Source organism: Streptomyces sp. NPDC005794 (genome assembly GCF_042871445.1).
Lineage (GTDB): Bacteria > Actinomycetota > Actinomycetes > Streptomycetales > Streptomycetaceae > Streptomyces.
Genome location: NZ_JBIAIN010000031.1, coordinates 1 through 57,111, shown reverse-complemented (window position 1 = coordinate 57,111; position 57,111 = coordinate 1). Strand labels below are relative to the sequence as shown.

Below are 57,111 nucleotides of genomic sequence, written 5' to 3'. Positions count from 1 at the left end.
AGCAACTGACAAGCAACGTTCCAGGCGCCCCGGGCCGACAGGCCCGGGGCGTTCTGGCGTTCCGGGTCCGTCGCTCCCGGGGGCCTCAACCCCACCAGGAGTCACCGATGAACAGCACCGCTCCCACGAAGACCGCCGCCGAGCGGACCGGCGCGCACACCGACGAGGCCGCCGTCCTGATCGGCGGCGCGCGGACGCGCATCGACGCGCTGGACGACCGGATCATCGGCCTGGTCCAGGAACGGATGGCCGTCTCGGCGGTCATCCAGGAGGCGAGGATCACGTCGGGGGGCCGCCGGGTGAACCTCTCCCGGGAGATGGACGTCCTCAGCCACTACAGCGACGCCCTGGGCAAGCCGGGCACGGCCCTCGCCATGACGCTGCTGGAACTGTGCCGCGGCCGGGTGTGACGCACGGCAGGGCTGTACGGCCGCACCCGCGTTCGGGCCCGGTCTCACCCGTACGGCGCGTGACCGGGCCCCGGACGGCTTCGTTGGTCCGGGTGTCCGTGCCAGCCAGGGGCGGCAGCGGCAGGAATCCACGCGTGGCTCCGCCGGGACGTGTGGCGTACCGCAGGTACGTCGTGGGACCACGACCCGGCGTGTGTGACCGGTCGGCAGGGGACAGCGGACCGGTCATCCCCTGTGCGGCCGGCCCCGGGGACGCCCGGGGCCGGCCGCCTTCGGACGCCCTGGGCTGTGGCGAGCGCCACATAAGGATTCTGTGAAGTCGGGGACAACCGTTATGCGGCTTCACGGGTCATGCATGGCGAACACAACGGCTCGTTCCGTCCCCACAACGGCAGGCCCGTTCATCATTTCCGGTACCGCGATCCACGCGGTACCACGGACCCGCTGAGGCCACAGATGAAGCTTCGCCGCACCCTGGCACTCGCTGCCGCCACCGCCGTCATAGGCCCGGTCGTCCTGCTTTCGGCGCCGGCCGCGTTCGCGGACCCCGAGACCACGACGACCGAGAGCCCCTCGGCCACGCCGTCCGAGACGGTGAGCGAGACGCCGTCCGCGCCGGCGTCCCCTGAGAACACCGAGTCCGCCGCGCCGTCCGCGACGGTCACTCCGGAGGCCACGGAGTCGTCCGAGGGCACCACGCCCGGAACGGCTTCCCCGACCCCGACCGCCACCGAGTCCGAGACGGCGCCCGCGACGCCGACGCCCACCGCCTCGGAGTCCGAGGACGAGGACGAGGACGGGGAGGGCGACGAGGAGCTCGGCCAGTGCGAGCCGCGTCCGCTCGAACTCTCCATCAACGGCCTCTCCGGCAAGATCGTCCGGGGCAGCGGCTGGGACCGGTTCACCTTCAACGTCTACAACGACTCGGAAAAGACCGTGAAGAACGTCGCGTTCTTCGCGGGCGCCGCCGCCGACAAGGCCGGCGCGCAGCTCTTCACGACCAAGCAGGTCAAGCTCCAGGCTCTCAACGAGGCGGAGGGCACCTGGGAGGACCTGGAGGACCTGGGCACGTCGTCCGGCTACGTCGGCGAGACCGACGAGATCAAGCCCGGCTACGAGGTCGACATCGACCTGCGCATCAAAGTCGAGGCGAGCGCCCCGGTGGGTGCCGGCTTCAGCCTCGGCGGCGGGCTCGTCTTCGGCGAGGAGCTGGAGGCCGTTCCGTGCTTCACGGACGTCGCCTACAGGTTCCAGATCGTGAAGGCCGGTGACGAGGACGGCACGAAGCCCCAGGAGGGCGGCAAGGTCCCCGTGCCCGACACGAAGCCGGCCGGCGACACCAACAAGGTCACCGGCAGCCTCGCCGAGACCGGTTCGTCCTCCAGCACGTCGGGGATCGCCCTCGCGGGTGGCGCGGCCGTGGTGCTGGGTGCCGGCGCGATGTTCATCGTGCGGCGCCGCAAGAACGCCGCCGCGTGAGGCGCGTCACCGCCAGGTGAGTGAAGGGGCTGCACTCGGAGGGGGGTGCAGCCCCTTCGCGTTCCCCCGCTCAGGACTCGGACGCCGCCGCCCTCGGCGGCACCACCGGTATCCCCAGGAACGGCAGCTTCAGCGCGCCGAACGCCTCCTCCGGCACGGCGGGCGACTTCGGCTGGACCGCGGCCAGCCGCTCGTAGGCCGTGTCCTGCGCCGGACGCGGGTCCGCCTCGCCCTTGTTGGGCCAGAAGGACATCGCGCGTTCCGCCTGCGCCGTGATGGTCAGCGACGGATTGACGCCGAGGTTGGCGGAGACCGCCGAGCCGTCGACGACGGAGATGCCCGGGTGCCCGTACAGCCGGTGGTACGGATCGATGACGCCCTCCTCGGCGCTCGCTCCGATCGGGCAGCCACCGAGGAAGTGCGCGGTGAGCGGGGTGCCCATCAGCTCGCCGATGTTCGATCCGGCGAAGCCGTTGATCTCCTGGGCGAGCAGCGTCGCGCCCTGGGTCGCCTCCGCGATCTGCGTCGGGTTGGGCGCCCCGTGCCCCTGCCGGGCGGTGAGCAGCCCCTTTCCGACACCGCCGGGCTTGCGGTACGCGACCAGGGAGTTGTCCAGCGACTGCATGACCAGGCCGATGATGGTCCGCTCCGACCAGCGCCGGTTGGACAGGGAGCGCATCATGAGCCACGGGTGCCTGGCCACGTTGCCGAACCAGCTCAGCACCCGGTGGGTGCTGTAGGGCACCTGGAGGATGGTCAGCGCGCCCATCGCGTTGGAGCCCTTGCCGTAACGCACCGGCTCGATGTGGGTGTTCTCGTCGGGGTGGATCGACGAGGTGATGGCGACCCCCCGGGTGAAGTCGGCCTTGGCGGTGCCGTGCTTCTTGCGGTAGCGGCGGTCGCTGGTCTGCGCCCCCACCAGCCCTTCGGAGTTGGTACGGGTCAGTTCTCCGAGCCGGGACGACAGCCGGGGCAGCAGTCCGTCGTCCTTCATCGTGTGCAGCAGGGTCTGTGTCCCGTACGTGCCCGCGGCGATGACCACCTTCCGGGCCCGCAGCACGGACGGTGCCGCCTTGCGGCGCCGGTGCGTGGGCACGGTCGACACGCGGTAGCCGCCGTCCGGACCGTCCGTGACGGCGACGACGGACGTCATCGGGTGGATGACGGCGCCGGCCTTCTCCGCCAGGTACAGGTAGTTCTCGTTGAGGGTGTTCTTCGCGCCGTGACGGCAGCCCGTCATGCATTCGCCGCACTGGGAGCATGCCTTGCGGGCGGGGCCCGCGCCGCCGAAGTAGGGGTCGGCCGTCTCCCCGCCGGGCTTCGTGCGCGCCGTGCCGTCGGCGTCCTGGCCGTCGCCGAAGAAGACGCCGACCGGGGCCAGATGGAAGGAGTCGCCGACGCCCATGGTCTCGGCCACGGCCTTGAGGTGGACGTCCGCCGGGGTCACGGTCGGGTTGAGCCGCACCCCGAGCATCCGCTTCGCCTGGTCGTAGTACGGCGCCAGTTCGTCCTTCCAGTCGGTGATGCCGGCCCACTGGCGGTCCTCGAAGAACGGTGTGGGCGGCACGTACAGCGTGTTGGCGTAGTTGAGGGAGCCCCCGCCGACGCCCGCGCCGGCCAGCACCATCACCTTGCCCAGCAGATGCACCCGCTGGATGCCGAACAGGCCGAGCGCCGGGGCCCACAGGTAGTTCTTGATGTCCCAGGAGTTCTTGGGCAGCGTCGCGGGCGTGAAGCGGCGGCCCGCCTCCAGGACGCCGACCCGGTATCCCTTCTCGCTCAGCCGCAGGGCCGAGACCGCGCCGCCGAAGCCCGAGCCGACGACGAGGACGTCGTAGTCGTACGCGTCGTCGTCCGCCGCCGAAGCGGCCGGGCCGGACTGATTCTGGGCATGGCTGTCCTGGGACATGGCTCTCCTCGGTACGAACAGGGCAGGTAGGGGACGGTGAGGGGGCGGCTCAGCGCAGCCGGAAGGCCTTCATCGCCTTGAGGCTGCGGCTCATGAAGGCGGCGTACTTCTCGTCGTCCATCCCGAAGGCCGGGGCCAGGGGGATCAGCCGCTGCTGGGCGACCGTCTGGGCCTCGGTGTACTTCAGGATGCCCTCGGAGCCGTGCCGCCGGCCGAGACCGGAGTCCTTCATGCCACCCATGGGTGACTGGACGCTGCCGTACGCGGGTGCGTACCCCTCGTTGATGTTGACGGTGCCGGTCCGCAGCCGCGCGGCGACGCGGTGGCCACGCCCGGAGTTCTTCGTCCAGACACTGGAGTTGAGGCCGTACGGGGTGGCGTTGGCGAGGGAGACGGCCTCGTCGTCGTCGCTGAAGCGGTAGACGGAGACGACCGGGCCGAAGGTCTCCTCGCCGCAGACCGCCATGGGCGCCTCGACACCGTCGAGGATGGTCGGCTCGTAGAAGAGCGGGCCGATGTCGGGACGGGCGACGCCGCCCGCGACGAGCGTGGCGCCCTTCTCGACGGCTTCGGCCACGTGCCGGCTGACGGTCTCCAGCTGCCGTTCGCCGACGAGGGAGCCCATGTCGGCGCCGTATGCGAGGGAGTTGCCGAGCCGCATGGCCTTCGTGCGGGCGGCGAAGCGCTCCACGAAGTCGTCGGCGACGGACTCGTGGACGTACAGCCGCTCGATGGAGATGCAGAGCTGCCCGGCGGAGGAGAAGCAGGCGCGGACGGCGCCCGCGGCGGCCTTCTCCACATCGGCGTCCTCCAGGACGAGCATGGCGTTCTTGCCGCCGAGCTCGAGGGACACGCCGACGAGCCGGGCGGCGGCGCCCTGGGCGACCTCACGGCCGGTGCGGGTGGAGCCGGTGAACGAGACGTAGTCGGCGCGGCTGACGATCTCGGGGCCGACGACGGGACCCTCGCCCAGGACCACCTGGAACACCTCGGCGGGCAGTCCGGCCTCGACGAGCAGGTCACGGGCCCACAGCGCGGTCAGCGCGGTCTCCGTGTCGGGCTTCATCACGACGGCGTTGCCGGAGACGAAGGCGGGCAGCGCGTCGCCGACGGAGAGTTCGAGCGGGTAGTTCCAGGGGGCGATCTGGCCGATGACCCCACGCGGCTGACGCAGTTCGGTGACCTTGGTGAGGGTCGGGACGACCCCGGTGTGCCGCTTCGGCTTGAGGTAGGAGGTGGCCCTGCGCCCGTAGTGCCGGGCGGAGACTGCGACGGCCAGCACCTCCTCGTGGGCGTGCAGCCGGGCCTTGCCCGTCTCCAGCTGGATGAGGTCGAGGACCTCGGACTGGCGCTGCAGGATCAGGTCGTGGAAGCGGAGCAGCACGGCGGCCCTGGCCCGGACGGGGGTCGCGGCCCAGGAGGACTGGGCCGCGCGGGCGCGCTCGAAGGCGGTGGCGACGTCCTCGGGGGTGGACTCGGGCAGGTCGGCCAGCTTCTCCCCGGTGAAAGGGCTGTGGTTGGCCGTGCGGCCGGAGCCGACGACGTCACGGGTCAGCTGGGCGATCACCTCGGGGGTGACCACGTCGGCGGCGGTACGCGCGCCCGCCGGTGCGGCGGCCACCGGATTGGTGCCGACGCGGGTGCCGGAGGCGGCGGAGGTGGTCGTGGAGGCCTGCGAGTCCGTCATGAGGGCGAGAGTATGTCCACCCGCCCACTTTGGGTACCCGTGGGTAACAGGTTTTCACAGACCCCGCCAGAGACTGCCGCCCCCACCGGCCATACAGCCAGTGATCACTGGCGAGATAACCGCTGATCAGGGGCGATCCGCTGTCCCTCCGAGGAGCGGGCGTCAGAATTCGTGAATCTTCGGGATCACACCTCAGCCCGTCCGCTCCGGCGGTTCCCAGCTGCGCAGCATCGTCTCGAAGAGCTGCCGGTTCTCCTCGCGGTTCCCGTCGGGCCCGGTCATGTAGAGCGCGTACTCCGGACCGCCCGTCTCGGCGAAGTACATCTGGTCGATGCCGTGGCGCGGGCCCGGGTGGTCCTTGGACTCCGTCCAGGTGAACTCCCAGCGGGAGCCGGGACGGTCACGGAAGACGTTCTCCTCCAGCGTCAGCCGCAGGTAGTCCGGCAGGCGCGCGGCCAGGTCCTTCTCGATGCTCTGCATGTGCGCGTACGAGTTCCCGAAGTCGGGCTGCGGATCCAGGCTGATCCGGACACGGTGCGCGCCGTTGTCGGGGGTGTAGTCGATCTGGCCGCTGTTCACCTGCCGCTCCCACCCGTCGGGGACGGCGAGGCTGAAGCCCTCGGGGTCGGTGACCCGCTTCCAGCCGTCGGGTATCTCCTTCTGGACGGGCTCGGCCCCTTCCTCGTCCCCCTCCCCTGCCGGGTCCACGGAGGCGGAGGCGGAGGGGTCCTGCGCCGGTCCTGCGGGACTCCGGTCCGCCGCGCTCCCGCTGTCGCCCCCCGCCTTCATCACGACCAGGCCCGCCGCCCCGCCGATCAGGGCGGCCGCCACGATGACCAGCAGGACGGTGCGCCACCGGCCCCGGCTGCGCCGGGTGGTGGGCTCCGAGGTCTGCGGGGTCGCCGGCGGCGGGGGCAGGGGCTGGGGAAGGTGGGCCGTGGCACCGTCCGGGGTGGAGAAGGCGCGCAGGTCATCCTCGGAGAGCCGCTGCGTCGGCACGTGCGCCTGCGCGGCACGGGGCTTCCGCCCCTCCATCGCGTCCAGCAGCATGCGCTCGGCCTCCTCGGCCGTCGGACGGTCCGCGGGGTCCTTGCGCAACAGCGCGGTGATCACGGGAGCCAGCGCGCCGCCGCGCTGCGGCGGCGGCGGTTCCTCCGCGACGACGGCCTGCATGGTGGAGATCGGGGACGTACGGCGGAAGGGCGAGGTCCCCTCGACGGCCGTGTAGAGCGTGGCACCCAGCGACCAGAGGTCGGACGCGGGGCCCGGGTCGCCGCCGCGCACCCGCTCGGGCGCGAGGTAGTCGATGGAGCCCACCAGCTCACCCGTCCTGGTGATGGTGGAGTCGCCCTCGATCGCGGCAATGCCGAAGTCCGTCAGCAGGACCTGGCCGTCCCTGGCGAGCAGGACGTTGCCCGGCTTCACGTCCCGGTGCAGGACACCGGCGCCGTGCGCCGCCCGCAGGGCGCTCAGCACGTGGAGCCCGATCCTGGCCGCCTCGCGCGGCTCGACCTCGCCCGACTCCTTCGTCGCGTCGGCGAGCGAGGGCCCGTCGACGTACTGCATGACGATCCAGGGCCGGTTGTCGTACTCGATGACGTCATGGACGGTGACGACCCCGGGATGTGTGATCCGGGCCGCCGCGCGCGCTTCCTTCTGCGTACGGGCGTGCAGCACGGCCCGGTCCGCCTCGGCGACGTACAGCCCGGCGGTCAGCTCCTTGACCGCGACGGTCCGGTGCAGCACCTCGTCCTGGGCGCGCCACACCTTGCCCATGCCGCCGCGCCCCAGGACGTCACCCAGTCGGTACCGTCCGGCCAGTACGATTCCCGCGTCCGTGCCCTGCGCGTGTTCCACGTGTGTCCCCGCCCCATTCCTTGGGACGCCAGGTTACGGAGGAGAGGCGGTGCCACGTAACCTCGCATCGCCCACGAGACCGCACTGTGATGCTTGTCGCGTTCCGCTGTCGCTCCGTCAGGACCCCACGCGGTAGGTGGAGATGGCCTGCTCGTAGATGTCGGAGACCTTGTCCCGCTCGCTCTCCGGGCCGATGGCCTGGACGATGTGGTACCTGCCGTCCACGATCATCACCAGGTTACGGACGTACACCTCACGGCCGTCGCTCTCCTGCCACGTGAACTGCCCCTCCGCCATGGCCTGTCGCCCGATGTCGACGCGGCGCAGGCCGGTGGACGTGGCCCAGCTCGAATCCCGGAAGGGCTTCAACTCGGGTTCCTTGTCCCGCTGGTAGGCCAGCGGGTCGTTGCCGTTGGCCTTGACGGTGTCCCGGCCGGGCACGATCAGCACGCTGAACCCGTCGCTGCCGTAACGGACCTGACGGTCGGCGTCGGCCGGACTGCGCTGCCAGTCCTCCGGCACGCCGATCTCGAAGCCTTCGGCGTCCTCGCGCAGCTCGTAGCCTGATGCGAGGGCGGCGGCGGAGCGGCTGGTCTGCGGCTTCTCCGAGCCGGAGGAACCGGAGGAACCGGACGAGCCCGACGAGCCGGAGGACTCCTCCGAGGAGCCCGAGGATGCCGACTCCCTGGCCGACGGGCCGTTGCCGGGCTCCAGGTCCGCCGGTGCGACGGAGTCCGAGGGCGCTGCCCCGGTCTCCACACCGTCCTTGGGCATGAACAGCATGGCGTAGGCGACGGCAGCGGCCATCGCCAGCAGTATCAGCACCAGCAGCAGCCGTCCGAGCCGTCGCGGCGCCCGGCCGCCGGGCTGCGGCTGGCGCAGCACCTTGGGCCCCTTCGGCTCGCGGGGCGCGCGCGGCGGCTTCTCGTACGCCGGCAGCTCCTCGTACGTCTGCTGCTCGTACGTCTGCGGCTGCGCGTACGTCTGCTGCTTGTCGCGGCGCTGCGGCTTTCCCTGACGGTGCCGCCCCGCTCCGCCACGGCCCCGGCGGCGGCGCACCAGCTCGCCCCGGCGGCGTACGACCGGCAGGCGGGTGGCGTCGGCGGGCGGCATCGTGACGATGTCGGCGCCGGCCTCGGGCTCCGGGGCCGAGCGCACGAGCGAGCGCAGCCAGCCGCGCAGCTCCTCGAAGTCGGGGCGTTCCGTGGGGTCCTGGCGCAGCAGCGACTCGACGACGGGCCGCAGCGCACCGCACTCCTCCGCGAAGGCCGGCGGCTCGCCGCAGACCATCTGGACGAGCTCGGCGGCGTTCTCCTCCGGATACGGGGCGTGGCCCTGCACGGCGCGGTAGAGCAGGGCACCGAGCGCCCACAGGTCGGTGGAGGGGCCGATGGGCGGGGCGAGCCGCCAGTTGTCGTGGACCGGTCCCGCCTGCTCGGGCGCCCACCGCTCGGTGACCGCGCCGACGACAGCGATACGGGCCTGCCGGGCGCGCTCGGCGGCGAGGGGGGTGGCCGGGCCCCGGTAGGCGGGGGTGGCGCCGCTTCCGGCGACGACCTCGTCCCATACTCCGGCGGGTCCGCGGGCGGGCACGGGCTGCGGCAGCCGGTCCTGGCGCTCGGCTGATCCGCTGCCGAGGCGCCGGGCGTCGGCGCGCAGCGCGTCCTCGCCGGAACCGCCCGGCCCTCCGGAGCCGCCCGCGGGCACGGGGCGGCCGGCGCCGGGGCCGTCGCCCCAGGTGCCGGCGAGGTGGACACGCCGTCCGGGGGGCCCGAGGTCTTCCGGGCCCTCGTCGTCGTCCTCGTCGTCCTCGTCGTACGGGTACGGGGCGCCTGCCGCCGTGCCCCAACCGCCGGTCAGCTGCGGGGCCCCGGGGTCGGGAGGAGCGGACCGCTCACCGGTCTCCTCGGACTCGTCCGCCTCCGGACCGGCCGCGTGCTCCGCGCTCTTCCGGTCCTCGCCGGCACGGGCCGCGGCGCGGGCCCCCGCACGGTAGGCCGCGATGGCCCCGGCGCGGGCGGCACGCAGCTGCGCCGGACTCCCCTCCGCGGACTCCGCGGTGGGGAGGGCGGGGTGTGCCGCCTCGATCTCGGCGTGGGAGCCGGGAGCCGGTACGCCGTCGGTGGCCGCCCTGGGGGCGGGCAGGCCTTCCGGAGCGGACAGCCCGTCGGGCCCGGGGACCACCGCGCCCTGCTCGTACGGCACGGACTCGTAGGGCACGGACTCGACCGCCGAAGGGTCGTACGGCCCGGTGGGGCCCGACTCGACCGCGGGGGGCCCGTAGGGGTCCTCGTCGTCCGGCTGCGGTGCCGGGACGTAGCCGCACAGCGCCTCCTCGGCGGCGCCCGCCGCGAGACCTGTCAGCACGACGCGGCCGTCGTCGCAGACCAGCACCGTGCGGACCGTGATGTTGCGGTGGGTCCAGCCGTGCGCGTGCAGCACCCGCAGCGCCGTGAGCACGTCGGAGCCGATCTCGGCGGCCCGGTAGGGGTTGAGGGGCCGCTCCGCGAGGAGTGCGGCGAGCGGCCGGGCGGCGACCAGTTCACTCACTATCCAGAGCGATCCCGCCTCGGCGAACACATCGAACACCTGGTCCAGGCGCGGATGGTCGGGCACCTGGGCCGCCGCCTGCGCGGCCTCGATCGCGCGCCGGACCGCGGGGTCCGTGGGCCGCCGCACCGTACGCCCGGTGGCGCGCCGGGCCGAGGGCAGGCCGTCGCCGTCGAGCACCTCCGCGTCCACGACCTCCGGCAACGGCACCTGACGCACCAGGACTTCTTGTCCGCTGTACGTATCGAACGCCCGGGTCTCGACCAGTTCGTACGCGTCGGACGGGGGCAGCGGAAGGCGGTAGCGGTCGGCAAGCACCCGACCCGCGTAGTCGTCCACGACGCCTCCCCACAGCGCGCTGTTCCCCCGGTCACCGAGACCGTATGTATCCGACGAACGCGGTCACTCGCTGTGCAATCGACCATGCATTCCGGCTGCGTCCGGTTCTCGGTCTCTCACCATACGTGGCAAGTCGCGGCCGCGCGGCCGGTCAAGGCAACCCGGCCCCCCGGGCAGGTCAGTCGGTCGGAGCGAAGGTGGCGTGCGCCGTTTCGCGCAGCGTCCGGCACTCCTCGTCGTCCCAGGCGTCCGCCTTGCAGCTGATCATGATCGAGTAGCCGTGGGTGGCATCGACCTTGAAGCCCCGGTTGAGCACCCGGACCCGCATGCCCTGCTGGTTGCGTGTGAACTCCCAGTCGGCGACGGTCGGGTAGCCGTTGTACTCGACCTTCCTGATCCCGATGTGCTTGTAGCCGTTGCTGAGGCTCTTGGTGGCCGCGACCGCCCCGGCCCAGGCTGCTGCCGCGTCGTCCTTCGGGGAGGAGTTGTAGTCGACCTGGACGCGGGGGAAACCACCGCCGGCGTTGTAGATGGCGCCCGAGTTCTGTCCCGCTATTTTGTCGAACGTGAAATTCCCGGGCATCGCCATGGCGAAGTGGAACTGCTCGTTGGTGACCGTCCTGTACCCGGCGGGCAGCGCGTTCGGGTCCGGGGCCGGCTCCTCGGTCTCCGGCGAGGGCGACGTGTCGCCGGACGCCTCACCCTTGTCCTGCCCCTGGCCGTCCTTGCCGCCGTCCTGGGTACTGTCCTCGTCCTTGCCCGAGCCTCCGCCGGAGGCGGGCTCGGCGTCGCCACCGGCCGTCGCGCCGGCCGACGCGGTGGTGTCGCCCTTGGAGCCACCGCCCTCGTTGCCCGCGTCGTCGTCGCCGAGCGTGAGCGCCAGGACCGTGCCGAGGACGGCGAGCACGACGACACCGGCGATGACCGCCAGCGTGCGGCGCGGCACGACATCGGTGATCGACGCGCGGGTCACGGCCGGACGGCCGGGCGGCACGGCGGACCCGGAGGCCGACGCCATGGCGGCCGGGGTGCCCGGCGCCGGGGGAACGGCGGACTTCGCGTTGCGCACGGACCGCAGCGCGCCGCGCAGCCGGTCCCGGGTGCTCTCCGCGAGGCCGGACGCGCCGACCGGAGTGGTGGCCGACGACGAACCGGAAGAGGAACCGGCAGCCTGGCCCGCGGCGCCGGAGTCACCGGTGGCCGGTCTCCCGGAGCCCGCGACGGCCCCGGACCCGCCGACGTCACCTGCCTGGGCGGATGCGGCGGCGACGGATGCGGCCGCGGCGGCCTTCCTGCCACCGCCCTTGCTGCTCCTGCCGCCCTTGTCGCTCTTGTCGCTCCTGGACTCACCGATCGTGGGCAGCGCCATGATCTGGGTGGAGTCGGCCGGGGGCGCGACGGGCTTTTCCGGAGCGTTGATCACCGCGTTGAGCAGGACGCGCGCCCCGGCGTCGTCCAGCCGCTGGTCGGGGTCCCTGTCGAGCAGGCCGTAGATGACCTCCTCCAGCGGCCCCGCGTTCGCCGGCTGCTCGACCGGCTCCGTCATCACTGCCGTCAGCGTGGCGATGGCCGAACCCTTGTCGTACGGCGGGCGGCCCTCGACGCTCGCGTACAGCAGCCCGCCCAGCGACCACAGGTCGGCGGGCGGCCCGGGCTTGTGACCCCGGGCCCGCTCGGGCGAGATGTAGGAGGGTGCGCCGACGAGCATGCCCGTCGAGGTGACGGAGGGGTCGCCCTCGACCTGGGCGATCCCGAAGTCGGTCAGGACGACCCGCCCGTCCTCCGAGATCAGCACGTTGGACGGCTTCACGTCGCGGTGCAGGATGCCCTCACGGTGCGCCGAGCGCAGTACGTCGAGAATGGCGAGGCCGACCTCCGCCGCGCGCCTCGGCGTCAGCGTCCCGTCCTCACGGATCACCTCGGCGAGTGACTTGCCCTCGATGAGCTCCATGACGATCCACGGCCGGTCGTCCTCGTCGACGACGTCGTAGACCGTCACCGCGCTGGTGTTGCGGATCCTCGCGATCGCCTTCGCCTCACGCAGGGTTCGCGTGATGAGACGCCGCTTCTCCTCCTCGTCGATGGCCGACGGGAACCGCAGTTCCTTGACCGCGACCGTGCGGCCCAACGTCTCGTCGGCAGCACGCCAGACCGTGCCCATGCCGCCCCGGCCGAGCACCTCCCCGAGGCGGTACCGCCCCGCGAGGAGACGTCCGTCCTTGTCCCGTTGGGGCTCCCGCGCCTGCTCCGCCTCCGACATGCGTCCCCTCTGCGATCAACCCGCCCTGGCAGAGCGTTCATTGTCCCTCACCCCTGGACCGGTCATCGTCCCGGGTCCGGGGTCGGCCATGATGTGGCCGGAGGAAGGAACACCCCGCCATGCCGATATTCAGGGCGCTGCTCGCCGCCCCGCTGGTGCTGACTCTGCTCGCCGTGGGAAGCGCGTGCCTGCCCAGCGAACCACACCTCAGGACCGCATCGTCCTACCTCCCCCGGCTCGTCGTCGAGGGCCACGCCCCGGCAGCCGCCTTTCTGGCACGCCGCGACACGACCGGCGGTGCGGAGTCGTACAGCTCCACGGGGCCCGGAATGGGGGCGTCCGACCGCTTCCGGGCAGGCAGCATCACCAAGACGTTCGTCGCGGCGGTCGTCCTCCAACTCGCCGGGGAGGGCGGTATCCGGCTGGAGGACAGCGTCGAGACGTATCTGCCGGGTCTCGTGCGCGGCCACGGGAACGACGGCTCCGCCATCACCCTGCGCGCACTGCTGACCCACACCAGCGGTCTCTACGACTACTCCACGGCCCTGCCCGCCGCGGACCCGGCACTCACGGGCGCCGCCGGTCCGTCGGCGCAGCCGCTCACCCCCGCCGCCGCGGTCCGAACGGCCATGGCCCGCCCTCCGGTGGCGGAGCGCGGCTCGTACGCGTACTCCAACACCAACTACGTCCTGCTCGGCCTGGTCGTCCAGCGCGTCACCGGCCATTCCTACGCCACCGAGATACGGCACCGCGTACTCACCCCCCTCCGGCTGACCGGCACCTCCCTGCCGGGCGCCCGCGCCACCCTGCCCCTCCCGCACTCCCGCGGCTACCACCGCTCCGCCGTGGACGGGACGTTGCGCGACGTCACGGTCCTCGATCCGCGGATCGCGGGCGCCGCGGGGGAGCTGGTCTCCACCCTGGCCGACCTGGACAGCTTCTACGCGGCACTGCTGGGTGGCCGGCTGCTACCGCCCGCCCAGCTGGCCACGCTCCTCAACACCCGTGCCGCGCAGGGCTCGTACGGTATGGGCATCTATCCGCAGAAACTCTCCTGCGGCACGACCGTCTGGGGGCACAACGGGCACATCACCGGGAGTTACGTCCGGACCGCCGCGACCCGCGACGGCCGTCACGTCCTCACCTTCCGGGTCAACACCGACACACCACCCGGCGGGGACCTCGAAGCGGGACTTCTGGAGGCGGAGTTCTGCCCGCCCGACCGCCCTCAGAGCCTCTCGGTCCCTCAGCGGGGCACGATGTCCGGTGCCCCCAGCCGCGCCGCGTCCGCCGTCAGGTCGTCCGGCTGCCGCTGGGACTCCCGCTCCGCCTCCACCCGCTTGCGGTAGTGCTCCACCTCCCGTTCGACCTGGCCCGTGTCCCAGCCGAGCACCGTCGCCATCAGGTCCGCGCACTCCCGGGCGCAGCGGGTACCCCGGTCGAAGGTCTCGATGGAGATCCGGGTGCGCCGCGTCAGGACGTCGTCGAGGTGCCGGGCGCCCTCGTGCGAAGCGGCGTAGACGACTTCGGCCCGCAGGTAGTCCTCGGCGCCCGTCAGCGGATCACCGAGCGAGGAGTCGCCCTGGACGAGCTCAAGGAGCTCCTCGGTCATCGAGCCGTACCGGTTGAGCAGATGCTCCACCCGGACGACGTGCAGACCGGTGCGGGCGGCGATCCTGGCGCGGGCGTTCCACAGGGCGCGGTAGCCCTCGGCGCCCAGCAGCGGGATGTCCTCCGTGACACAGTCCGCCACCCGCTGGTCCAGCGCGTGCACGGCCTCGTCGACGGCGTCCTTCGCCATCACCCGGTACGTGGTGTACTTGCCGCCCGCCACGACGACGAGCCCGGGCGCCGGGTGGGCCACCGTGTGCTCACGGGAGAGCTTGCTCGTGGCGTCCGACTCGCCGGCCAGCAAGGGGCGGAGTCCCGCATAGACGCCCTCGACGTCGTCCCTGCCCAGCGGGGTGTTCAGCACCGAGTTCACGTGCTCGAGCAGATAGTCGATGTCGGCACTGGAGGCTGCCGGATGGGCCTTGTCCAGGTCCCAGTCGGTGTCGGTGGTGCCGATGATCCAGTGCCGCCCCCACGGGATCACGAAGAGCACGGACTTCTCGGTCCGCAGGATGAGCCCGGTCGAGGAGTGGATGCGGTCCTTGGGCACGACGAGGTGGATACCCTTCGACGCCCGGACGTGGAACTGCCCGCGCTCGCCGATCAGCGCCTGGGTGTCGTCCGTCCACACCCCGGTCGCGTTGACCACCTGCTTGGCCCTGACCTCGTACTCCCCGCCGCCCTCGACGTCCTGCACCCGCGCGCCGACGACCCGCTCGCCCTCCCGCAGGAAGCCGGTCACCCGCGCCCTGTTGGCGACGTGCGCGCCGTAGCCCGCGGCCGTGCGCACCAGGGTCGCCACATAGCGCGCGTCGTCCATCTGGGCGTCGTAGTACTGCAGCGCTCCGACCAGGGCGTCCTTCTTGAGCGCGGGGGCGACCCGCAGGGCGTGGCGGCGGGAGAGGTGCCGGTGCACGGGCAGTCCGCGGCCGTGGCCCGAGGACACCGACATCGCGTCGTACAGCGCGACGCCAGAGCCGGCGTACAACCGCTCCCAGCCCTTGTGCTGCAAGGGATAGAGGAAGGGAACGGGCTTCACCAGGTGCGGCGCCAGCCGCTCCAGCAGGAGCCCGCGCTCCTTCAGCGCCTCCCGTACGAGCGCGAAGTCCAGCATCTCCAGATAGCGCAGCCCGCCGTGGATCAGCTTGCTCGACCTGCTGGACGTGCCGGACGCCCAGTCGCGTGCCTCGACCAGCCCGGTCGTGAGCCCTCTGGTGGCCGCGTCCAGCACGGTCCCGGCGCCGACCACGCCCGCTCCCACGACCAGCACGTCCAGTTCGCGCTCGGCCATCGCGGTCAGCGCCTCGGCGCGCTCCGCGGGTCCCAGTGTCGCTGTCCTCACTGCTGCCTCCCGGTAGTCCCGGTGCGTCGGGGTGGTACGGCACGGGGCGGGGACCGGCCGGAGGGCCGGGCGCCCGTGCCCACCCCTCGATTCTGTCCGCGGTCCACGACTTCAGCCACCGCCTGTGGACAACACCCGCCCCACAAGAGTCACAGAATCCGACATATAGGTCATATTTACGCCTAGTCTGACATAGCGCTGTCCACAGCAGTTGCGCTTTCTGTCTCCTGGCCTTAGGGAAAGGACGGCCCACATGCCCGCAGACCTCGCCGTCATCGGACTCGGTCACCTCGGCCTGCCCCTCGCGCAAGCAGCCGTCGGCGTGGGAATCCACACGGTCGGTTACGACACCGACCCACGCCCCTTCGCCGAACTCTCCGCGGGCCGTACGCCGGTCGAGGGATCCCTCAGCGCCTCCGACATCCGACGGATGGTCGCGGGCGGCTTCCGGCCCACCGCCGACCCGGCCGAGCTGGGCCGGGTGCGCACCGCCGCGATCTGCGCCCCCACCCCCCTGGGGCCGGACCGCACCCTCGACCTCGGTGCCGTGACCGACGCGGCACGGGCCCTGGCCGCCCGGCTGCGGCCGCACACCACCGTCCTGGTGGAATCAGCCGTGCCGCCCGGCACCACCGAGAGCGTCGTGCGCCCCCTGCTGGAGGAGGGCTCCGGACTGCGGGCCGGACGGGACTTCCACCTCGCCCACTCGCCCGGCCGCCTCGACCCCGGCAACCGCACCCATGTGTACGGCAACACCCCGAAGGTCATCGGCGGCCTCACCCCCGCCTGCACCGAATCGGCCGCCGCCTTCTACGGACGCCTCACCGACAAGGTCGTCCGGGCCCGCGGGCCGCGCGAGGCGGAGATGACGAAGGTCCTCGAAACCAACTTCCGGCACGTCAACATCGCCCTGGTCAACGAGATGGCGGTGCTCTGTCACGACCTCGGCGTCGACCTCTGGGACGTCATCAGGTGTGCCGAGACCAAGCCGTTCGGCTTCGAACCGTTCCGCCCCGGCCCCGGCGTCGGCGGCCACGGCGCCCCGGTGGACCCCGGCTACTTCCCGTACAACAGCCGTACGCCCGGCCACCCGTTGCGCATGGTCTCGCTGGCCAAGGAGATCAACGACCGGATGCCCAGCTATGTGATCCAGCGCTGCGCGACCCTGCTGAACGAGCACGGCAAGTCCGTCCGGGGGGCCAGGGTCCTGTTGCTCGGCGTCACGTACAAGCCCGATCTCGCCGACCAGGAGGCCTCGCCCGCCCGCGAGATCGCGACCCGGCTGATGGACATGGGTGCCCAGATCGGTTACCACGACCCTCACGTCCTGGACTGGCGGGTGCGCGACCTGCCCGTCCCGCGCGCCGACTCCCTCTACGAGGCCGCCGCCGGAGCCGATCTGACGGTGCTTCTCCAGCACCACCGCACGTACGACCTCCAGGGCCTCGCGGTGAAGGCCCAGCTCCTCCTGGACACCCGGGGAGCCACCCCGGCGGGGGCCGCTCACCGCCTGTGACACCCACCTGGGAAGGCCCGCCGGGATGACCGGTGGGCCCTGTCGGCGCGGGCTGCTAGCCTGCGGCGTCACTTCTCGCGCACCAGTGCGTACGTCCCAGGGGGAACACGATCATGAGCCAGCCCGTACAGCCGCCGAACCCACCGCAGCAGCCCTACGGCGGTCAGCCCGCCGACGGCAACCCGTACGCGGCGCAGCAGCAGCAGCCCGGCAACCCGTACGCGGCGCAGCAGCAGCCCGGCGCCCCGACGGGCAACCCGTTCGCGGGCCAGCAGGGCCAGCCGGGCCAGCAGCCCGGACAGTTCGGCGGCGGACAGTTCGCCGGCGGCCCGTTCCCGCCCGCCCCGCAGGCAGCCGGCAACAAGGTCGGCCTCGGCGTGCTGGCCGCCCTGGGCGCCGCGATCGTGGCCGCCGTCCTCTACGGTGTGCTCGCCGGTTCCATCGAGCGTGAGGTCGGCTACGCGGCCATCGGTGTCGGCTTCCTGACCGGTTTCGTCGGGAGCAAGGTCGGCGGCTCCCACCCCGCCGTCCTCGGCGCCGGTGTCGTCTTCTCCCTGGGCGCCGTCTTCCTCGGCCAGCTCGTCGGCATGTCGATGATCCTCGCGGACGGCCTGGGCGTCGGCTTCTCCGAGGTCTTCTTCGACCACTTCGGTGACGTCTTCGACATCTGGAAGGAGGAGGCCGACTTCATGACGTACCTCTTCCTCCTCCTGGGCCCGGTGGCCGCCTTCGGTGGCGCCAGGCGCGCCGGCTGACACCAGGCGGCACACGCGCGACGGCCCGGACCACAGGAAGTGGTCCGGGCCGTCGCGCGTGCTGCGCGGGAGATCAGCGGCGGTGCTGCGAGTCCGCCACCGTCACCTCGACGCGCTGGAACTCCTTGAGGTCGCTGTAGCCCGTGGTGGCCATCGCCCGGCGCAGCGCGCCGAAGATGTTCATCGAGCCGTCGGGGCTGTGCGAGGGTCCGGTCAGGACCTCCTCGGTCGTACCGACGGAGCCCAGGTCGACCAGCTTGCCGCGCGGCACGTCCTCGTGGACGGCCTCCATGCCCCAGTGCCGGCCGCGGCCCGGCGCGTCCGTGGCACGGGCCAGCGGGGAGCCCATCATCACGGCGTCCGCACCGCAGGCGACGGCCTTCGGGATGTCTCCGGACCAGCCGACGCCGCCGTCCGCGATGACGTGCACGTACCGGCCGCCGGACTCGTCCAGGTAGTCACGGCGGGCCCCGGCCACATCGGCCACCGCGGTCGCCATCGGGACCTGGATGCCGAAGACGTTGCGCGTGGTGTGCGCGGCGCCGCCGCCGAAGCCGACGAGGACACCGGCCGCGCCGGTGCGCATCAGGTGGAGGGCGGCGGTGTAGGTGGCGCAGCCGCCGACGATGACCGGGACGTCCAGCTCGTAGATGAACTGCTTCAGGTTGAGCGGCTCGGCCGCGCTCGAGACGTGCTCGGCGGAGACCGTCGTACCGCGGATGACGAAGATGTCCACGCCCGCGTCGACGACCGCCTTGGAGAACTGCGCGGTGCGCTGCGGCGAGAGCGCGGCGGCGGTGACGACACCGGAGTCGCGCACCTCCTTGATGCGCCGGCCGATCAGCTCCTCCTGGATGGGGGCGGAGTAGATCTCCTGGAGCCGCGGGGTGGCGGCCTCCACGGGCATCTCGGCGATCTCGTCGAGGAGCGACTGCGGGTCCTCGTGCCGGGTCCACAGCCCCTCGAGGTTGAGGACGCCGAGGCCGCCCAGCTCGCCGATGCGGATGGCGGTCTGCGGGGAGACCACCGAGTCCATGGGGGCGGCCAGGAACGGCAGCTCGAAACGGTAGGCGTCGATCTGCCAGGCGATCGAGACCTCCTTCGGGTCCCGGGTGCGGCGGCTCGGTACGACAGCGATGTCGTCGAATGCGTAAGCCCGGCGGCCGCGCTTGCCGCGCCCGATCTCGATCTCAGTCACGATGTGTGGCCTTTCCCTCTACGTCTGCGCTGACCAGTATCCCCGACACACACATGAGGGGCGGTACCGGGAACTCCGGTCCGCCCCTCACCTGCGCTGATGCGTTACTTCCTGCTGTAGTTCGGCGCTTCGACCGTCATCTGGATGTCGTGCGGGTGGCTCTCCTTGAGACCCGCCGAGGTGATCCGGACGAAACGGCCCTTGCTCTCCATCTCGTCGACGGACGCGGCACCGACGTAGCCCATCGTCTGGCGGAGGCCGCCGACCAGTTGGTGGAGGACGTTGGCCAGCGGGCCGCGGTAGGGCACCTGCCCCTCGATGCCCTCGGGTACGAGCTTGTCGTCCGAGGACACCTCGGCCTGGAAGTAGCGGTCCTTGGAGTACGACCGCCCCTGCCCACGGGACTGCATGGCACCCAGCGAGCCCATGCCACGGTACGACTTGAACTGCTTGCCGTTGATGAACATCAGCTCGCCCGGGGACTCCTCACACCCGGCGAGGAGGCTGCCCAGCATCACGCTGTCCGCCCCGGCGGCGAGCGCCTTGCCGATGTCGCCGGAATACTGCAGGCCGCCGTCGCCGATCACGGGGATACCCGCGGCACGCGCGGCGAGCGCGGCCTCGTAGATCGCGGTGACCTGCGGGACACCGATACCGGCCACCACGCGGGTGGTGCAGATCGAGCCGGGGCCGACGCCGACCTTCACGCCGTCGACGCCGGCGTCGATCAGCGCCTGGGCGCCGTCGCGGGTGGCGACGTTGCCGCCGATGACGTCGATGCCGACGCTCGACTTGATCTTCGCCATCCAGTCGAGGGCGTTGCTGTTGTGTCCGTGCGAGGTGTCGACGATCAGGAAGTCGACCCCCGCGGACGCGAGCGCCTGCGCGCGGTCCAGCGCCTCGGGGCTGGCGCCGACGGCCGCGCCGACCAGCAGACGGCCCTCGGCGTCCTTGGCGGCGTTCGGATACTGCTCGGCCTTCTTGAAGTCCTTGACCGTGATGAGGCCCTTGAGGATGCCCGCGTCGTCGACCAGCGGAAGCTTCTCGATCTTGTGGCGGCGCAGCAGCTCCATGGCTTCCACGCCGGAGATCCCGACACGCCCGGTGACCAGCGGCATCGGCGTCATGACCTCGCGCACCTGGCGCGCCCGGTCCGACTCGAACGCCATGTCACGGTTGGTCACGATGCCGAGGAGCTTCCCCGCGGAGTCGGTGACCGGCACTCCGCTGATGCGGAACTTCGCGCAGAGCGCGTCCGCCTCGCCGAGTGTGGCGTCGGGGTTCACGGTGATCGGGTCGGTGACCATCCCCGACTCGGACCGCTTGACCAGGTCGACCTGGTTCACCTGGCCCTCGATCGACAGGTTCCGGTGCAGCACACCGACGCCGCCCTGGCGGGCCATGGCGATGGCCATCCGGGCCTCGGTCACCTTGTCCATCGCAGCCGACAGCAGAGGGATGTTCACTCGTACGTTGCGCGAGATGAGGGACGAGGTGTCGACCGCGTTGGGCAGGACCTCGGATGCGCCCGGCAGCAACAGCACGTCGTCGTATGTCAGCCCGAGCGTCGCGAACTTCTCGGGCACTCCGTCGACGTTTGCAGTCATGACACCTTCCCCAAATGGCCTTGATCGGTGCGGATGTCCATGCTAACGGCCTCGCGGGGCGTCTCATTCCACGATCAAGATCACCTAGCGGTTCTGTGGCTTCTCCCACACCTCAGGAGCCTCGGAAACCGCCCTTTCACTGGCCCGCGAGGGCTCGTAGCCTGCTCAGCGCACGGTGCTGGGCGACCCGGACTGCGCCCGGGGACATTCCGAGCATCTGCCCGGTCTCCTCAGCGGTCAGCCCGACCGCGACCCGGAGGACCAGCAGCTCGCGCTGGTTCTCCGGCAGATTGGCGAGAAGCTTCTTCGCCCAGGCCGCGTCACTGCTGAGCAGCGCCCGCTCCTCGGGGCCGAGTGAGTCGTCGGGGCGCTCCGGCATCTCGTCGGAGGGCACGGCCGTCGACCCGGGGTGCCGCATCGCGGCGCGCTGGAGGTCGGCGACCTTGTGGCCCGCGATGGCGAAGACGAAGGCTTCGAAGGGCCTGCCGGTGTCCTTGTAGCGCGGCAGCGCCATCAGCACCGCGACGCAGACCTCCTGCGCGAGGTCCTCCACGAAGTGACGGGCATCACCGGGCAGCCGGTTCAACCGGGACCTGCAGTAGCGCAGGGCGAGGGGGTGGACATGGGCCAGCAGGTCATGGGTGGCCTGCGCGTCACCGTCGACGGCACGGTGCACCAGAGCACCGATCACCGTCGTCCCGTCCTCGCGCATCGGACCATGGTGCCTTGAGGCCGTCAGATCCGAGGCATCGCGTCCCGGGTTGTGCACCGAAGCGTTATCAGCGGACGCGTCGGAACCGCCGGTGTGTTCACCGGCCCGTGCGTCGCCGGCGTCGTGAGCGGGTGCGCCGGATGTCATTTCCTGCGCCCTCCCCTTCCGCTCGACCGAATGTTCCCCGAGGAACTCCACAACCCCAAGGATGCGGCATCGGCCAGGAAGCGTCACCCGGCGCTGGTGGCGAGGGCCCGGCCGCAGGTCCGCCGCCACCGTCGCCCCGTCCGCCGGCCTGCGGACGGGAACGCACGGTTACCGGCCGCGCCGCGGCGTCAGCGGACCAGGCCCCAGCGGAATCCGAGCGCGACGGCGTGCGCGCGGTCCGAGGCCCCGAGCTTCTTGAACAGGCGTCGCGCGTGCGTCTTCACCGTGTCCTCGGAGAGGAACAGCTCGCGCCCGATCTCCGCGTTGGAGCGACCGTGGCTCATCCCTTCGAGCACCTGGATCTCCCGCGCGGTGAGTGTCGGCGCCGCACCCATCTCGGCGGACCGCAGCCGGCGCGGGGCGAGCCGCCACGTCGGATCGGCGAGAGCCTGGGTCACGGTCGCACGCAGCTCGGCACGCGAGGCGTCCTTGTGCAGATAGCCGCGGGCACCGGCGGCGACCGCGAGTGCGACGCCGTCCAGGTCCTCGGCGACGGTCAGCATGATGATCCTGGCCCCGGGGTCTGCCGAGAGCAGCCGCCGGACCGTCTCCACACCCCCCAGACCGGGCATGCGTACGTCCATCAGAATCAAATCCGAACGGTCGGCCCCCCAGCGGCGGAGGACTTCCTCACCGTTGGCCGCAGTCGTCACACGCTCGACGCCGGGCACGGTCGCAACCGCGCGGCGGAGCGCTTCTCGGGCGAGCGGGGAGTCGTCGCAGACGAGGACGGATGTCATGACCGTCCTCCGCAGCTGATGCGCGTCACCTTGAGCCTCCAGGCTGATACAAGTCGTCACCTGTGCGGTTGACCCCCTCGGACATCTGCCCGAGCTCGTTCTCCGTCAACCGCCTCCCCCTCAACAACGACGGTCACTCGAAAGAGTTACGGGCCACAGCATCCGGTTCGGCACTCTAAGTGAGGGGGCGCTCACGCAGAAGAGCGACACGGGATCATTCACTCGTCAACCGAATCCCCACTCGGCAATCTGCCCCATTTAGCGGGTTTTCTTCCCTTTTGCTGGCGTCTGAGGCTAGATTCGCAATCAGTCATATTTACATCTACTAACACCGTAGATGTACGGTCGGGACTCCGGTCACCGATGAGCACCAACGGTCGAGGATGCCGTTTCCGAACCAGCAAGGTTTCGAGGGGACACGCAATGGCAGATTTCTCCCGCCTTCCCGGACCCAACGCGGACCTGTGGGACTGGCAGCTGCTGGCCGCCTGCCGCGGGGTCGACAGTTCACTCTTCTTCCATCCCGAGGGGGAACGCGGAGCAGCCCGGAGTGCCCGTGAGACCTCGGCGAAGGAGGTCTGCATGCGCTGCCCGGTACGCGCCGAGTGCGCGGCGCACGCGCTCGCGGTACGGGAGCCCTACGGCGTGTGGGGCGGCCTGACCGAGGACGAGCGCGAGGAACTCATGGGCCGCGCCCGCAACCGTCTCATCTCCGCCCCTTCAGGACCGGCACCGGAGGCCGGTCCCACCTGAGCCTTCACACGGCCTATCGAACGCAGAAACGTTTCTTCGCGACTGGCGGCCCGCCGTCGGACCCGCCGGGCGGAGCTGCGACGCGCCGCGCCGGTCAGCGTGCGGCTGCCAGGGACAGCTGGTCCAGGGTCGCCGCCACCGCCGGCACCCGGGCGAGGTCGGGCAGGGTGAGGGCGACGATCTCCCGCTCCACGGCCGGCTCCACCGTCACGGTGCGCGCCCCCTTGGGACGTACGGACTCGAGGGCCAGCCCAGGAAGGACGGCGACGCCGAGGCCCGCCCCGACGAGCCCGATCACCGCCGGGTAGTCGTCCGTGGCGAAGTCGATGCGAGGGGTGAAGCCGGATTCCTCGCAGACCTCCACCAGCTGACGCCTGCAGCGTGGGCAGCCGGCGATCCACGGCTCGTCGGCCAGTTCCCCGATGCCCACCGCGTCCGCCCCCGCCAGCCGGTGGCCCTCCGGGACCAGACCGATGAGCCGGTCCTTGAGCAGCGGGCGCACGACCAGGTCGTCCCACTCGCCGCCGACGTTCCCGTAGCGGAAGGCCAGCGCGATGTCGCAGTCACCGTCGCGCAGCATCTCCACCGAGCGCGGCGGCTCGGCCTCGACGAGTGAGACCTGGGTGCCCGGGTGCGCGGCGCGCAGCGCGGCGAGGGCCCCGGGGACCAGCGTGGAGCTCCCGCTCGGGAAGGACACGAGCCGGACCCGGCCCGCCCGCAGCCCCGCGATCGCGGCGACCTCCTCCTCGGCGGCGGTCAGCCCCGCGAGGATGCCGGACGCATGGCGCACCAGCGCCTCTCCCGCCTGGGTGAGGCGCATCTCGCGCCCCGTACGGATCAGCAGCGGCGTGCCCGCGGAGCCCTCCAGAGCCTTCATCTGCTGGCTGACTGCAGGCTGGGTGCAGCCCAGCTCCCGCGCGGCGGCGGAGAACGAACCGGTGGTGGCCACGGCGCGCAGGACACGGAGATGACGGGCTTCGATCACCCTTCGACCATAAGCGACTCTTGCATCATTGGTCGAATAATCACGGGCGACTTTGAGGATCTCGCGGTTAGCCTGTCCCGTTATGAAGGTGCTCACCGTGAATCTCGGGCGTCCGACGCCCTCCGCGCATTCCGATGCGAATAACGGCCTCACCGGAATCGGCAAGCAGCCGGCCGACGGCGCCGTACACGTGACCGACCCCGGCCCCAAGGGGAGCGGCGGCAGCGGTCTCTCCGGTGACGCGGTGTGCGACCTCCGGCACCACGGCGGCACGGACCAGGCGGTGTACGCGTACGCCCGCGAGGAGCTCGACGCCTGGGAGAAACAGCTCGGCCGTCCCCTGCCCAACGGGGCCTTCGGCGAGAACCTGACGACCCTCGGTGTCACCGTGAGCCACGCGCGGATCGGGGAACGCTGGCGGATCGGTGACGAGCTGGTCCTGGAGGTGACGTCGGGCCGCATTCCGTGCCGTACGTTCGCGGGCCACCTGGGCGAGCGGGGCTGGGTGAAGCGGTTCACCCGCGAGGGGGCCACCGGCGCGTATCTCCGGGTGGTCGAACCCGGGACGATCCGTTCCGGTGACCCGGTCGAGGTGGTGCACGTGCCCGACCACGACATCACCACGGCCCTGGAGTTCCGGGCGACGACCACGGAGCGGGAGCTGCTGCCCCGCCTGCTCGACGCCGGTGAGGCGCTGCACACGGAGACCCTGCGCGCGGCGCGGGCGTACGTGGCGAAGCACGGCGCCCCGACGGCGCCCTGACGGAGCGGCCGGTAACGGCCCGGCCGGCGGGAAGAAGGCGGGTCGGCCGCCGTCCGCGCGGGGCACTAACGTGCCGCCTATGACGACTGCACTGATTACGGGCGCGACGGCGGGGATCGGGGCCGCCTTCGCACGGCGGCTCGCGGGTGACGGGCACAATCTGGTGCTGGTGGCCCGGGACACGGAGCGGCTGCGGGCCCAGGCCACGGAGCTGCACGACGGACATGGCATCGAGGCCGAGGTACTGACGGCCGACCTGTCCACGGACGCCGGGATCGAGGCGGTCGCCGCACGGCTGACGGACCGTGTGAGCCCTGTCGACCTGCTGGTCAACAACGCCGGCTTCGGTAACAAGGGGCGCTATCTGGATGTCCCGATGGCCGATGAGCTGACGATGCTGAAGGTCCACTGCGAGGCGGTCCTGCGGCTGACCTCGGCCGCTGCGGGAGCGATGCGGGAGCGCGGCCGCGGAGGGGTGGTCAATGTGGCCTCCGTCGCGGCCTTCCTGCCGCGGGGGACGTACGGGGCGTCGAAGGCGTGGGTCGTCCAGTTCACCCAGGGCGCGGCGAAGGACCTCGCGGGTTCGGGGGTGCGGCTGATGGCGCTGTGCCCGGGCTTCGTACGGACCGAGTTCCACGAGCGGGCCGGGATGGGGACGGGCAACATCCCGGACTGGATGTGGCTCGACGCGGACAAGCTGGTGACCGCGGCCCTGGCGGACCTGGCCCGGGGCCGGTCGGTGTCGATCCCGGACCCGCGCTACAAGACCCTGATGGGCCTGGTGAAGCTGACGCCCCGCAGCCTCCTCGGAGGGGTCACCTCCCGCGCCGGCCGGACGTACGGCCCGCGGTAGCGGACCTGAAGCCGGTTCCCCCCGGCAGCACCGAGGCCCGGTGCCCCCGCGACGGGGGTACCGGGCCTCGGCTGCGTACGGAGCCGTACTAGTGCGAGTGGCCGTGGCCGCCGTGACCGGCGTCGGCCTCTTCCTCGGCCGGCTTCTCGACGACCAGGGTCTCGGTCGTGAGCAGCAGCGACGCGATGGACGCGGCGTTCTCCAGGGCGGAGCGGGTGACCTTGACCGGGTCGATGACGCCGGCCTTCACCAGGTCGCCGTACTCGCCGGTCGCGGCGTTGAAGCCCTGACCCTTGTCGAGCTCGGAGACCTTCGAGGTGATGACGTAGCCCTCGAGGCCCGCGTTCTCCGCGATCCAGCGGAGCGGCTCGACGGCGGCGCGGCGCACGACCGCGACACCCGTGGCCTCGTCGCCGGTCTTGTCGAGGTTGCCCTCGAGGACCTTGACGGCGTGGACCAGAGCGGAGCCACCACCGGAGACGATGCCCTCCTCGACCGCGGCGCGGGTCGCGGAGATGGCGTCCTCCAGACGGTGCTTCTTCTCCTTGAGCTCCACCTCGGTGGCGGCACCGACGCGGATCACGCACACGCCGCCGGCCAGCTTCGCGAGGCGCTCCTGGAGCTTCTCACGGTCCCAGTCGGAGTCCGTGGACTCGATCTCGGCCTTGATCTGGTTGACCCGGCCCTTGACGTCGGCGGAGTCGCCGCCGCCGTCGACGATGGTCGTGTCGTCCTTGGAGACGGTGACGCGGCGGGCCGTGCCCAGCACGTCCAGACCGGCCTGGTCGAGCTTGAGGCCGACCTCCTCGGCGATGACGGTCGCACCGGTGAGGGTGGCGATGTCGCCGAGCATGGCCTTGCGGCGGTCGCCGAAGCCCGGGGCCTTCACAGCGACGGCGTTGAAGGTGCCACGGATCTTGTTGACGACGAGGGTGGAGAGCGCCTCGCCCTCGACGTCCTCGGCGATGATCAGGAGCGGCTTGGACGCACCGGCCTGGATGACCTTCTCCAGCAGCGGGAGCAGCTCCTGGATGGAGCCGATCTTGCCCTGGTGGATCAGGATGTACGGGTCGTCGAGGACGGCCTCCATACGCTCCTGGTCGGTCACCATGTACGGGGACAGGTAACCCTTGTCGAAGGCCATGCCCTCGGTGAACTCGAGGTCCAGACCGAAGGTGTTGGACTCCTCGACGGTGATGACACCGTCCTTGCCGACCTTGTCCATCGCGTCCGCGATGAGCTCGCCGACCTGCGGGTCCTGCGCGGAGAGCGCGGCCACGGCGGCGATGTCGGCCTTGTCGTCGATCGGGCGGGCGGTCGCGAGGAGCTCCTCGGACACGGCCTTCACGGCGGCGTCGATGCCCTTCTTCAGGGCGGCCGGGGACGCGCCCGCGGCTACGTTGCGCAGACCTTCGCGGACGAGGGCCTGGGCGAGCACGGTGGCGGTGGTGGTGCCGTCACCCGCTACGTCGTTGGTCTTGGTCGCCACCTCCTTCACCAGCTGGGCACCGAGGTTCTCGTACGGGTCGTCGAGCTCGACCTCGCGCGCGATGGTGACACCGTCGTTGGTGATGGTGGGAGCACCGAACTTCTTGTCGATGACGACGTTGCGGCCCTTCGGACCGATCGTCACCTTCACCGTGTCGGCAAGCTTGTTGACGCCGCGCTCAAGGGCGCGACGGGCGTCCTCGTCGAACTTCAGGATCTTCGCCATGGGCTGAGCTGTCCTCTCAAACGAACTGCGCCCCTCGCCACCCGGCTAGTCATTTCGCAGGGGGCCAGGGGCGCAGAACAGAAGCAAACGTGGGTGAATTACTTCTCGACGATCGCGAGAACGTCGCGCGCCGAGAGGACGAGGTACTCCTCGCCGTTGTACTTCACCTCGGTGCCGCCGTACTTGCTGTACAGAACGACGTCGCCGGTCTTGACGTCGAGCGGAAGGCGCTCGCCGTTCTCGAAGCGGCCCGGGCCCACGGCCAGGACGACGCCCTCCTGGGGCTTCTCCTTGGCGGTGTCCGGAATGACCAGGCCGGAAGCCGTGGTCTGCTCGGCGTCGAGCGGCTGGACCACAATGCGGTCCTCGAGCGGCTTGATCGCAACCTTGGAGCTGGTGGTCGACACGATCCGGTCTCCCCCTTCGGAGATCTCACGGGGTTTAACAGTCTGTGGGATGGCGATCGGACCGATCCGTCGTCGCGGGTGCCGGACCTGCCCTGTCGCGCAGTTGTGCTGGCACTCTCCCTGGGGGAGTGCCAGCACTGACACTATGACTGCGATTAGCACTCGGTCAAGCGGAGTGCCAATTCACCACCCTCGCGTGGCGCCGCGGGACCGGCGCACGACCGGACAACGCGGGAGACCGCCCCGGTGTTCCGGCGCCCCTGGATCAGGCGCGCACCGGCCGCATCCGCTCAGACGTAGTCCTCCAGCCGGGCCACGGCGTACCCCTTGTCCGTGACCGTCTTCATGACGCGGCGGACCATGTCGGCCATGGATCCCCCCCAGTCCTCGCGCCCCCGGAAGTGGGTGAGGATGATGTCGCCGGGGTGCAGGTCCTGGTCCCACTCGCGCCACTCCATGTGGTCGGGGAACGCCTCGGCGGCCCACAGGGGCACCGCCTTGATGCCGCAGGACTTGGCGACGCGCAGGGTGTCGCCGTTGTAGTTGCCGTACGGCGGTCTGAAGAGGGTGGGCCGCTTCCCGAAGTACTTCTCGATCTTGTCCTGCTCGCCGCAGATCTCCCGCCGCTGCTCGGCCGCCGAAAGCCCCGGGAGATAGCGGTGGTTGAGCGTGTGGTTGCTGAGGGTGACGCCGCGGGCCTGCATGTCCTTGAAGTAGCCGTAGTCGTCACTCACCACGTAGTCACTGAGGAAGGCGCTGTACGGGATCTTCAGCTCCGCCATCATCCGCAGCAGTTCGGGGTCCTTCTCCGCCCCGTCGTCCATCGTCAGGAAGACGACGCGCTCCTCGGTGGGGACAGTGGTGAAGACCGGCGGCAGCGACTCACCGCCCGCCACCTCGAACCCCTCACGGGTGGCGATGCGGGGCCTCACGGCGGGCGGCGCGGGGGCGGGGAGCGGGACCTTCGCCAGACCCCACTTCTTCGCGGCGGCGACCCGGGCCGCCTGCTCCCGCTCCAGCCGTTCGGCCTTGGCCGCCGCCAGGGCCGGACCCGCCGGCGGAGCGGCAGTCCCCGGCTGACCGGCGGCTCCTGGCTGACCGGCGGCTCCCTGCTGACCGGCGGCCGGCCCCTGCCGCACCGCGGCCCCGCCGTCCGTCCCGTCGGCACACCCGGACGCGGCGGCTCCGGCCAGCAGGGCCACCAGGACCGCGCAGGCCGTTCTGCGGCGTTTCATGGCAGATTTTTCTTTTTGTCTTACTAGCTGCATGGCGCCGCATCCTGCCACCGGGGCACCGGCCACCTCCCGCGACACCTCCGGCGGGCCAGCCGGGTCCCCCGGCTGGCTCACAATGGAACCGTGAACGCCCTTCCCCCTGCCGATCAGGCCGACCCGGCCGACCCGCTCGCCGCCTTCGCCGCCCTGCGCACCCCGGAGGGCGCGGCGCTCCTGGACGAACTGCGCGACCACGACCCCGCCCAGGAGCTGGCGACCGCGACCCGGCTGCGCCGCACGCACCCCGCCGCCCTCGTGTCGGCGGCGCTCGGCCAGGCGCGGCTGCGGCAGCGCGCGGTCGCGAAGTTCGGGGCGGCGGACGCGTATCGCATGTTCTTCACCCCCGACGGCGTGGAACAGGCGACCCGCACCTCGGTCGCCGGCCACCGCGCCGGGCGGTTCGCCGAGCTCGGTGTGCGCAGCGTGGCCGACCTGTGCTGCGGCATCGGAGGCGACGCGATCGCCCTGGCCCGGGCGGGCATCTCGGTCCTGGCCGTGGACCGTGATCCGCTCACCGCCGAGGTCGCCCGCGCCAACGCCGAGGCGCTCGGCCTCCAGGACCTCGTCGAGGTGCGGTGCGCCGACGTCACGGAGATCGACACCGCGCCGTACGACGCGGTCTTCGTCGACCCGGCGCGACGCGGCGGACGGGGCAGGATCTTCGACCCCGAGGCCTACTCACCGCCGCTCTCCTGGGCGACCGAGGCGGCCCTGAAGGCCCCCCGGGCCGCACTGAAGATCGCGCCCGGCGTCCCCCACGAGGCCATCGAGCCGAGGGCCGAGGCCGAGTGGATCTCGGACGGCGGCGACGTGAAGGAGGCCGTGCTCTGGTTCGGCGAGGGCTTCACCCCCGGAGCCTTCCGGGCCACGCTCCTCCCGTCCCGCGCGAGCCTCGTCTCCGAAGGCCCGCTCCCCGCCCCGCCGGTCGGTCCCGTCGGCCGGTATCTCCACGAGCCGGACGGCGCCGTCATCCGCGCGCACCTGGTGGCCCTCGTCGTGGAACGCTGCGGGGGCAGGCTGGTCGACGAGACGATCGCGTACGTCACCAGCGACGCGCCGTACGCGTCGGACGCCACGGCCTCGTACGAGATCACCGACGAGCTGCCCTTCAACATGAAGAAGCTGAAAGCGTTGCTGAGGGAGCGTCAGGTCGGGGTGCTGACCGTCAAGAAGCGCGGCTCGCCGGTCGAACCGGAGGAGCTGCGCCGCAAGATGAAGCTCCAGGGGCCGCACGCCGCCACCGTCTTCCTGACCCGGGTGGCCGGGGCCCCGACGATGCTGATCGGGCAGCCGGTGAAGCGGACCTGATCAGCCGTCCACCGTGACCAGCGGGTCCGCCGGCGCTCCGACGAGCACCCTCAGCACCCAGCGCCGGTGGGCGAACGCCTTGACGAGGCCGGTCAGTCCGGTCACCCAGGCGAGCAGTCCGAGCCCCATGAGCCAGGCCACCAGACCGTACGTCTCCTGGCCCGCCCTGGCGGTCGCCGGAACGGCCACGCAGCCGAACAGGCCCGTCGCGCAGAGCGTGAACGACATCAGCAGCCAGGCGAGGCTCGCCCGCGGCCTGCGCAGCGCCCTGTCCCCCGCCGGATCGCGGTCCAGGCCGCCCCACTCCACCAGGAGCCGGTGGACCCGCAGGTCCCTGGCCACGCCGACCGCCATGAGGACGGCCGCCGGGACCAGCACGGCGGCACCGACCGCGAGACAGACGACCCCCGGAATCCAGCCGAGCACGTCGTAGGCGTCCTCGAACATCAGGAACGCCGATCCCGCCAACGACCAGCCGAGAGCGGCGGTCCCGGCCCACATCCACAGCACTCCGAGCCTCGCGGGGTTGATGAACATCTTCACCAGCTCGCCGAGAATCAGCGCCCGGTCCCTCAACAGGGCGTCGCGGTCGGGCCACGTACGGATCTCCACGGGCGGAGGCGGCGGCGGGAGCGGTGAACGACTGGTCATGGCCCAGACATTACCGAGTGCGCGCGCCGCCCTCCGGCGGTCGTACGGGCCCGTGGGATCAGGTCAGCGGGTACGACGTCCGGCCGGACGCCTCGTCGATCTCGTCGTGCGCCTTGGTGAGCAGCTTCATCGCCAGCTCGTTGAGTGCCCGGGCGCCGGCGATCTCCTCGCCGACCCTCGGCTGCTCCGCGTCGGAGGGGTGGCGGCTGGCGTACCCGTGGGCCCGCACCTCGGTCCCGTCACTGAGCCGCACCATCGCGGCCGCGCGGGTCCGGTGGGTGTCCTCCTCGAATTCCAGCTCGATGTGCCATCCGACGGTGGTCTCCATCATCTCGGTCACCTCCCAGGATTCCTGCTTCCAGGGTGCGCCCGTTCGCCTGCCCGCGCACGGTGTGCGCCGCGGGGCCCAGGCATTCCGCTCAGGCGTCCTGGAGGGCCTTGACGTCCAGCTTCCGCATCCCCATCATCGCCTTCATCACCCGGTCGGCCCGGGCAGGGTCGGGACCGGCGAGCAGCTCGGGCAGCGCACGCGGGACGATCTGCCAGGACATCCCGTACCTGTCCTTCAGCCACCCGCACATGCTCTCCTCGCCGCCCTCGGTGAGCGCGTCCCAGAGCCGGTCCACCTCGTCCTGCGACGCGCAGTCGACGGAGAGGGAGACGGCCTCGGAGAACGTGAACTCCGGGCCTCCGTTGAGACCCATGTACTCCTGGCCCGCGAGCCGGAAGTCGACGGTCAGCACCGAGCCCGCGTTCGGCGACCCCTCGGTCCAGTAGGTGGTGTTCAGGATGCGGGAATCACCGCCGAAGACCGAGACGTAGAACTCGGCGGCCTCCTGGGCCTGGTTGTCGAACCAGAGACAGGGCTTGATCTTCTGCATGGTCTCTCTCCCTCACACGGTCCGGTGCGTCTCAGGACGCTGTGAAAGGTAGACCTCCCCCGGCCCCGGAACTCATCGGGACACGCGGTGCGCACGGGCGAGCAGCAGCTCCCGTTCCCGTGCGTTACGCGTCAGCTCCGCCGCGCGTACGAACGCGGCGCGCGCCTCCCCGCCACGCCCCAGCCGCTCCAGCAGGTCGCCCCGCACACTCGGCAGCAGGTGGTGGCCGGCCGGCGCCGGGTCCCGCGTCAGGGCGTCCGTCAGGGCGAGACCGGCTGCCGGACCCTCGGCCATGGAGACGCCACCGCGCGGTTCAGCTCGACCACCGGTGACGGGGCGGCCTTCGCCGGCCGGCCGTACAGCGCGGCGATGGTCCGCCAGTCCGCGCCTGATCAGCAAAGAATTCCTCTGCGGGTTCCCCGCAGGCAGCGGACCCCGCTCAGCGGCCCGCCGGGCCGAGGGATTCGAAGCGCCACCGGTGCACCGGGCGGCTGATCAGCCCGGCCTCCGGCTCCGGCAGCTCGGGCAGCTCGTCGTCGTACGCCGCCTCCCACCAGGTCAGCACGAGCACCCGGTCCTGCGGGGCGCGCAGCAGCTCGCCGCGCAGCGGCTCGCGGGCCAGCTCGGCGGTCCGGGCCCGGGCCCACTCCAGCAGCTCCGCGCCCCGGCCCTCGGCGGCGCGGGCCTCCCACATCAGCGCGACGGTCATGAGTACAGGTTGTCCTTGCTGATCTCGTGCACATGGTCGTGGTCGTGGTCGTGGCTGTGGCCCTGCACGCCCGGCACGTGGGTCTCGGTCACCGGCAGCGAGGAGTCCGCGGAGAGGTCCAGGTCGGAGACCGGACGGTTGCGCGCCACCATCTCCGCGCCGAGTGCGGCGACCATGGCCCCGTTGTCGGTGCACAGCCCCGGCCTCGGCACCCGCAGCCGGATGCCCGCCTTCGCGCACCGCTCCTCGGCGAGCGCCCGCAGCCGCGAGTTGGCCGCGACGCCGCCGCCGATCATCAGGTGGTCGACGCCCTCGTCCTTGCAGGCCCGGACGGCCTTGCGGGTGAGGACGTCCACCACGGCCTCCTGGAAGGACGCCGCCACGTCCCGTACGGGAACGTCCTCACCGGCCGCGCGCTTCGCCTCGATCCAGCGCGCCACGGACGTCTTGAGGCCGGAGAAGGAGAAGTCGTACGCGGGATCGCGCGAGCCGCTCAGACCGCGCGGGAACGCGATCGCCTTCGGGTTCCCCTCCTTGGCCAGCCGGTCGATGACCGGGCCGCCGGGGAATCCGAGGTCCAGCACCCGGGCGATCTTGTCGAAGGCCTCGCCCGCCGCGTCGTCGATGGTGGCACCCAGCGGCCGTACGTCGTTGGTGATGTCCGGGGCGAGCAGCAGCGAGGAGTGCCCACCGCTCACCAGCAGCGCCATCGTCGGCTCGGGCAGCGGGCCGTGCTCCAGCTGGTCGACGCAGATGTGCGAGGCGAGGTGGTTGACCCCGTAGAGCGGCTTGTTCAGCGCGTACGCGTACGCCTTGGCGGCCGATACGCCGACGAGCAGCGCCCCGGCGAGCCCGGGGCCGGCCGTGACCGCGATGCCGTCGAGGTCACGGGCGCTGATCCCGGCGTCCTTCAGGGCGCGCTCGATGGTGGGGACCATCGACTCCAGGTGGGCGCGGGAGGCGATCTCCGGGACGACACCGCCGAAACGGGCGTGTGTGTCGACGCTGGACGCGACGGCGTCGGCGAGGAGCGTCGTCCCTCGCACGATGCCGACGCCGGTCTCGTCGCAGGAGGTCTCGATGCCGAGTACGAGCGGTTCGTCAGCCATCAGTCTGTCTCTGTTCCTTGTACGGTCAGGCGCATGACGAGTGCGTCGATGTTCCCCGGCTGGTAGTAGCCCCGGCGGAAGCCGATGGGTTCGAAACCGAAGCGTTCGTAGAGCTTCTGCGCGCGGGTGTTGTCGACACGGACCTCCAGGAGCACGGCGGTGCACTCGAAGGCGGTGGCGTGCCGGAGCAGGTCGGTCAGGAGTTCGGAGCCGAGGCCGCCGCCCCACTGGTCGCGGCTGACCGCGATCGTCTGGACGTCGGCGAGGTCACCGGCCGAGGCGAGGCCCGCGTAGCCGACGATCCGGCCGTCGGCGGGGTCCTCGGCGACGACGTAGCGGTGGGTGGCCCGGGGCCCGCGGGCGCGGGCCAGTTCGGACCAGAACATGCCGGCCGACCAGGCGTCCTCGGGGAACAGCGCGTGTTCCAGCTCCAGCACCGGCACGATGTCCCACCAGCGCATCTCGCGGAGCACAGCGGTCGCGGTGGTCACTTGGGGGTGACCACCTTGTAGTTCTTCGGGACCTGGGCGTCGGGCCTGCGCAGATAGAGCGGCTGCGGCGGGAGCAGCGCGGCGCCTGCGGCCAGCCGTCCGGCGGCCAGGGCGGCGAGCGCGCCGGCGGAGACGTGTTCGGGGCCACGGGCGTCCGGGAAGGCCTCGGGGTAGAGCAGCGCGCCGGCGCCGACGACGGGCAGTCCGGCGAGCCGCTCCGCGATGTCGGCGGGCCGGTCGACGGCGGGTTCGCCGTCGCGGGTGCGGGAGTCCTCGTACCGCGCCCAGTAGACCTCCTTGCGGCGCGCGTCGGTCGCGACGGCGAAGGGGCCTTCGAGGCCGTCCCGGCCGGCGGCGTACGCGAGGGCGTCGAGCGTGCACACCCCGTGCACCGGTACGGAGAGGGCGGAGCCGAAGGCCGCCGCGGTGACCAGGCCGACGCGCAGCCCGGTGTACGGGCCGGGGCCGGCCCCCACGGCCACGTCGGTCACGGCGTCGAGCTTCACCCCGGCCTCGGCGAGGACCCGGTCGACGGCGGGCAGCAGCAGCTCCCCGTGCCTCCGGGCGTCGACCTGACCGGTCTCGGCGACGACGGAGGTCCCGTCGTGAAGGGCGACGGTGACGGCGGGGGTGGCGGTATCCATGGCGAGCAGCAGCACACAAACAGCCTACGGCTCCGCCGACTCGGTCAGGGCAGCCCGTGCAGCGTCCCGGTCTGCCCTTCCGCTGCTGGTACCGTCGCCGGGTATACGCGTGTACGACATAAATGCTTGTACGACATGTGACGGACGGCATGTGAAAGGGGACCTCACGGTGGCAAGGGGCAGCTCGGGAATCGTGGCCGGGCTCACTGCCGCGGCGTTGGCCGCGGTCTGTTTCCTCGCCTACCAGGCGTCGGCGAAAGCGCCCGAATCGGTCGCCGTCCCCTCGGCGGAGGCCTCCGGGAAGACGGCCTCCCCCTCCGCGAAGCCCAAGCCCGAGCCCACGAGGGATCCGCTCGCGATCCCGGCGGACTCCGGCACGGGGGCCCGCGTCGTGTACGCGCTCAAGGACCGCCGGGTGTGGATCGTGGACGACAAGGAGAAGGCCCTCCGGACCTTCACCGTCATGCCGAGCACCGTGGACCCGCTGCCCGGCAGCTACGCGGTGACCTCGCGCTCCGGCAGCATCAAGGGCTCGGACGGGGTCCCGATCGAACACGTGGTGCGCTTCGCGACCGTCGACAACGTGTCCGTGGGCTTCAGCGCCGCGCAGGACGACTCCATGGCCAGCCCCGACCCCACGACCAGGACCGGCGGGGTGCGCATGAAGCGGGCCGACGGCAACGTGCTGTGGACCTTCGCCACGGTCGGCGTGAAGGTCGTCGTCGTCCCGTAGTCACGGACGGCTGGGTCAGGCGGTCAGGCGGCGTCGCGCCCTACGCCCTCGGCGTCGCCTTCCTCGGCGTGCTCGTCGCGGGGCGGTGTCGACACCGCCGCCGCGGCGGCGCAGGAGGCCAGCAGGTCCTTCATCGACGTCGCGGACACCGACGGCGCCTCCGCCTGCGGCTCCTGCGACGACTGCGGCTGCACTTCACGCTCGGGTGTCGGCATGCTGCCTCCTCGGGCTTCGTCCAGGGGTGTGGTTAGGTACACCTAACCAATCCCTGTACCCATGTGACCACGACGGGCTGCCCCTGCGCAACATCTTACCGACGCCTTGTCGGAAAGCGTCGGGAAGTCCGGCGCGGCCTCCATCGGCGAGCCCTCCCGGAGCACACGGCGAGGCCCTTCCGGAGCGCGCGGTGAGGCCGCGCTCAGAGCGCCGCCAGCTCCGCGCCCAGCCCCGCCCAGCGCGCGCCGATCCCCACCAGCGTCACCGTGCGGCGCTCGTCGTCCGTGTCGCCGACCGCTCGGTCGATCACCACCCGCAGCCGGTCCTCCGACAGGTCCTCCACCTTGCCGTCGCCCCACTCCACGACGACGACCGACTCCGGGAGCGACACATCGAGGTCCAGGTCCTCCATCTCGTCGAGGCCGCCGCCCAGCCGGTACGCGTCGACGTGGACCAGGGCCGGGCCCTCGCCCAGCGGCGGATGGACCCGGGCGATCACGAAGGTCGGCGAGGTGACGGCACCGCGTACGCCGAGGCCTTCCCCCAGGCCGCGGGTCAGGGTCGTCTTGCCCGCGCCGAGCTCGCCGGTGAGCATCACCAGGTCGCCGGGGGCCAGCACACCGGCGATCCGGCGGCCCAGCTCCTTCATCTCTTCGGGGGACTCGACGGCGACGTCCAGGGTGACGGTGCCCGGTGCGGTGGTGCCGGTCACCGGGCCGTTGTGCGCTGCTTCCATGCCGACCAACGGTAGAGGATCAGCGTGCCTCGGCCGGAACCGCTCCGATCCGCACCAGCAGGTCCGCGAGCCGGTCGGTCACCGTCTCCGGGTGCTCCAGCATCACCAGATGACCGGCGTCCGGCACGATGACCAGCTCCGCCTCCGGGAGCTCGTCCGCGATGGCCTCGCTGTGCGAACTGGGCGTCACGAGGTCCTTGTCGCCGGCCAGGATCAGCACCGGAAGCCCGCGGAAGACGGGCAGCGCCCCGCTCTTGTCGTGCTCGGTGAAGGCCGGATAGAACTCCGCGACCACATCGATCGGGGTCGACTCGATGAGCCGCTCCGCGAACCGCGCGACCGCCGGGTCCACGTCCCGCGATCCGAACGAATACCGCTTGATCAGCCCCGCGAAGAGGTCGGCGGTCGCCCGCCGCCCGCGCTCCACCAGCTCCGCCTGCGAGCCCAGCGCCTTCAGCACCCCGGGCAGCACCCGCCGCACCGCGTTCACCCCGGCCACCGGCAGCCCGAAATTCACCTCGCCGAGCTTGCCGCTCGACGTCCCGACGAACGCGACCGCCGCCACCCGGTCGCGGATCAGCTCCGGATACCGGTCCGCGAGCGCCATCATCGTCATGCCGCCCATGGAGTGCCCGACCAGCACCAGCGGCCCCTCGGGAGCCGCCGCGTCGATGACGGCCTTGAGATCACGGCCGAGCTGGTCGATGCCGACCGGTACGCCCTCGGCCTGCGCCCTGCCCCGCTCGGACCGGCCGTGGCTGCGCTGGTCCCAGTGGACCGTGCGGACCAGGCCGCGCAGCGCCGCCCGCTGGAAGTGCCAGGAGTCCTGGCCGAGGCAGTAGCCGTGGCTGAAGACGACGGTCAGGGGCGCGGGGTCCTTGCTGCCGAAGAGCCTGCGCCTGCGGGGCCCTGAGCCCGTGGGCGTACGCGCACCGGAGCCGCCGCCCGCCCGGTTCGCGACGCCCTCCGGTTCGATCTCGTCGACCTCGTAGTACAGCTCGGTGCCGTCGTCCGCGACCGCCCGGCCGGGCAGTCCCCGCAGCGAGCCGTACGGCCCGGAGGCGTCCAGAGCGAGACGGGCCTTCTTGCGGATGCCCCGGCCCACCGTGAGCCGCTCGACGGCGACGCCCGCGGCCGCCCCCGCGGCGATGACGCCTATCGCCGCCCCGGCGATGCCCGCCCGGCGCCAGCCGGCCGCCGCGACGGCCGCCGTCGCCACCACGTCCTCCGCACTGGTCTCGCTCACGGTGGCGCGCTCCTTCGTCGTCGTCGTTGTCGTCGTCGTCGGGCCATGATTCCGGCCGGACCGCTGGGGCCAGGGTCTCAGTCCCGGCCGGAGTCCTCGTGGAGATGGACGCGGGGGACGCGTGAGCCGATGCGCGTGACGATCTCGTACGCGATCGTGTCCGCCGCCTCCGCCCAGTCCTCCGCGCCCGGCTCGCCCCGGTCCCCCGGCCCGAACAGCACCGCTTCCGCGCCCGCCTCCAGGAGGTCGCCCCCGAGGTCGACCACGAACTGGTCCATCGCGACCCGGCCCGCGATCCTGCGGACGGCGCCTCCGACGAGGACGGGGCCCCGGCCCGAGGCATGACGCGGGATGCCGTCCGCGTATCCGACCGGCACCAGTGCGAGCGTCGTCTCGGCGGGCGTCGTGTAGTGGTGCCCGTAACTGATGCCGTGCCCCGGGGGCACCTGCTTGACCAGGGCGACAGAGGCCGCGAGCGTCATGACGGGGCGCAGCCCGAAGTCGGCCGGGGTCCCCAGCTCGGGGCTGGGCGAGATGCCGTACATCGCGATCCCCGTGCGTACGAGATCGAAGTGGGACTCGGGCACCGTGAGCGTCGCCGGGGAGTTGGCGATGTGCCGCACCTCGGGCCGGACGCCTTCCTTCTCCGCGTACGCCACCATGTCGCGGAACACGTTCAGCTGGGCGGCGATCGACGGGTGGTCCGGCTCGTCGGCGCAGGCGAAGTGCGACCAGAGGCCGGTGATGCGCAGGGTTCCCGCGTCCTCGGCGGCGCGGGCGGCCGAGACGAGTTCCGGCCAGTCGGCGGGCTGGCAGCCGTTACGTCCCAGGCCCGTGTCGGCCTTGAGCTGGACCCGGGCCCGGATGCCGGCCTCCGTGGCGGCGGCGACGACCTCGTCGAGCGCCCACATCCCGCTCACCGACACATCGATGTCGGCCTCGACCGCCTCGCGCCACGGGCCGCCGGGCGTCCACAGCCAGCACATCACCCGGCCGCCGATCCCGGCCGCCCGCAGGGCGAGTGCCTCCTGCGGGGTGGCCGTGCCCAGCCAGGTCGCGCCGGCCTCCAGTGCGGCCCTGGCGCAGGGCACCGCCCCGTGTCCGTACGCGTCGGACTTCACGACGGCCATGAGCTGAGCCCCGGACGCCCGCGCGCGCAGGGTGCGCACATTGGCGCGCAGTGCGGCGAGGTCGATCTCGGCACGGGCTCTCAGGGTCGCTGTCTCGTTCATCGCGCCCAGTGTCTCAGAGCCGTACGCCTGTGCCCTCGACCTGTGTGACCGGTGAGGCGGTCAGCGGTGGTCGAGGGCGTGCTCCAGATGTCCGACGAGGACCGGGACGTGGCTGGCCTGCACGTCCTTCACGGCCGTGACGAGGGTGACGGCGCCGCCCCGACGCAGCAGGGCGAGCAGTTCCTCGACGGCCTCGGTGTGCGCGGGATCGCCGAGCTCGGTGCGGTAGCGGTCCACGAAGTCGTCGTACCGGGTGCCGGAGCGGTCCTCGTGGTACCAGGTGCGGAGTTCCTTCGAAGGGGTCACGTCCTTGACCCACAGGTCGACGGCCGCGTGCTCCTTGGAGATCCCGCGCGGCCAGAGCCGGTCGACCAGTACGCGGGTGCCGTCGTCGTCCTCCGGCGGGTCGTACACCCTGCGCACCCGGATATCGCTGCCGCTGCCCACGACCGGTCACCTCCCGTTCCCGTGCCTCCAGCGTGGATCAGGACCGCACGTCCCGCCACGCCGCCGGTACGGCGTCCGCGACGTCCTGCGCGGCGACCGGCGCCCCGTCCGAGGCCCGGCGCGCCGCGAGCCCGTGCAGATAGGCGCCCACCGACGCGGCGTCGCGCGGCGCGAGGCCCGCGGCCAGCAGCGAGCCGGTCAGCCCGGACAGCACATCACCGCTGCCCGCCGTGGCCAGCCAGGACGTGCCGGTCGGATTGACCCGTACGGGCACGTCCCCGGGCTCCGCGACGAGGGTCGTCGAACCCTTCAGCAGCACCGTGGCGCGGTAGCGCGCGGCCAGTTCCCGCACGGCGGCGAGCCTCCCGGCCTCGACCTCCTCGCGCTCCACCCCGAGCAGCGCGGCGGCCTCGCCGGCGTGCGGGGTGAGGACGGTGGCGGCGGTCCTCGCGCGGACGGCCGAGGCGTCCATCAGCCGCAGCCCGTCCGCGTCGATCAGGACCGGGACGTCGGCGGCCAGCACGTCGGCCACCGCCGACGCCGAAGCCGAGGAGTCACCGAGCCCCGGCCCGGCCACCCAGGCCTGTACCCGTCCGGCCTTCGACGGCGGGCCGGGGTGGACCAGCGTCTCCGGGAAGCGGGCGATCACCGCGGCGGCCCCCGGGCCCGCGTACCGCACCGCTCCGGCGCCGCCGCGCAGCGCTCCCGCGACCGCGAGCACGGCCGCGCCCGGGTACCGCTCCGAGCCGGCGGCCACCCCGACGACCCCGCGCCGGTACTTGTCGCTCTCGGCGCCGGGGAGGGGCAGCAGGGCGGCGACGTCGGCGTACTGGAGGGCCTCCAGGTCCGGCCGTGCGGGCAGTTCCGCCGCCAGGCCGATGTCGACGAGCCGGAGCGCTCCCGCGTGCTCGGCGGCCGGGTCGATGAGCAGCCCCGGCTTGTACGTCCCGAAGGTGACCGTCGCGTCCGCCCGTACGGCGTCGCCGAGCACCTGGCCGGTGTCGGCCTCGACCCCGCTCGGCAGATCCACCGCGAGCACGGGCGCGTGGCCTCCCGTGACCGCCCGTACGAGCTCCGCCGCCTCGGGGCGCAGACCGCCGCGGCCCCCGATCCCCGTGATGCCGTCGACGACGAGGTCGACGGGGCCGAAGGCCCCCAGGTCAGGGCCTTCGAGGACCTGACCGCCCGCCGCCAGCAAGGCGGCCAGCCCGGGGCCGTGGACCTTGTCCGGCGAGGTCAGCAACGCCCGTACGCCTGCTCCGCGCCGGGCCAGCCGGGCCCCCGCGTACAGCGTGTCGCCGCCGTTGTCGCCGCTGCCGACGAGGAGGAGCACCCGGGACCCGTACACCCGCCCGTTGCGCCGGAGCAGGTCACCGCAGGCCACCGCGAGCCCGGCGGCGGCGCGCCGCATCAGCGCCCCCTCCGGCAGCCGTGCCATCAGCGCCTGTTCGGCGGCCCGTACGGTCTCGACGCTGTACGCATGTCGCATACGCTCAACCCTCCGCGATCACCACGGCCGACGCCACCCCCGCGTCGTGGCTGAGCGACACGTGCCAGCTGCGCACCCCGAGCTCGGCCGCCCGGGCCGCGACAGTGCCGCGCACCTCCAGACGGGGCCGGCCGCTCTCCTCGACGCACACCTCGGCGTCGGTCCAGAGCAGCCCGCCCGGTGCGCCCAGCGCCTTGGCCAGGGCCTCCTTCGCGGCGAACCTGGCCGCCAGCGAGGCGATCCCCCGCCGCTCCCCGCCCGGCAGCAGCAACTCCCGTTCCAGGAAGAGCCGCTCGGCCAGCTGCGGCGTACGCCCCAGCGCGGCGCCGAAGCGTTCGATCTCCGCCACATCGATCCCGACCCCAATGATCACGCGCTCACTCACTCACTCGACGGTCACGGACTTCGCCAGATTGCGTGGCTGGTCCACCTCGTTGCCCCGGGCCGTGGCCAGCTCGCAGGCGAAGACCTGCAACGGCACCGTGGCGACCAGTGGCTGAAGCAGCGTAGGCGTAGCCGGGATCGTGATGAGGTGATCGGCGTACGGGACGACCTCCTCGTCGCCCTCCTCGGCGATGACGACCGTACGGGCGCCACGGGCCCTGATCTCCTGGATGTTCGACACGATCTTGTCGTGCAGCACCGAACGGCCGCGCGGGGACGGCACGATGACGACGACCGGCAGCCCCTCCTCGATCAGCGCGATCGGCCCGTGCTTGAGCTCCCCCGCGGCGAAGCCCTCGGCGTGCATGTACGCGAGCTCCTTGAGCTTCAGCGCGCCTTCCATGGCCACCGGGTAGCCCACGTGCCGGCCCACGAAGAGCACGGTGTCATGGGCGGCCAGCGAGCGGGCCAGTTCACGGACCGGCCCCATGGTCCCCAGGACGCGCTCGACCGCGCCGGACATCTCGGAGAGCTGGCGTACGACGGTGCGGATCTCGTCGCCCCACTTGGTGCCGCGCACCTGTCCGAGGTACAGCGCGACGAGGTAGCAGGCGACGAGCTGGGTCAGGAACGCCTTCGTGGAGGCGACGGCGACCTCGGGCCCGGCGTGTGTGTAGAGGACGGCGTCCGACTCCCTCGGGATGGTCGACCCGTTCGTGTTGCAGATGGCGAGGACCTTCGCGCCCTGTTCACGGGCGTGCCGCAGCGCCATCAGCGTGTCCATCGTCTCGCCCGACTGCGAGATGGCGACGACGAGGGTGCGCTGGTCCAGGATCGGATCGCGGTAACGGAACTCGCTGGCCAGCTCCGTCTCGCAGGGCAGCCTGGTCCAGTGCTCGATGGCGTACTTGGCGATCATCCCGGCGTGGAAGGCCGTCCCGCAGGCGACGACGACGACCTTGTCGACCTCTCTGAGCTCGCTCGGCGGGATGCGCACCTCGTCGAGGTGGAGCTCGCCGGAATCGTCGATCCGGCCGAGGAGCGTGTCGGCGACGGCCTTGGGCTGGTCGGCGATCTCCTTGAGCATGAAGGAGGCGTAACCGCCCTTCTCGGCGGCCGACGCGTCCCAGTCCACGTGATACTCACGTACGTCGGCGGGCCGGCCGTCGAAGCCGGTGACCGTCGCCCCGTCCCGGCGCAGCTCGACCACCTGGTCCTGGCCGAGCTCGATCGCGTTCCGCGTGTGCGCGATGAAGGCGGCCACGTCGGAGGCCAGGAACATCTCCCCGTCCCCCACGCCGACCACCAGCGGCGAGTTCCGCCGGGCCCCCACCACCACGTCGGGCTCGTCCGCGTGCACGGCGACCAGCGTGAACGCGCCCTCCAGCCGACGGCACACCTGCCGCATGGCCTCCGCCGGGTCCCCGCCCGAGGAGTACGCCTCGGCGAGCAGATGGGCGACCACCTCGGTGTCGGTCTCGGAGGCCAGTTCGTGGCCGCGTCCGGTGAGCTCCTCGCGCAGGGCGGCGAAGTTCTCGATGATCCCGTTGTGCACGACGGCGACCCGGCCCGCGTTGTCGAGGTGCGGGTGGGCGTTGGCGTCGGTGGGCCCGCCGTGCGTGGCCCAACGGGTATGCCCCAGGCCGGTGTTACCGGCCGGCAGCGGCCGGTCCTTGAGCTCCTTCTCCAGATTCAGGAGCTTCCCGGCCTTCTTCGCCGAGGCCAGACCCCCGTCCGCGAGGACGGCGACCCCCGCGGAGTCGTACCCCCGGTACTCCAGCCGTTTCAGCCCCGCGACCACGACGTCCTGCGCCGACTGCGTCCCGACATAACCCACGATTCCGCACATATCGTCACCATAAGGCCGGTGTCCCCGGCCGGGGTGGCGCGGAGGCACCTGCCGCTGCGCCAGAAGTGTCTCCGACGGCCCGTGAACCGTTCCCGCCGGTACGGGCGACAGGGGGTGCCGGACTCACCGACCGGACCGCCTCGCCCGGCCCTGGCTGTACGGCATCGCCGCCAACCTCACTCCACGCACCGGAGCCCGAGCGCGTGACGGCCGAGCAGGCGGACCCGGACAGCCCTGGCACTCCGGGCCCGGCTATGAGCATCCGGACGGCGTGTGAGGTCCGGAGCCCTCACGCGGCGGCGCAGAAGGCCACCGGTTGCCGCACGGCAGCTCTCGCACCGACACGGCCTCGACCGGCCCCCGGCTCGGTCATCGCCACGCGTCGACCACTTGATCCGGCCCCCAGCAAGCCGTCAGCCCTCGCGCGGCCGCGTCCGTGGGCGGCCTGCGGCTGACGGCCACCAGAGCCGCCCCCCGCGCACCCGGCACCCGCTCGGCCGCCGTGGAGAGAGCGGCAAGATCCCGGGCCCCGAACGGGGTGTCGTCCCGCCATTTCACGGATCCGACGAAATGGACCGCGCCGGCGACGGGCTGCGCGTCGGCGCCGACGAGGTCCACCTCGGGGTTGTTCTGGCGGTTCCACCAACCGCCCACCTCGTTCACCTCGGGGAACAGGTCGTCAGGCAGCCTGCGCAGCAGCGCCTCTCTGATCACGGGTTCCACCGCGCGGCCCCGCCACGACGCCCACGACCGGCTGATCCGGGCAGCCGATACCTCACCCCTGCCGCGTTCCGCCTGTGCGACGGCGTTCTCCAGGTGCGCGAGCCAGAACCGCAGGTAGGTATCGGCGATCCGGTACCGCTTGAGTTTGGGTGCAGGCCGTGTGGACAGCGGAAGGTCCGCTGCCACGATCTTCTTCGCCTCGGTGAGTTCGTTCAGTATCGGAGCGAGAGTCCCGTGCGCGAGTGGCTGCCCGTCCGCGCCCCCGGTACTCGCCGCGATACCGGAGAAGGTCCGTTCACCCGATCCGATCGCCCGCAGCACCCTGCCTGCCTGCAACCGTGCGGGAAACTCCGCGGCCAGGGAGCGCTCGCCCGTGGTCAGCAGCACGGAGGAGGGGTCTTCGACCTGCCGCCGCAGGTAGCCACTGACCGATTCACCTTCCCGCCAGTCGGTCACGACTTCCGGGAAGCCGCCGGTGAGCAGGTAGGCGTCCAGAGCCTCCGGGGCCTCCAGGCCGGTGGAGTCCTGGACGTCGGCCGGACTCAGCGGTCCCACCGTGTACTGGCCCGCTCTCCCGTAGAACGGGTGATCGTACGATGTCAGCCGGTCCATCATGGCGAGGTCGGATCCGAGCAGAAGCAGAAGGACGGGCTTCGCGGACAGATGCATGTCCCAAGCGGTCTTGAGAGCGGCATCGAACCCGGCATCGGCCTCCGCCAGCCACGGCACCTCGTCCAGGACGAGGATCACCGGCTCGTCCGCGGGCAGCGCGGCGGCAAGCGCCGCGAGGGTACGCGCCCAGTCCTCGGGAGGCGCGGCGTGCGCGAGGGCCGCACCGTGCTCACCCATGCCTTCGCCCTCGGCCACGGCATCGAACAGATCCTGCCGGGAGAGCGGCGCCGGGCGGCCACGCGTCGCCTGGAAGAACACGTAGGGACGACCCGAGCGTGCGCAGAACTCCTGGACCAGCCGGGTCTTGCCGATGCGACGACGTCCTTTGACCACCAGCGCCTGCCCTGCGCTGCCGCCGCCGGCCGACAGGACCTTGTCGAGCCAGGAGCCGAGAACCCGCAGTTCGCGACCGCGTCCGGTGAAGGCCACGCCATCCCCCTGAAGTAGGAGCCACTCAAAGTATGAGCCACTCCTACTTTACCTCCGAGAGGTCGATCAGGCCGACCGCACGGCCCGGCCGCTCCGGGACCCGGCCGCTCCGGGACCCGGCCACCGTGCCGGCGGCCCCCACAGGAGGCGGGCCGCCGGGCACGGCCCTGAGTGGCCCGTGCCCGGCAGGCATGTGATCAACTCCGCGCGTATCGCCACCATAGGACTGGTGCCCCTGGCCGGGGCGGCGCGGAAGCACCTACCGCTGCGCCCGAAGTGTCTCGGCCGGCCCCGTGAACCTTTCCTGCGGGTGCGGGCAACAAGGGGTGCCAGACTTACCGACCGGACCGCTGGAGGCCCTGTGCCCGGACGACGACCACCGCCATCGGCCGGGCCGGACGACGCCGAGATGATCGTCCGGTCCCTCGAGGAGCCGGAGCTCTTCGCCGGGCTGTACGACCGCCACGCCGCGGACATCCACCGGTACACCGCCCGCCGCCTCGGGGAGGGCGCGGCGGACGACATCACCGCCGAGGTGTTCCTCGTCGCGTTCCGCGCCCGCGCCCGCTACGACCCCTCCCACCGCCTCGCCCGGCCCTGGCTGTACGGCATCGCCGCCAACCTCATCGGCAAGCACCGGCGCAGCGAGGTACGCGCCCTCAAGGCCCTGGCGCGTACCGGTGAGGACCCCGTCGCCGCGTCCTGGAGCGAGCGCTCGGACGACCGGATCGCCGTCCAGGCGCCGTTGGCCGGCGCGCTCGCCGCGCTCTCCCCCGGGGACCGGCACGTGCTGCTGCTGGTCGCCTGGGCGGACCTTGGCTACCAGGAGGTGGCCGACGCGCTCGGCATACCGCTCGGCACCGTCCGCTCCCGGCTCAACCGCGCCCGCCGCAAGGTCCGCGACGCGCTGCACACCGATCCCGCGTTCACTTCGGACCGACAGGAGCTGAACCCGTCATGGACGAAATGACCCGGCTGCGCGAGCTGCGCGCCGACGCCCCGATGCCGGACCGTTCCGCGCTCGCTCCCGGGCGGCAGCGCCTGACCGATGCCATCGCGGGCAACCGGCGCGGCCGCATGCTGCGGACCGACTGGCGGCTCGCCTCGCTCGGCGCGGCCGTGGCGATCACCGTCGCAGCCCTGCTCAGTACCCAGCTGCTCGGCACGTCCGACCCGCGCCCCACGGGCCCCGCCACGACGGCCGGCGCCCTCGATCTGTCCGGCCCGGCCGCGACGCTGGGTCAGGCCGCCGTGTTCCTGGAGGGCATGACGCCTCCGCCGGAACCCCGCGACGACCAGTGGATCTACACCAGGAACGTGGTGGGGCAGCCGGAGCCGGCGGCCGGGGACGGTCACATGGGCGAGGTCCGGTACGACCCCGACTCCTGGACCCCGTACGGCAACGCGGCAGCGGAGAAGGACCGGTCGGACGACGACCGCTCGGCCCGCGAGATCTACCGGGCCGCCAACGCCCTGCCCGAGGACCCCGCAGCCCTGCTGGCCGAGGTCCGTGAGCTCTACCCCCCCGGAGCCGACAGCCCCGAGAGCAAGGCCGCGCAGACCTTCCGCGGACTGGGCGTGCTCATCGAGTCCTACCCGCTCGCCCCGGACGCCCTCGCCCGCATCTACCGGGCCATGGCCACGGTCCCCGGCGTGGAAATCACCGATCACCTGGTCAAGGACGCGGCGGGTCGCGAGGCCATCGCCGTCACCCGGGAGGAGGAGGGCACCCACCAACGCCGCGAGCTCCTCCTCTCCCCGTACGACTACGGCTACGCGGGCCTGCGCTTCGTGGTCACGGAGGACCACGAGATGAAGCTGCCGAAAGGCATCGACCCGAAGCTCACCGCCGGAGACATCACTCTCACCGAGGCCCGCACCGCCGCGGCCGTCGTCGATGCCGAGGGCGCCACGCCCTGATCCGTACACGGTCCAGTGCCTCCCGGCCGGGGTCCGACGTCCGCTACAGGGGTGCGGACACCGGACCCCGGGCGGAGGCGCATCAGCGGGCCGGAGCCTGCAGGCGGTGCGGCGGGGCGGACCCCCGGCAGGAGGTCCGCCCCGTCTTCAGTGGGTCGTGCGGCAACGGGCCGTGCGACCGGGCTCAGAAGCGGTCCGGGGCACGCTCCGGGAGCGGAGACCCGGGGAGCACGTCCCGCTTCTGGTTCTTCCGTGCCTCCGCGTTCGAGTCGGCCGTCGCCTCGCAGGTCACGTCCTTCGCCGGGAGCTTGCCGGTGAGCAGGTAGCCGTTGACCGTGTCATCCGTGCAGGCGTTGCCGTTCGGGTAGACACCGTGGCCCTCGCCGCCGAGGACGGTGACCATCCTCGATCGCTTCAGGTCGGCGTGCAGGGCCTGACCGCTGGGCAGCGGGGTCTGCGAGTCCCACTCGTTCTGGACGACCAGGGAACCGACCTTGTTGTGCACCTTCGTCGCCGGTTCCACGGACGTGTCCCAGAACGCACAGGGCTTGATGCCGGACGCGAAGTCACCGTAGAGCGGGTAACGGCCCTTGTCCTCGATGGCGTCCTGCCGGTAGCTCTCGGGGTCGCGGGACCACGCGGCCGAGTTGTCGCCGCACACCACGGCCCAGAAGGTCGCCATCATGTTGTCGGACGGCACCTCGGCGGCATCGGCGGCATCGGCGGCGGAGCCTGTCCTCCCGGCCCCCTCGGATCCGGTGAACGCCGCGAGCTCCTTCGCGGAGGCGGGCTCGCCGGCCGCGGCCTTCTTCAGCTCCACGAACGCCTCGGTGGCGTACTCCGGGGTGAAGACCGCCCCGCGCATACCGGCCCGGATGTCATCACCGGTGGTCGGATACCCGTCCACCTCGACGGGCTTCTCGTCGGCCTGCGCGACCAGGTCCCAGAAGGTCCGGTCGACCTCCTTCGGGGTGTCACCGAGGCCGTACTTCTCCGAACGTCCGGCGGCCCATTCGGTCCACCGGTCGAACGCGGGCTCGGCTCCCTCCGCCCACCACTGGATCATCCCCCGCCAGGCGCGCGCCGGGTCGACCGCGCTGTCCAGCACGAACCGGTCGGCCCGGCCGGGGAAGAGCTGGGTGTAGACGGCGCCCAGGTAGGTGCCGTACGAGAACCCCACGTACGTGATCTTCTTCTCGCCGAGGATCGCCCGGAGCAGGTCCATGTCACGCGCGGTGTTGCGTGTGGTGATGTGCGGGAGTGTGTCGCCCGCTTTCTCGTCGCACTTGTTCGCGACGTCGCGCGCCCAGGCGACGTCCTTGTCGAACGTCTCCTCCTTGTACGGCCGCACCCAGTTCTCCTCCTCCGGCTCCAGACCGCAGGAAACCGGGCTGCTCCTGCCCACACCGCGCGGGTCGAAGCCGATGAGGTCGTACTTCTGCCGTGCGGACTCGGGCAGCCGCTCCTGCATCCCCATCGGCATGTAGAGCCCCTCCACGCCCGGGCCGCCGGGGTTGGAGAACAGCACACCGTGCCGTTTGTCGGGCGCGGTGCTCCTGATCCGGGATATGGCCACGTCGATCCGCTTCCCCCCGGGAACCCGGTAGTCGAGCGGCACCTTGATCGTTGCGCACTCCAACGTCGCCGGAGCGTCGGCATCGCACCGCTTCCACTGCGGCTTCTGCTTCACATACCGGTCCAGGGCGCTCTTGGCAGCGGACGAGGAGGCGGTCGACGGAGCGGCGGCCGGAGCGGCGGTGGCCGCCGAGGTGGCGAGCGCGGGCGCCAGCATCGCCGTGACACCGACAGCCAGTACCGGCCCGAGAAATCGTCTACGCACGTCATCGTTCCTTCCGTCGCGTGTTCGGACAGGAACGATCATCCAGGTGGCGCGCATCGGGAACATCGGCCGCGCGGCCCCAACTCCCCTCCCTCCTAAGGAGGATGTGACATCCCTACGTGATCCCCTGGTCGTAGAGGACGGATGCGGGGCCCCGGGTCGTACCGTCCCGTGCCGTACGGATCAGGGCACCTCCGGATCCCCCACGTGACCGACCCCACCCTCCACTCCGTTAAAACTCCCGCAACAATGAGTACGTGATCACTTCGCCCGCACGGAGCCCCCGTCGCACCGAGCACGCGCCGACGCCCTACGTCGACCTGACCCGGGCCGAGTGGAGCGCCCTGCGTGACAAGACCCCGCTGCCGCTGACCGCCGAGGAGGTCGAGAAGCTGAGAGGGCTCGGCGACGTCATCGACCTCGACGAGGTCCGGGACGTCTATCTGCCGTTGTCCCGGCTGCTCAACCTCTACGTCCAGGCCACCTCCGGCCTGCGCGGCGCCCTGAACACCTTCCTGGGTGACGCGGGCAACGGGCACGGCGAGCAGCGCGGTACCCCGTTCGTCATAGGGGTCGCCGGAAGTGTCGCCGTCGGCAAGTCCACCACCGCCCGCATCCTCCAGGCACTGCTGGCGCGGTGGCCGGAGCACCCCCGGGTGGAGCTGGTGACGACCGACGGTTTCCTGCTGCCGATGAAGGAGCTCGAGGCGCGGGGCCTGATGTCGCGCAAGGGGTTCCCCGAGTCGTACGACCGGCGGGCGCTGACCCGGTTCGTCGCCGACATCAAGGCCGGCAAGGACGAGGTGACGGCCCCCGTCTACTCGCACCTGATCTACGACATCGTGCCGGGCGAGCGGCTGACCGTGCGCCGCCCCGACATCCTGATCGTCGAGGGGCTGAACGTGCTGCAGCCCGCGCTGCCCGGCAAGGACGGCCGGACCAGGGTCGGACTCGCGGACTACTTCGACTTCAGCGTGTACGTCGACGCCCGCGCCGAGGACATCGAGAACTGGTACCTCCACCGCTTCCGCAGGCTGCGAGAGACCGCGTTCCAGAACCCGTTCTCGTACTTCCGCAAGTACACACAGGTCTCCGAGGCGGACGCGCTGGACTACGCGCGCACCATGTGGCGGACCATCAACAAGCCCAATCTGCTGGAGAACGTGGCACCGACGCGCGGCCGTGCCACGCTGGTGCTGCGCAAAGGGCCGGACCACAAGGTCCAGCGTCTGTCACTGCGCAAGCTCTGACTCCGGAAAGGGTGCACCGTGCTGCATCTGCGCCTCATCGTGCCCGCCGACCGCACCGACGAGGTGCTCGGGCTGATCGAACGCACCGTGGGCACCGCCCATGTCGCGGTGCTCTCCGGTGCCGCTCGGAACCCGGTGGGCGATGTGGTGCTGTGCGATGTCGCGCGGGAAGCCGGTGACGAACTCATCGGCGGGCTGCGGAAGCTGGAGATCGACGACTGCGGCTCCATCACCGTCGAGAACATGGACCTCACCCTGTCCAGGAGCGCCGACGAGGCCGAGCGCGCGGCGCCGGGAGAGGGCTCGGACGCGGTGCTCTGGGAAGAGCTGAGCGAGGTGACCCACGAGGAGTCGACCTTCAGCGCCACCTATGTGGCCTTCCTCTCCGTCGCGACGATGCTCGCCGCGTGCGGTGTGATGCTCGACAACGCGATCCTGATCGTGGGCGCGATGGCGGTGGGCCCGGAGTTCGGCCCGCTGGCCGGGATCTCGACGGCGCTCGTGCAGCGCGCCCCGAAGCTGGTGGCACGGTCGCTGTGGGCGCTGGTCGGCGGTTTCGCCGCGGCGATGGTGCTGACGGCCGGGTTCGCCTGGCTGATGGACGCGTTCGGGCTGTTCGACGCGGGGATGGTGAGGGCGGACCGGCCCAACACCGGGTTCATCTGGCACCCGGACTGGATGTCCTTCGTGGTCGCCCTCCTCGCGGGCATCGCGGGGACCCTCTCGCTGACGTCGGCGAAGTCCGGGGCGCTGATCGGCGTGGCCATCTCGGTGACCACGGTCCCCGCAGCCGCCAACGCCGCCGTCGCCTTCAGCTACCAGGACCTCCAGCAGACCTGGGGGTCCTCGGGGCAGCTGCTGGCCAATCTGGCGGGCATCGTCCTCGCCGGCACGCTGACGCTGCTGGTCCAGAAGGCGCTGTGGAGCAGGAAGCGCGGCACGGCCCCGGCCCAGGGGTGATGGACCGGCAGTGTCGCGGGCCCGGAAACTGCCGGACACCGCACAGGCGGCGACGGCCCCGCCGATGACACGATGCCGGCCATGAACGAGGCCCAGCACGTGATCTGCCGCCCCCTCAAGCGGCGCGCCCTGTGGTGCCTCGTCGCGCTCGGGACGGCCGCGGCCGTGGCAACCGCCGTGCGCGCGGTGTACCGGGGCACCCTCATCGACGTATGGGTGGCCGGGGGCCTGCTGCTCGCGCTGCTGGGCCTCGTCTTCCTGTACGCGGCCACCGTCCAGGTGATCGCGGACGCCGACGGTCTGCGCTCCCGGACACTGCTGCGCCGCCGGAACATGCCGTGGAGCGACATCGCCGACCTGCGCGTCCACCTCCAGTCCGGGCGTAACCAGGACATCCACCGCGTCGGCGTGCTGCTGCGCGACGGACGTACTCCCCGGCTGCCCCTGCCGCTCAGCGGATCCTCCGCCGACCGGCCGGAGTTCGACGCACAGCTGAACGCGCTCCGCGCGCTGCACCGCCGCCACGGGGCTCCGGAGTCGGACCACGTGCCCGTCCTCTCCCAGCGCACCGCCGGGCGCGGCTCGGCCGTGGCGAAGCTCCTCTGCGTGCTGCTGCTCGCGGGCGCGGGCCTGGCCGCCTGGTTCGTTCCGGTCACCGCGTCGCAGAAACAGGCCTGGATGTCGGCGGTCCCCTGTACCGCCGGTACGACCGCCGCGGAGCGTGGTGAGTGCCTGAGTACCCAGGTCGCGGTGGTCGAACGGACGGAGGTCGGCCAGGGCAAGCAGAGCAGTTGGCTGTACTTCGCCGACGACAGGCCGCTGAACCGGCTCACCGTCTCGCGGGAGGGCGCCCGCGGATTCCGCCCCGGTGACGAGGTCGAACTGACCGTCTGGCGCGGCGAGGTGAGGGTGGTCACCGGCGAACACCACACCTGGCAGGAGCACTTCACCGGCGGCGGAGACGTGGCCGTCATCGCGGCCGGGTGTGCTCTCGCCGCAGGCTACCCCGGTGCCCGGGTGCTGCTGCGCCGTCGCGGGCGCGGGCTGCCGGACGACGAGGTCCTGCCTTCGGCCCTGCCGTTCGCGGGTGCGCTCTTCGGCACGGCCGTGTGGCTGCTGCCCCTCTGCTACCTCCACCCCACGGGCCCGCTCGGCTCCGCCGTGCCCCTCGCGTGGGCGGCCTCGGGCACGGTGGCCACCCTGGGCATGCTCGCCTGGGCCTGGCACGCCACCCGCATCCGCACACCTGAGGACGCCGGAGATGCCGGGGGTGCCGGAGCCTTCGAGGAGGAGACGGAGAGGTTCCTGGCCGCCCGCTTCCTCGAGCACACCGACTACAACCCGCACGACTTCGGCACGCACATCGTCCTGGGAAGCGGTCCGCCCGCGGTGACACCCCACTCCGGCCCGGGCCGGTTCGCGGCGAGGCGGATCCCGGTGGAGCGGCTCACCGTCACGCGGATACGACGTGCCAGGGGCGGCGACGGCGAGACCGTCCACCGCAGCTGGCACATCGCCGAGATCGACGACGCGGGCGAACCGGTCCGCCTCGCGGCCGCGCCGGCCGACCTGACCCGCATCATCCAGGAACTGGGGCGCTACCGCCGCTTGCCGGAAGCCGGAAGGGCCCGGCCGTGAGGCCGGGCCCTTCCGGAAGTTGACGGCACATCAGCCGAGGGCGGACTTCACCACGTCGGCCAGCCGCCCGGCCACCGCGCGTGCCTGCTCCAGGTCGGCGGCCTCGACCATGACCCGTACGAGCGGCTCGGTGCCCGACTTGCGCAGGAGTACGCGCCCGGTGTCGCCCAGCTCACGCTCGGCCTGGGACACCGCGGCGGCGACCTCGGGCGAGGTCTCCACACGGGACTTGTCGACGTCCGGCACGTTGATGAGGACCTGCGGGAGGCGCTGCATCACACCCACCAGGTCGGCGAGCGTACGCCCGGTGGCGGCGACCCGGGCCGCGAGCATCAGCCCGGTCAGCGTGCCGTCACCCGTCGTGGCGTGGTCCAGGACGATGACATGCCCGGACTGCTCGCCGCCCAGCGCGAAGCCTTCGGCCTTCATCGACTCCAGGACGTAACGGTCGCCGACGGCGGTCTGGACCAGCTGGATGCCCTCCCGCTCCATCGCCATCTTGAAGCCGAGGTTCGACATGACCGTGCCGACGACGGTGTCCTTGCGCAGCTGGCCGGCCTCGCGCATGGCGACGGCGAGCACGGCCAGGATCTGGTCGCCGTCGACCTCCTCGCCGGTTCCGTCCACGGCCAGGCAGCGGTCCGCGTCACCGTCGTGCGCGATGCCGAGGTCGGCGCCGTGCTCGACGACAGCGGCCCGCAGCAGCCCCAGGTGGGTGGAGCCGCAGCCGTCGTTGATGTTGAGGCCGTCCGGTTCGGCGCCGATGGTGATGACCTCGGCACCGGCGCGGGCGAACGCCTCGGGGGAGACACGGGCGGCGGCGCCGTGCGCCTCGTCGAGGACGACCTTCAGCCCGTCGAGCCGGTTCGGGAGGACACCGATGAGGTGCGCGACGTAGCGGTCGAAGCCCTCCGCGTAGTCGGTGACCCGGCCCACTCCCGCGCCGGTCGGCCGGGCCCACGGCTCACCGGTGCGGTGCTGCTCGTAGACCGTCTCGATGCGGTCCTCCAGCTCGTCGGCGAGCTTGTGGCCGCCACGGGCGAAGAACTTGATGCCGTTGTCCGGCATGGCGTTGTGGCTGGCCGAGAGCATGACACCGATGTCCGCGCCGAGCGCGCCGGTGAGATACGCCACGGCAGGGGTGGGCAGCACGCCGACGCGCAGGACGTCCACTCCGGCGCTGGCCAGGCCGGCCACGACGGCGGCCTCCAGGAACTCTCCGGACGCACGCGGGTCGCGACCCACCAGGGCGGTCGCCCGATGCCCTTCGAAGGTGCCCGCCTCGGCGAGTACGTGCGCCGCCGCGACCGAGAGTCCGAGCGCGAGCTCGGCTGTCAGATCCGCGTTGGCGACACCGCGCACGCCGTCCGTGCCGAAGAGTCGTCCCACTGGTGTCCTCCGAAGTGCTCCGAAACCACAAACCAAAGCAAGCAAAACAGGGCAAAGCAAGGCCAGGCGCACCAGAAACGGGCGCGCCGGGAACTGCCAGCCCTATAAACGTGCAAGCGTCTTAAGCCGTTATACGCCCGCGAACGCCGATAAACGAACGCCCCAACAGCACGAGGTGTGCCGCCGGGGCGAACGTGTGAAGCAGACGAACAGGCGATTTAGCGCTTGCTGTACTGCGGAGCCTTACGGGCCTTCTTGAGACCGGCCTTCTTGCGCTCGACCGCACGGTCGTCGCGGGAGAGGAAGCCGGCCTTCTTCAGCGTGGCGCGGTTGTTGTCCACGTCCGCCTCGTTCAGCGCGCGGGCCACGCCGAGGCGCAGGGCACCGGCCTGACCGGAGACGCCGCCACCCGAGATACGGGCGATGACGTCGTAGCGGCCGTCGAGCTCGAGCACCTTGAAGGGCTCGTTGACTTCCTGCTGGTGCACCTTGTTGGGGAAGTAGTCCTCAAGGGTGCGACCGTTGATCTTCCACTTGCCGGTGCCCGGAACGATCCGGACGCGGGCGATGGCGTTCTTGCGACGGCCAAGGCCGGCCGCGGGCTGCGGGTCGCCGAAACGGCCCGCGAGCGACTCGGAGGTGTACTCACCCTCGACGGGGACCTCCGACTCGAAGGTGGTCACCTCGGCGAAGGTCTCTTCGCCCTCGGTGCCCGCTGCGTCGTCAGCGGTCGTCTCAACAGTGGTCTCGGCCACGATTCTCCTCAGATCTTTCTGTACGTCTTAGGGGGGAGGCCGGAACTACTGCGCGACCTGGGTGATCTCGTACGGGACCGGCTGCTGCGCAGCGTGCGGGTGCTGGTCGCCCGCGTAGACCTTGAGCTTCGAGATCATCTGGCGACCCAGGGTGTTCTTGGGGATCATGCCCTTGATGGCCTTCTCGACGGCCTTCTCGGGGTTCTTCGAGAGGAGCTCGTCGTAACGCACGGAGCGGAGACCGCCCGGGAAGCCCGAGTGGCGGTACGCCATCTTCTGGGTCTTCTTGTTGCCGGAGAGGTGGACCTTCTCGGCGTTGATGATGATGACGAAGTCGCCCATGTCCATGTGGGGGGCGTAGATCGCCTTGTGCTTGCCGCGGAGGAGGTTCGCAGCCGTGGTGGCCAGACGGCCGAGGACGATGTCCTCAGCGTCGATGATGTGCCACTGGCGAGTGACATCGCCGGGCTTGGGGCTGTACGTACGCACTTCGTAGCCTTCGCTTCTTCAGTGGATGAGGTCCAGACACATGGCACCCCTGAAGCGATCATGCAGCTGGGGCTCACAGTGCCGGGAACACTGCCCGTATGCGAGCCACTGGTAACTGCTCCAGAGAACCTACGCAAGGGCTCTTCGCGTGAGAACGAGAAAGCCCGTACGTATAACAAAGACCGACACTACCCGCCCCGCCCCGGACGGGTCAAAACGCGCCGTCCCTACCGCGCCCGCTCGACCCTGCGCTCGTCCCAGACCGGCTCCGTGGACTCCCGCACGACCCCGTCCGAACCGAAGACCAGGTAGCGGTCGAAGGACTTCGCGAACCAGCGGTCGTGCGTGACGGCCATCACCGTCCCGTCGTACGTCTCCAGTCCGTCCTGGAGGGCCTCGGCCGACTCCAGGTCCAGGTTGTCCGTCGGCTCGTCCAGCAGCAGCGCGGTGGTGCCGGCCAGCTCCAGCAGCAGGATCTGGAACCGTGCCTGCTGCCCACCGGACAGCCGCTCGAAGGCCTGGTCGCCCTGCCGCTCCATCTCGTACCGCCGCAGCACGGACATGGCCCCGCCCCGGTCCTTGGCGTGCTCCGACCAGAGGATCTCGACGAGCGTCCTGCCCCGCAGCTCAGGATGGGCGTGCGTCTGCGCGAAGTGACCCGGCACGACCCGCGCACCGAGCTTCCACTCCCCGCTGTGCGCCACCGTGTCCCCCGCCAGCAGCCGCAGGAAGTGTGACTTCCCCGATCCGTTGGACCCGAGGACGGCGACCCGCTCCCCGTAGTAGATCTCCAGGTCGAACGGCTTCATCAGGCCGGTCAGCTCCAGGTTCTTGCAGGTCACCGCCCGCACCCCGGTCCGTCCTCCGCGCAGCCGCATCTTGATGTCCTGCTCACGCGGCGGCTCCGGCGGCGGGCCCGCGTCCTCGAATTTCTTGAAGCGGGTCTGCATCGCGTGGTAGCGGTTCGCCATGTCGGGGCTGTTCGCCGCCTGCTGCCGCATCCGCAGGACCAGCGCCTTCAGCCGGGCGTGCTCCTCCTCCCAGCGCCGCAGGAGTTCCTCGAAGCGCGCGAACCGCTCCTTACGGGCCTCGTGGAACGTGTCGAATCCGCCACCGTGGACCCATACGTCCGAACCGGCCGGGCTGGGCTCCACACTCACGATCTTCTCGGCGGCGCGCGAGAGCAGTTCCCGGTCATGGGAGACGAAGAGCACCGTCTTGTGGGTCTCCCTGAGCCTCTCCTCCAGCCACCGCTTGCCGGGCACGTCCAGGTAGTTGTCCGGCTCGTCCAGGAGCAGCACCTCGTCCGGGCCCCTCAGCAGCGCCTCCAGGACCAGCCGCTTCTGCTCGCCCCCGCTGAGCGTGCGCACCTCGCGCCACTGCGCCTTCTCGTACGGGACGCCGAGCGCGGCCATCGTGCACATGTCCCACAGCGTCTCGGCCTCGTACCCCCGCGCCTCCGCCCAGTCGCTCAGCGCCTGGGCGTACGCCATCTGCGCGGCCTCGTCGTCCACGGTGAGGATGCGCTCCTCCGCCGCGTCGACGGCCTCCGCCGCCTCCCTGATACGGGGCTGCGCCACGGATACCAGCAGGTCACGGACGGTCCGCTCGTCCCGTACGGAACCCACGAACTGGGCCATCACCCCGAGCCCGCCGCTCACCGAGACCGAGCCGCCGTGCGGCTGGAGCTCCCCGGCGAGCATCTTCAGGAGGGTCGTCTTGCCCGCCCCGTTCGCACCGACGAGGGCGACGACCGCACCGTCGGCCACCCGGAACGAGGCGTCGCCGAGCAGCACCCGTCCGTCCGGTAGGTAGTACTCCAGGTGGCCCGCTTCAAGATGTCCCATGCACAGCATTGTCACGGCAGGCGAACCATTGACCCAACCGGATTACGGTCGGTCTAGGCCCGGACTTCGCGGGTCGTTGATTCGTATGATGTGACCGGTCCGGGCGTGTCCCGGACCGGTGGTGTGGCGTTGGGTGGGGTGTGTCG

Annotated in this window: 50 protein-coding genes and 1 pseudogene; 15 read left to right on the top strand and 36 right to left on the bottom strand. The window is 71.6% G+C overall.

From position 1 onward, the window contains the following. The first annotated feature begins 107 nt into the window (after positions 1 to 107). Both ACFYQ5_RS34190 and ACFYQ5_RS34185 read left to right on the top strand, forming a co-directional pair. On the top strand, positions 108 to 410 hold the full coding sequence (locus ACFYQ5_RS34190) for a chorismate mutase (protein WP_389203272.1): 303 nt from the start codon (positions 108 to 110) through the stop codon (positions 408 to 410). Between the two features lie 456 nt (positions 411 to 866). Beyond that, entirely contained in the window at positions 867 to 1,889 is a 1,023-nt protein-coding gene (locus ACFYQ5_RS34185) for an LAETG motif-containing sortase-dependent surface protein (RefSeq protein ID WP_389203270.1), read from the top strand. 70 nt (positions 1,890 to 1,959) lie between these two features. Here ACFYQ5_RS34185 and ACFYQ5_RS34180 read toward each other — a convergent pair whose 3' ends face one another. The 5 genes from ACFYQ5_RS34180 to ACFYQ5_RS34160 all read right to left on the bottom strand — a co-directional run bounded on the left by ACFYQ5_RS34180 (position 1,960) and on the right by ACFYQ5_RS34160 (position 12,491). Beyond that, positions 1,960 to 3,798, bottom strand: a complete 1,839-nt coding sequence (locus ACFYQ5_RS34180; RefSeq protein WP_389203268.1) for a GMC oxidoreductase — start codon at positions 3,796 to 3,798, stop codon at positions 1,960 to 1,962. A gap of 49 nt (positions 3,799 to 3,847) precedes the next feature. Then, a complete protein-coding gene (locus tag ACFYQ5_RS34175; RefSeq protein WP_389203267.1) occupies positions 3,848 to 5,485 on the bottom strand; it encodes a succinic semialdehyde dehydrogenase in 1,638 nt (545 codons plus the stop codon). A gap of 192 nt (positions 5,486 to 5,677) precedes the next feature. After that, positions 5,678 to 7,342: a protein kinase gene (locus tag ACFYQ5_RS34170; protein WP_389203265.1), complete on the bottom strand. Its 1,665-nt coding sequence runs from the start codon at positions 7,340 to 7,342 to the stop codon at positions 5,678 to 5,680. A 117-nt stretch (positions 7,343 to 7,459) separates the two neighbouring features. Then, a complete protein-coding gene (locus ACFYQ5_RS34165) occupies positions 7,460 to 10,231 on the bottom strand; it encodes a protein kinase (protein WP_389203264.1) in 2,772 nt (923 codons plus the stop codon). A 178-nt stretch (positions 10,232 to 10,409) separates the two neighbouring features. Then, a complete protein-coding gene (locus ACFYQ5_RS34160) occupies positions 10,410 to 12,491 on the bottom strand; it encodes a protein kinase (protein ID WP_389203262.1) in 2,082 nt (693 codons plus the stop codon). A 119-nt stretch (positions 12,492 to 12,610) separates the two neighbouring features. On the opposite strand from ACFYQ5_RS34160, the gene ACFYQ5_RS34155 reads away from it, so the two are divergent. After that, positions 12,611 to 13,840, top strand: coding sequence for a serine hydrolase domain-containing protein (locus ACFYQ5_RS34155; RefSeq protein ID WP_389203261.1), 1,230 nt, complete (start codon positions 12,611 to 12,613; stop codon positions 13,838 to 13,840). Here the strand turns inward: ACFYQ5_RS34155 and ACFYQ5_RS34150 are convergent. Next, positions 13,738 to 15,444 (bottom strand): glycerol-3-phosphate dehydrogenase/oxidase, encoded by a 1,707-nt coding sequence (locus ACFYQ5_RS34150; RefSeq protein WP_389203260.1) that lies wholly within the window; start codon positions 15,442 to 15,444, stop codon positions 13,738 to 13,740. The two genes, ACFYQ5_RS34155 and ACFYQ5_RS34150, sit on opposite strands and share 103 nt — an antisense overlap. 253 nt (positions 15,445 to 15,697) lie before the next feature. Here ACFYQ5_RS34150 and ACFYQ5_RS34145 point away from each other — a divergent pair, with 253 nt between their 5' ends. After that, a complete protein-coding gene (locus ACFYQ5_RS34145; RefSeq protein ID WP_389203258.1) occupies positions 15,698 to 16,960 on the top strand; it encodes a nucleotide sugar dehydrogenase in 1,263 nt (420 codons plus the stop codon). A 113-nt stretch (positions 16,961 to 17,073) separates the two neighbouring features. Next, a complete protein-coding gene (locus ACFYQ5_RS34140; RefSeq protein WP_389203256.1) occupies positions 17,074 to 17,715 on the top strand; it encodes a hypothetical protein in 642 nt (213 codons plus the stop codon). 73 nt (positions 17,716 to 17,788) lie between these two features. Here ACFYQ5_RS34140 and ACFYQ5_RS34135 read toward each other — a convergent pair whose 3' ends face one another. The 4 genes from ACFYQ5_RS34135 to ACFYQ5_RS34120 form a co-directional block, all read right to left on the bottom strand. Beyond that, on the bottom strand, positions 17,789 to 18,913 hold the full coding sequence (locus ACFYQ5_RS34135) for a GuaB3 family IMP dehydrogenase-related protein (protein WP_389203254.1): 1,125 nt from the start codon (positions 18,911 to 18,913) through the stop codon (positions 17,789 to 17,791). Between the two features lie 104 nt (positions 18,914 to 19,017). Further along, positions 19,018 to 20,520, bottom strand: coding sequence for an IMP dehydrogenase (gene guaB / locus ACFYQ5_RS34130; RefSeq protein ID WP_389203253.1), 1,503 nt, complete (start codon positions 20,518 to 20,520; stop codon positions 19,018 to 19,020). A 136-nt stretch (positions 20,521 to 20,656) separates the two neighbouring features. Then, the gene (locus ACFYQ5_RS34125; protein WP_030123887.1) at positions 20,657 to 21,232 is read right to left on the bottom strand and encodes a sigma-70 family RNA polymerase sigma factor; all 576 of its coding nucleotides are present in this window, start codon (positions 21,230 to 21,232) and stop codon (positions 20,657 to 20,659) included. Positions 21,233 to 21,567: 335 nt separating this feature from the next. Further along, the gene (locus tag ACFYQ5_RS34120; RefSeq protein ID WP_003948568.1) at positions 21,568 to 22,179 is read right to left on the bottom strand and encodes a response regulator transcription factor; all 612 of its coding nucleotides are present in this window, start codon (positions 22,177 to 22,179) and stop codon (positions 21,568 to 21,570) included. Between the two features lie 423 nt (positions 22,180 to 22,602). On the opposite strand from ACFYQ5_RS34120, the gene ACFYQ5_RS34115 reads away from it, so the two are divergent. Further along, positions 22,603 to 22,932 carry a WhiB family transcriptional regulator gene (locus tag ACFYQ5_RS34115; protein WP_389203251.1) on the top strand — a complete coding sequence of 110 codons (330 nt, stop codon included), beginning with the start codon at positions 22,603 to 22,605 and terminating at the stop codon, positions 22,930 to 22,932. Between the two features lie 94 nt (positions 22,933 to 23,026). Here ACFYQ5_RS34115 and ACFYQ5_RS34110 read toward each other — a convergent pair whose 3' ends face one another. Then, positions 23,027 to 23,917, bottom strand: coding sequence for a LysR family transcriptional regulator (locus tag ACFYQ5_RS34110; RefSeq protein ID WP_389203249.1), 891 nt, complete (start codon positions 23,915 to 23,917; stop codon positions 23,027 to 23,029). 82 nt (positions 23,918 to 23,999) lie between these two features. Between ACFYQ5_RS34110 and ACFYQ5_RS34105 the strand changes: the two genes are divergently transcribed. After that, entirely contained in the window at positions 24,000 to 24,680 is a 681-nt protein-coding gene (locus ACFYQ5_RS34105; RefSeq protein ID WP_389203248.1) for an MOSC domain-containing protein, read from the top strand. Positions 24,681 to 24,759: 79 nt separating this feature from the next. Then, positions 24,760 to 25,533: an SDR family NAD(P)-dependent oxidoreductase gene (locus tag ACFYQ5_RS34100; protein ID WP_389203246.1), complete on the top strand. Its 774-nt coding sequence runs from the start codon at positions 24,760 to 24,762 to the stop codon at positions 25,531 to 25,533. A gap of 88 nt (positions 25,534 to 25,621) precedes the next feature. Here ACFYQ5_RS34100 and groL read toward each other — a convergent pair whose 3' ends face one another. The 3 genes from groL to ACFYQ5_RS34085 all read right to left on the bottom strand — a co-directional run bounded on the left by groL (position 25,622) and on the right by ACFYQ5_RS34085 (position 28,889). Then, a complete protein-coding gene (groL, locus tag ACFYQ5_RS34095) occupies positions 25,622 to 27,247 on the bottom strand; it encodes a chaperonin GroEL (protein ID WP_389203244.1) in 1,626 nt (541 codons plus the stop codon). A gap of 98 nt (positions 27,248 to 27,345) precedes the next feature. Then, a complete protein-coding gene (gene groES, locus ACFYQ5_RS34090; RefSeq protein ID WP_003966899.1) occupies positions 27,346 to 27,654 on the bottom strand; it encodes a co-chaperone GroES in 309 nt (102 codons plus the stop codon). Between the two features lie 290 nt (positions 27,655 to 27,944). Then, a complete protein-coding gene (locus ACFYQ5_RS34085; protein ID WP_389203243.1) occupies positions 27,945 to 28,889 on the bottom strand; it encodes a polysaccharide deacetylase family protein in 945 nt (314 codons plus the stop codon). A 123-nt stretch (positions 28,890 to 29,012) separates the two neighbouring features. Here ACFYQ5_RS34085 and ACFYQ5_RS34080 point away from each other — a divergent pair, with 123 nt between their 5' ends. Next, positions 29,013 to 30,236, top strand: a complete 1,224-nt coding sequence (locus ACFYQ5_RS34080) for a methyltransferase domain-containing protein (protein WP_389203241.1) — start codon at positions 29,013 to 29,015, stop codon at positions 30,234 to 30,236. Here ACFYQ5_RS34080 and ACFYQ5_RS34075 read toward each other — a convergent pair whose 3' ends face one another. The 8 genes and pseudogenes from ACFYQ5_RS34075 to tsaB all read right to left on the bottom strand — a co-directional run bounded on the left by ACFYQ5_RS34075 (position 30,237) and on the right by tsaB (position 34,721). Next, positions 30,237 to 30,887, bottom strand: a complete 651-nt coding sequence (locus ACFYQ5_RS34075) for a hypothetical protein (RefSeq protein ID WP_389203239.1) — start codon at positions 30,885 to 30,887, stop codon at positions 30,237 to 30,239. Between the two features lie 58 nt (positions 30,888 to 30,945). Next, entirely contained in the window at positions 30,946 to 31,218 is a 273-nt protein-coding gene (locus tag ACFYQ5_RS34070) for a DUF1876 domain-containing protein (RefSeq protein WP_104791830.1), read from the bottom strand. A gap of 88 nt (positions 31,219 to 31,306) precedes the next feature. Continuing rightward, positions 31,307 to 31,768, bottom strand: coding sequence for a VOC family protein (locus tag ACFYQ5_RS34065; protein ID WP_389203237.1), 462 nt, complete (start codon positions 31,766 to 31,768; stop codon positions 31,307 to 31,309). A 72-nt stretch (positions 31,769 to 31,840) separates the two neighbouring features. Then, positions 31,841 to 32,151: pseudogene (locus ACFYQ5_RS34060) on the bottom strand (RNA polymerase subunit sigma-24); the annotation flags it as partial. A 56-nt stretch (positions 32,152 to 32,207) separates the two neighbouring features. Continuing rightward, the gene (locus ACFYQ5_RS34055; protein ID WP_389203234.1) at positions 32,208 to 32,477 is read right to left on the bottom strand and encodes a hypothetical protein; all 270 of its coding nucleotides are present in this window, start codon (positions 32,475 to 32,477) and stop codon (positions 32,208 to 32,210) included. Further along, positions 32,474 to 33,586, bottom strand: a complete 1,113-nt coding sequence (gene tsaD, locus ACFYQ5_RS34050; protein WP_389203232.1) for a tRNA (adenosine(37)-N6)-threonylcarbamoyltransferase complex transferase subunit TsaD — start codon at positions 33,584 to 33,586, stop codon at positions 32,474 to 32,476. Before tsaD ends, ACFYQ5_RS34055 begins: the two co-directional genes overlap by 4 nt. Beyond that, positions 33,586 to 34,077 carry a ribosomal protein S18-alanine N-acetyltransferase gene (rimI, locus tag ACFYQ5_RS34045; protein WP_389203230.1) on the bottom strand — a complete coding sequence of 164 codons (492 nt, stop codon included), beginning with the start codon at positions 34,075 to 34,077 and terminating at the stop codon, positions 33,586 to 33,588. Before rimI ends, tsaD begins: the two co-directional genes overlap by 1 nt. Beyond that, a complete protein-coding gene (gene tsaB / locus ACFYQ5_RS34040; RefSeq protein WP_389203290.1) occupies positions 34,074 to 34,721 on the bottom strand; it encodes a tRNA (adenosine(37)-N6)-threonylcarbamoyltransferase complex dimerization subunit type 1 TsaB in 648 nt (215 codons plus the stop codon). Before tsaB ends, rimI begins: the two co-directional genes overlap by 4 nt. Before the next feature lie 169 nt (positions 34,722 to 34,890). On the opposite strand from tsaB, the gene ACFYQ5_RS34035 reads away from it, so the two are divergent. Next, positions 34,891 to 35,454, top strand: coding sequence for a hypothetical protein (locus ACFYQ5_RS34035; protein WP_389203229.1), 564 nt, complete (start codon positions 34,891 to 34,893; stop codon positions 35,452 to 35,454). 23 nt (positions 35,455 to 35,477) lie between these two features. Here the strand turns inward: ACFYQ5_RS34035 and ACFYQ5_RS34030 are convergent, their stop codons facing one another. The 9 genes from ACFYQ5_RS34030 to ACFYQ5_RS33990 all read right to left on the bottom strand — a co-directional run bounded on the left by ACFYQ5_RS34030 (position 35,478) and on the right by ACFYQ5_RS33990 (position 44,877). Further along, positions 35,478 to 35,669, bottom strand: coding sequence for a hypothetical protein (locus ACFYQ5_RS34030; RefSeq protein WP_389203227.1), 192 nt, complete (start codon positions 35,667 to 35,669; stop codon positions 35,478 to 35,480). A gap of 203 nt (positions 35,670 to 35,872) precedes the next feature. Next, on the bottom strand, positions 35,873 to 36,406 hold the full coding sequence (gene tsaE, locus ACFYQ5_RS34025; RefSeq protein ID WP_389203225.1) for a tRNA (adenosine(37)-N6)-threonylcarbamoyltransferase complex ATPase subunit type 1 TsaE: 534 nt from the start codon (positions 36,404 to 36,406) through the stop codon (positions 35,873 to 35,875). A 19-nt stretch (positions 36,407 to 36,425) separates the two neighbouring features. Further along, entirely contained in the window at positions 36,426 to 37,652 is a 1,227-nt protein-coding gene (locus ACFYQ5_RS34020; RefSeq protein ID WP_389203223.1) for an alpha/beta fold hydrolase, read from the bottom strand. A 77-nt stretch (positions 37,653 to 37,729) separates the two neighbouring features. Further along, positions 37,730 to 38,884, bottom strand: a complete 1,155-nt coding sequence (alr, locus tag ACFYQ5_RS34015) for an alanine racemase (protein WP_389203221.1) — start codon at positions 38,882 to 38,884, stop codon at positions 37,730 to 37,732. 60 nt (positions 38,885 to 38,944) lie between these two features. Continuing rightward, positions 38,945 to 39,331, bottom strand: coding sequence for a DUF488 domain-containing protein (locus tag ACFYQ5_RS34010; protein ID WP_389203219.1), 387 nt, complete (start codon positions 39,329 to 39,331; stop codon positions 38,945 to 38,947). Positions 39,332 to 39,368: 37 nt separating this feature from the next. Next, positions 39,369 to 40,820: an NAD(P)H-hydrate dehydratase gene (locus ACFYQ5_RS34005; RefSeq protein WP_389203218.1), complete on the bottom strand. Its 1,452-nt coding sequence runs from the start codon at positions 40,818 to 40,820 to the stop codon at positions 39,369 to 39,371. Positions 40,821 to 40,824: 4 nt separating this feature from the next. After that, positions 40,825 to 41,193 carry a holo-ACP synthase gene (locus ACFYQ5_RS34000; protein WP_327122262.1) on the bottom strand — a complete coding sequence of 123 codons (369 nt, stop codon included), beginning with the start codon at positions 41,191 to 41,193 and terminating at the stop codon, positions 40,825 to 40,827. A 12-nt stretch (positions 41,194 to 41,205) separates the two neighbouring features. Beyond that, positions 41,206 to 43,053 carry a glutamine--fructose-6-phosphate transaminase (isomerizing) gene (gene glmS / locus ACFYQ5_RS33995; RefSeq protein ID WP_389203216.1) on the bottom strand — a complete coding sequence of 616 codons (1,848 nt, stop codon included), beginning with the start codon at positions 43,051 to 43,053 and terminating at the stop codon, positions 41,206 to 41,208. Positions 43,054 to 43,422: 369 nt separating this feature from the next. After that, on the bottom strand, positions 43,423 to 44,877 hold the full coding sequence (locus tag ACFYQ5_RS33990) for an ATP-binding protein (RefSeq protein ID WP_389203215.1): 1,455 nt from the start codon (positions 44,875 to 44,877) through the stop codon (positions 43,423 to 43,425). 409 nt (positions 44,878 to 45,286) lie between these two features. Between ACFYQ5_RS33990 and ACFYQ5_RS33985 the strand changes: the two genes are divergently transcribed. Next, complete coding sequence (locus ACFYQ5_RS33985; RefSeq protein ID WP_389203213.1) at positions 45,287 to 45,847, top strand: RNA polymerase sigma factor; 561 nt, start codon at positions 45,287 to 45,289, stop codon at positions 45,845 to 45,847. Then, positions 45,835 to 46,797 (top strand): CU044_5270 family protein, encoded by a 963-nt coding sequence (locus ACFYQ5_RS33980; protein ID WP_389203212.1) that lies wholly within the window; start codon positions 45,835 to 45,837, stop codon positions 46,795 to 46,797. Before ACFYQ5_RS33985 ends, ACFYQ5_RS33980 begins: the two co-directional genes overlap by 13 nt. Before the next feature lie 184 nt (positions 46,798 to 46,981). Here ACFYQ5_RS33980 and ACFYQ5_RS33975 read toward each other — a convergent pair whose 3' ends face one another. Beyond that, positions 46,982 to 48,637, bottom strand: a complete 1,656-nt coding sequence (locus ACFYQ5_RS33975) for an alpha/beta hydrolase (protein WP_389203211.1) — start codon at positions 48,635 to 48,637, stop codon at positions 46,982 to 46,984. A 257-nt stretch (positions 48,638 to 48,894) separates the two neighbouring features. On the opposite strand from ACFYQ5_RS33975, the gene coaA reads away from it, so the two are divergent. The 3 genes from coaA (at position 48,895) to ACFYQ5_RS33960 (ending at position 52,485) form a co-directional block, all read left to right on the top strand. Next, on the top strand, positions 48,895 to 49,887 hold the full coding sequence (coaA, locus tag ACFYQ5_RS33970; protein WP_389203209.1) for a type I pantothenate kinase: 993 nt from the start codon (positions 48,895 to 48,897) through the stop codon (positions 49,885 to 49,887). Positions 49,888 to 49,905: 18 nt separating this feature from the next. Then, a complete protein-coding gene (locus ACFYQ5_RS33965) occupies positions 49,906 to 50,847 on the top strand; it encodes a DUF389 domain-containing protein (RefSeq protein WP_389203207.1) in 942 nt (313 codons plus the stop codon). Positions 50,848 to 50,928: 81 nt separating this feature from the next. Continuing rightward, positions 50,929 to 52,485, top strand: coding sequence for a PH domain-containing protein (locus tag ACFYQ5_RS33960; RefSeq protein ID WP_389203205.1), 1,557 nt, complete (start codon positions 50,929 to 50,931; stop codon positions 52,483 to 52,485). 30 nt (positions 52,486 to 52,515) lie between these two features. On the opposite strand, the gene glmM is transcribed toward ACFYQ5_RS33960, so the two are convergent. From glmM to ACFYQ5_RS33940, 4 genes are all read right to left on the bottom strand, one after another. Next, the gene (gene glmM / locus ACFYQ5_RS33955) at positions 52,516 to 53,874 is read right to left on the bottom strand and encodes a phosphoglucosamine mutase (RefSeq protein WP_389203204.1); all 1,359 of its coding nucleotides are present in this window, start codon (positions 53,872 to 53,874) and stop codon (positions 52,516 to 52,518) included. Between the two features lie 218 nt (positions 53,875 to 54,092). Continuing rightward, positions 54,093 to 54,629 (bottom strand): 30S ribosomal protein S9, encoded by a 537-nt coding sequence (rpsI, locus tag ACFYQ5_RS33950; RefSeq protein WP_033297615.1) that lies wholly within the window; start codon positions 54,627 to 54,629, stop codon positions 54,093 to 54,095. Between the two features lie 45 nt (positions 54,630 to 54,674). Next, entirely contained in the window at positions 54,675 to 55,118 is a 444-nt protein-coding gene (gene rplM, locus ACFYQ5_RS33945; RefSeq protein WP_014154573.1) for a 50S ribosomal protein L13, read from the bottom strand. 227 nt (positions 55,119 to 55,345) lie between these two features. Next, the gene (locus ACFYQ5_RS33940; protein WP_389203201.1) at positions 55,346 to 56,965 is read right to left on the bottom strand and encodes an ABC-F family ATP-binding cassette domain-containing protein; all 1,620 of its coding nucleotides are present in this window, start codon (positions 56,963 to 56,965) and stop codon (positions 55,346 to 55,348) included. Positions 56,966 to 57,111: the final 146 nt, after the last annotated feature.

Coding starts and splice junctions, on each gene's coding strand:
- ACFYQ5_RS34190 (WP_389203272.1), top strand. CDS start 108: ATGAACAGCACCGCTCCCACGAAGACCGCCGCCGAGCGGACCGGCGCG.
- ACFYQ5_RS34185 (WP_389203270.1), top strand. CDS start 867: ATGAAGCTTCGCCGCACCCTGGCACTCGCTGCCGCCACCGCCGTCATA.
- ACFYQ5_RS34180 (WP_389203268.1), bottom strand. CDS start 3,798: ATGTCCCAGGACAGCCATGCCCAGAATCAGTCCGGCCCGGCCGCTTCG.
- ACFYQ5_RS34175 (WP_389203267.1), bottom strand. CDS start 5,485: ATGACGGACTCGCAGGCCTCCACGACCACCTCCGCCGCCTCCGGCACC.
- ACFYQ5_RS34160 (WP_389203262.1), bottom strand. CDS start 12,491: ATGTCGGAGGCGGAGCAGGCGCGGGAGCCCCAACGGGACAAGGACGGA.
- ACFYQ5_RS34155 (WP_389203261.1), top strand. CDS start 12,611: ATGCCGATATTCAGGGCGCTGCTCGCCGCCCCGCTGGTGCTGACTCTG.
- ACFYQ5_RS34145 (WP_389203258.1), top strand. CDS start 15,698: ATGCCCGCAGACCTCGCCGTCATCGGACTCGGTCACCTCGGCCTGCCC.
- ACFYQ5_RS34140 (WP_389203256.1), top strand. CDS start 17,074: ATGAGCCAGCCCGTACAGCCGCCGAACCCACCGCAGCAGCCCTACGGC.
- guaB (WP_389203253.1), bottom strand. CDS start 20,520: ATGACTGCAAACGTCGACGGAGTGCCCGAGAAGTTCGCGACGCTCGGG.
- ACFYQ5_RS34125 (WP_030123887.1), bottom strand. CDS start 21,232: ATGCGCGAGGACGGGACGACGGTGATCGGTGCTCTGGTGCACCGTGCC.
- ACFYQ5_RS34120 (WP_003948568.1), bottom strand. CDS start 22,179: ATGACATCCGTCCTCGTCTGCGACGACTCCCCGCTCGCCCGAGAAGCG.
- ACFYQ5_RS34115 (WP_389203251.1), top strand. CDS start 22,603: ATGGCAGATTTCTCCCGCCTTCCCGGACCCAACGCGGACCTGTGGGAC.
- ACFYQ5_RS34105 (WP_389203248.1), top strand. CDS start 24,000: ATGAAGGTGCTCACCGTGAATCTCGGGCGTCCGACGCCCTCCGCGCAT.
- ACFYQ5_RS34100 (WP_389203246.1), top strand. CDS start 24,760: ATGACGACTGCACTGATTACGGGCGCGACGGCGGGGATCGGGGCCGCC.
- groL (WP_389203244.1), bottom strand. CDS start 27,247: ATGGCGAAGATCCTGAAGTTCGACGAGGACGCCCGTCGCGCCCTTGAG.
- ACFYQ5_RS34085 (WP_389203243.1), bottom strand. CDS start 28,889: ATGAAACGCCGCAGAACGGCCTGCGCGGTCCTGGTGGCCCTGCTGGCC.
- ACFYQ5_RS34075 (WP_389203239.1), bottom strand. CDS start 30,887: ATGACCAGTCGTTCACCGCTCCCGCCGCCGCCTCCGCCCGTGGAGATC.
- ACFYQ5_RS34070 (WP_104791830.1), bottom strand. CDS start 31,218: ATGATGGAGACCACCGTCGGATGGCACATCGAGCTGGAATTCGAGGAG.
- ACFYQ5_RS34065 (WP_389203237.1), bottom strand. CDS start 31,768: ATGCAGAAGATCAAGCCCTGTCTCTGGTTCGACAACCAGGCCCAGGAG.
- ACFYQ5_RS34055 (WP_389203234.1), bottom strand. CDS start 32,477: ATGACCGTCGCGCTGATGTGGGAGGCCCGCGCCGCCGAGGGCCGGGGC.
- tsaD (WP_389203232.1), bottom strand. CDS start 33,586: ATGGCTGACGAACCGCTCGTACTCGGCATCGAGACCTCCTGCGACGAG.
- tsaB (WP_389203290.1), bottom strand. CDS start 34,721: ATGGATACCGCCACCCCCGCCGTCACCGTCGCCCTTCACGACGGGACC.
- ACFYQ5_RS34030 (WP_389203227.1), bottom strand. CDS start 35,669: ATGCCGACACCCGAGCGTGAAGTGCAGCCGCAGTCGTCGCAGGAGCCG.
- tsaE (WP_389203225.1), bottom strand. CDS start 36,406: ATGGAAGCAGCGCACAACGGCCCGGTGACCGGCACCACCGCACCGGGC.
- alr (WP_389203221.1), bottom strand. CDS start 38,884: ATGAACGAGACAGCGACCCTGAGAGCCCGTGCCGAGATCGACCTCGCC.
- ACFYQ5_RS34005 (WP_389203218.1), bottom strand. CDS start 40,820: ATGCGACATGCGTACAGCGTCGAGACCGTACGGGCCGCCGAACAGGCG.
- glmS (WP_389203216.1), bottom strand. CDS start 43,053: ATGTGCGGAATCGTGGGTTATGTCGGGACGCAGTCGGCGCAGGACGTC.
- ACFYQ5_RS33985 (WP_389203213.1), top strand. CDS start 45,287: ATGATCGTCCGGTCCCTCGAGGAGCCGGAGCTCTTCGCCGGGCTGTAC.
- ACFYQ5_RS33980 (WP_389203212.1), top strand. CDS start 45,835: ATGGACGAAATGACCCGGCTGCGCGAGCTGCGCGCCGACGCCCCGATG.
- ACFYQ5_RS33960 (WP_389203205.1), top strand. CDS start 50,929: ATGAACGAGGCCCAGCACGTGATCTGCCGCCCCCTCAAGCGGCGCGCC.
- ACFYQ5_RS33940 (WP_389203201.1), bottom strand. CDS start 56,965: ATGGGACATCTTGAAGCGGGCCACCTGGAGTACTACCTACCGGACGGA.